A 55787-nucleotide genomic window follows, 5' to 3' on the forward strand; every position below is an offset into this window, starting at 1 on the left:
CCCGCACGGGTCAACGCTACAACTCCAGCCCTGACCTGATCCATGCAGTAGAACGCCCGGCCGCCATGGCCTGGCGTGCAGTCTGGTCATGCGTCAACAGCCGTGGGGGGATCTGATCATGGCTGCTGTTATCACGCGTCACACCGAACCGACCATCAAGGCCGCCAGCGCCTACCTGGTGCAGCAGGGTTACACCAACTGCGGCACCACCTGGCTGCGCGGCCAGAACGGGTATGCCCGCATGGAGCGCATGCTCTCAGGCGCCATCAGCATCATCGAGGGGGTGGCATGAAAAAGCTGTTCCACCCCATCACCCGGCAGGCAGCCATGGCAGATTTGGCCGATCTGCCGCACCGCATCAGGGCGAAGACCTACACCACCAAGCGCGGCCCCGAGGGCCGCAATCTGCGTGAGCAGGCCCGCCTGCAACTGCGCTGGCACCAGCTATTCCACACCATGAACCGGAGGGCCTAGTCATGAGCATCGACGCCATTCATATCGCCAAGCGGGCAGAGCGGGCCGTGTTGCCGCTGCTGACCGAGCTGTTGGCAAGCACTGAGCAGACAAACCGCATCGCCCTGGGCGAGCTCTATTCAGGGGATGAGTACATCCAGGTGCAGCTGGTCGTAACTAGCCGCCCCGCGGATCTGCTCGATGACGACTCAGTGATGGGGGATGAGGAATGAGCGAAGTCTATGTAAACCCTATGGCAATGCGGGCCCGTCTGGCAGCAGAGATGGCTGTGCTGGATTTGTATGGGGTGGTCAGAACCACCGCCGCCAGCCTGAGCGACTGGGTCGGTGTAAACGGCGATTCGCTCCCAGAGCCGCTTGTCGGTGAGGTAAACACCAGCATGGTCGCCATGTCGGCCGCTGCTCATTGCATTGGCTACAGGTCAGCCGACGAGCTGAGCAAGCGGCTGGCTGCCTTCGAGGACACCGGCGAGCTAGTCGTGCAACTGCTGGCAGAGCTGAACCAGGGTGATGGCCTGCGGCGTGAGGATCTGGTTGTCACTCGCTCAGCAGTGTTGCTGCTGGCGATGTATGGGGTGCTGGCACTGGCCAGCCGCGAGTCAAATGCAGACAGCGACGACGAGGAATATCAGGCATGAGCAGCACGACCGGCAACACCATCGAGCGCGAGCTCTACCAAACTCCAAGCAGCGCCGTGGCTGCGCTGATGCGCCACATTAAGTTCCGCCAGGGCGACACCTTTATGGAACCGTGCCGCGCCGAGGGGAACATCTATGACGCCGTCCCACTACCTGATGGTCAGAAGGAGTGGGCCGAGATCCGCCATGGCCGTGACTACCTGGACTGGGACTTTGGCAGCCAGTTCGACGTCATCATCACCAACCCGCCGTTTTCCCTCACCGAGGAATTCATGAGAAAGAGTCTGTCCGAACTCGCACCGGACGGGACGCTCATCTACCTGCAACGGGTGAACTTCCTCGGCAGCAAGCGGCGGGTGCCGTTCTGGGCTGAAATCGGATTCCCGAACAAGACCCCGATCCTGGTGCCACGCCCCCGGTTCGTGGGCGGCGGTTCCGACTCCTGCGAATACTGCTGGTTTATCTGGGACAGAGGGAACCGTGTTGCCCTGCCGGATGGTCTGAGCCACCTGATTGTAGAGGAGGCAGCATGAGCCACCGCCTGATCGCAGACCTGCAAACCCGTGTGGATAGATGGTTCGACACCATGATGGGCGACGAGGCCCGCCTGCGCAGCTACCAGCGCGACCTGCTGGCAATGCGTCGGCTATCACCTCGCCCACGCTGCACGGTATCCCTCACCCTGCGCCAGTGTGTCGCAGCCAGAAAGATGGCGAGGCATGCCCGCCATGCGCTGGCCTCATGCCGGAACAACATCAGGGAGCTGTCTGCACATGAGTAACTACAGCCTCTTCAATGAGATCGTGGTGGACAACTTCGCAGGCGGCGGCGGGGCGTCTACCGGGATCGAGATGGCGCTGGGTCGCAGCCCGGAGATCGCCATTAACCACGACCCAGACGCGATCTCCATGCACACCGTCAACCACCCCGAGACCGAGCACTATTGCGAATCGGTGTGGGATATCGTGCCGCGCGACGTCGTGGCGGGCCGCCCAGTCGGGCTCGTCTGGCTGTCACCTGACTGCAAGCATTTCTCCAAGGCAAAGGGCTCGACCCCGGTCAGCAAGAAGATCCGGGGATTGGCGTGGGTCACTCTGCGCTGGGCCGCCACGGTACGCCCCAGGGTGATCATGCTGGAGAACGTCGAAGAGTTTCAGACCTGGGGCCCGCTGTTGATCGACTCTGAGGGCAACGCTCGCCCTGACCCTGCCAAGAAGGGCCGCACCTTCAACAGCTTCATCAACGCCCTGCGTCGCCAGGGCTACAAGGTGGAGTGGCGGGAGCTGCGTGCCTGCGACTATGGCACCCCTACCATCCGCAAGCGCCTGTTCCTGATCGCTCGCCGTGATGGCGCCCCCATCGTGTGGCCAAAGCCGACCCATGGCGACCCCGCAAGTGCTGAGGTGAAGGACGGGAAGCTGCTGCCGTGGCGGACCGCTGCTGACATCATCGATTGGTCAATCCCGTGCCCTAGCATCTTCCTCACCAAGGAAGAAGCCAAAGCCCAGGGGCTCAACGTTAAGCGGCCACTTGCCGAGGCTACGATGCGCCGGATTGCCAAGGGGGTGGAGCGGTTCGTCATCGACGCCGCCGAGCCGTTCATCGTGAAGTGCAATCACACCAGCAACCGCACTGTCTACGATGCTTTCCGTGGTCAAGGGCTCCATGAGCCTCTACAGACAGTCACCGCAGCCCCAGGGTTTGCTCTGGTGCAACCACAACTTGCCCCCTTCATCACTGAGCATGCCAACGCCAGTCATCAGCGCAACATGCCTGCGGATGAGCCGCTGCGTACCATCTGCGCCGAGGTTAAAGGGGGGCACTTCGCCCTGGTGGCGCCGGTCATCGCCCGCCAGTTCGGCAACTCTGTCGGCCAGTCAGTGGAAGACCCGCTGGGCACAGTGATGGCCAAGGCCGACAAGAGTCAGCTGGTGACCGCCTTCTTGGCCAAGCATTACACAGGCGTCGTGGGTGCCGAGCTGACCCAGCCGCTGCCGACCGTGACCACTGTTGACCACAATGCACTGGTCACCAGCCACCTGGTAAAACTGCGCGGCACCTGCCAGCACGGCCAGCCAGTAACCGAGCCCATGCCCACCGTCACCGCCGGGGGGCTGCACATCGGCGAGGTGCGGGCGTTCCTGCTCAAGTATTACGGCACAGACTCAACCATCCCCTGCTCTGAGCCACTGCATACCGTGACCACCCGGGACCGATTCGGTCTGGTCACCGTGCGCGGCGAGGATTACCAGATCGTCGATATCGGGATGCGGATGTTGGAGCCCCATGAGCTTTTCCCTGCTCAGGGGTTCTTGGACACGTATGTCATCGATCGAGACGCCAGCGGCAAGAAGTTCACCAAGGTCGCCCAGGTTGCCCGCTGCGGCAATGCAGTATGCCCGCCCGTCGCGGCCGCCCTGGTTCGCGCCAACTTGCCAGAGATGTGCGCAGATGCGCAGGAGGTGGCGGCATGAAAAGACACACCCTCAAGACTCCGGGTAACAATCACCAATGACCAACCAACAAAAAACAGGGCCAGCCGCCGAGGCTGGCCATCTTGGTTTTGCCATCAGCCGCCTGCCGACGCCAAAACGCAACCAGCTGCCGCTATCCAAGAAGACCCTCAAGGCCCGTATCGATGCCCTCGCCAATGCCATGCCGGGCACCAAGCTGGAGGCCGCCTTTGTCGGTGCCCCTGGTGAATCCGATCTGGTCTGGGCGGTGCAACTGCTCGATGGCCTCTCCATGCAGTTCACCCAGGTGCTGTTCAAGCAGTACGTGCGCCGCCGCAAAGATGGCACTACCCGCAACTGCCGCAGCGCAAACATCTGGCTGCGGGAACGGGTGAAGTGGGTCCGCTCCCTGGTGATGGCCCTGCCGGTCGATGCCCAGCAGCTACGCGATGATGACGGGCGCAAGCGGGTGGCCAACCAGTTCGCCAACCAGACTGCCGCCATTTGGAAGAACATCGAACAGAACGCCGCAGCCGGTGAGCTGGATCTGATGGCGACATGGGACGCCATCAAGCAGCCAGCAGACCAGTGGGGATTCATCGGCAGGATGCCGGACTTCAAAACCAAAGAGGCCAGGGATAACTGGATCCTGAGCGTGATGGTGCGCCTGCTATCTGCCAAGTGGTGGGAAAGGCGTATCAACCGCTGCTGGGACAGGCTGCAAGAGCACATCGCCATTCTGCTGGGCAAGGTGCGCAAGGGGGTCTCTGCCTACGTCTCGAACGCCACCATGAAGGTGGTGCGCGAGCGCAAGCGGGCCATGATGCGCTGGCTGGCCGAGTCGGAGGTGATGAACGAGCAGCACGACCTGGTTGTCTCGATGAAGGACTGCTGGGAAGCGAGCAATGCCAACCCGGTCAACCGCCGCGCCGAGATGATGACCCGCATGCGCGGCTTTGAAGACTACGCCGAGGAGCAGGGCCATGTGGGGGTGTTCTTCACCTGGACAGCCCCGAGCCGCTTCCATGCCTGGAAGACGGGCCGCAACGGCAAGACCATCGAAAATGACAAGTACCAGGGCGCTACCCCGCGCGACACCTGCGCCTATCTGGGCCAGCTATGGAGCCGGGCCCGTTCATACCTGAAGCGCTGGGGCATGCCTATCTATGGCTTCCGGGTTTGTGAGCCGCACCACGATGGCACGCCGCACTGGCACATGCTGCTGTTTATGCGCAAATGCGACCGGAATGGGGTGATCGACACTCTGCAGCGTTATGCCCTGACAGATGATCGGCAGGAGCTGGAGCGCAACAACCTGGGAATTCCATTCACCGACTTTACCCCGCGCTTCGACTGGAAGGAGATCGACCCGTCCAAGGGGGACGCCACCGGCTACATCGCCGCCTATATCGCCAAGAACATCGACGGCGAGCATGTGGATGGTGATGAAGAAGCGGGCACCAAGGCAGACCAGGGTGCCCAGCATGCCTGCGCCTGGGCGGCGTGGTGGGGGATCCGCACCTTCCAGCAGATCGGCGGCGCCCCTGTCGGGGTATGGCGTGAGCTGCGCCGCATCAGCAACGCCAAGAAGCACGGCGATCTAGTGGGGCCACCCAAGCCGGTCTTGCAAGACCCGCGCTTTGAGGCCGCCCGCTATGCCGCCGATAACGGCATCTTCCGCTGCTACCTCGAAGCCATGGGCGGGGCCCTCTCTACCCGCGCCGAGCACCCTATCAAGCTGGCCCACCTCATCGAGGAGCAGGCCAACGCTTACGGCGAAGACATCAAGCGCCTGATGGGGCTGCACACCGCTCGCCTGGGTATCAAGACCCGCCTGCAAGGGTGGGAAGTGGTACCAGCAGGCACCTATGAGGCCGCCAAGGCCGCCGGGGGTTCGGGTTGGGGTGTAGGTGTTCAGTCGGGCGACAGCCCGGCTCCTTGGAGCTCTGACAATAACTGTACGCAGCCGGATCCTGAGGCGTTCGCGGATCAGTTGATGGCAGAGCAATGGGGTTTATCTCCCTTCTCCATCGGGCGTTTACGGGCAGGCGCCAGCGTCAGCTCGGACGGCTTCACCCTCTGGCTGGAGAACGGCCAGGTGCAGTCGAGCCGGGCGATCCCGAGCGAGCCGGATTGGCAACCGGAAGGCCAGGTGCCAGCCGAACAGGGCCAGCCGGATGAGTATGCGGTACCGGAAGGCGATGAGGACTGGCCGATGCTGGTTGAGCTCTGCGGCAAGGTCTACCAGGCGCAGGGCCATGCCGGGGCGTACCGCTGGATAGAGATGCTGCCGCAGCCCTATCAGTCCGAGATGTGGCGGGTATTGGAAGGGCTGGATGCACCGGAATGGATGCAGGAACAGGACGACTACAGCGAGGAGTGGGCATGAACATGAGTAGCAAACAGACCGTCAGCCGCGAAGAGTACCGCCGCCTGGATAACCGGGTGACCTGCATTCTCCAGCAGCGCTGGCCAGCCAACGAGATCAGCCAGTGGGTGGGGATGCTAAAGGGCAAACAGCAGGCCGTGGCCTGCGCCATCCTGCGCCGCCGTCACCCTCGCCCCGTATCGCTGGCCCTGCCGGCCATCGCCGCCGAGGTGCCGAACCCGTTTCAGGCCAAGTCCAGCCGCCCCACCGTGCCAGTGCTGACAGCTGATGGCCGCTCGGTTGGCCGCCGCCATATCGTGGACGGACTGACCCCAGTGGCCATCGACCAGAGCGGAACCATCCGGTGCGCCGTCACCGGCCGCACCCTCTTTATCGCCCCGGGCAGCGCCATCGACCGCGCCAACCCGGGTGCTGCCACACAGCTCAACCCAACATACCGGCCGGCACTGCACCAGGTAGTGGCTGACCATCGACAGAACACCACATCAGGAGAATGAACATTCGACAAGCTCTACTTGCAGCAGTGTAGCTTGCTCATTGTCGATTGTTTATCGCACTGGTGACTACGAATGAAAAATCATCGCATGAATAGCCACACTCTACTACGGGAAGTCAGCTCATGCATCATCCGCTCCTTTGTCGCTCGCTCTCAGTCAGGTACTATGCACAGTATTTTTCTAGTACTAAGAAGAGAACCCTGATGCAGGTCACAAGCAGAACCCCCGAGCAGCCCTCAAAAGCAGGGAGTTACACGTACATACGCAGAGACCATACAACAGCGCTGATTACGAAAATCGCCAAAGGCTATAAACATACACTCACCAGTATTGAGGAATGCGAAGCCGCCATTGGTGTAGCATCCAGCGAATCCAACTGGGTGGTTGTTGCCGCGATAGGCCTTCACATATCAACTATCTGGCCTAGCCGATTACGGGGACCGCTCGCACATCATGACGGGCTTAAACAGCTTCAGCTGTTTGCAGATGCTCGCGAAGTAATAGATTTAGCAATCAGTAACTTGGGACCAGGCGTCCTTTTGATTCAGCGGTTAATAACTCTCCACCTGCAATGCTGTCGGCCGGATCAAGCTCTTGCGGTTTTCAACGAGCACCCTGTTGCTGCCTCTGATAGTGTTTCATTGAAATCTGCTGTTGATGCCGCATTGAAACTGAAGGATTTCCAGTCAGCATCAAGAATAATTGAAATGGAAAGCTTCCCAGACAAAGACATAAATCATTTCAAAAACCGTGTAAGCCGTGAAAAAGAGTCTTGGGAAAAACTGGTTGAAGAATGGAATCACACTAAGCGGTCAGAATCCGGAACCCAAGACATAACCTCACTTTTAGACGAAGGAAAAACAGATTTAGCTATAACAGGAATCTGGCTTCTTTATAGATGTGGGTCTTGTGAGGTGGATTTTTTTGATGTAGCAACACAGATACTGCCTACAGAGAGTGAGAGAAGTGAGCGCGTAGTATTCTTCAGAACACTTGCCTATCGTATTTTCCCGGGAAAACTGGAATACGCCTTTTTATACATCAGGGCCAGTTTCTTTTCATATCAATACGAACAAGCGTATGCCGCGCTTGTAGACAACTATCTCCAAATTGAAAATAGTGCATATATAAAACTAAAAATAAGACTAGAGGACCTTATAGGATTTAAGTCCGAGTCTTTCACTTGCACACAAATATCAGGCGGTTCATCAGTTGAACAAGCACAGCTTGAAGCTATTAGGGCTGCCAACATTCTAACTTGGAAAAATGAACATGTGCGAGCAGCACATTTCAGCCTTTCTGTGCTGAAAAGCTGTAGCAGCCCAGCCGTTCTTGAAGCACTTCGGCTTCCATCTCCATATGTCCGCGCCAGAAAGGTTAACTCGCCAAAAATTGCCGTATGTATTTCAGGTCAATTGCGTAGTGCCCAGACAAATTTGCCACATATCTTCTCGAATATAGTTGAGCCTCTAGGTGCGGACGTGTTTGTCCATACATGGGATAAAGCACAATGTACTCTGCCAAGATTTCGGCACATCCACAGATTCATAGGCTCTAAGCTTACCAATGATTTGCCTGCTCATTTACGGGAAACACCAGCGTTCTCAGCAAGATTCCCTACCACATCAAGAAAATTAGTTACACCAATTGAAACAATAGTGACACCATCTTGGATTGAAAAGATCATAGATGTTAAGAAATGCGTTATAGAGACGGAGCAGAACTTCTTAGATAACAGAAATATTAGTCAATCATTAAAGTTCGCAAGAACCTTTAATCAAGCAAAGATGTTCTATAAGATAAAGGCATGCGATGATCTGCGTAAATCACATGAGCTTGAATGCGGTTTCAAATATGACGCAATTATTAGAATAAGACCTGATTTACAGATCAAAATACCTGAACTTAAAAGCTATGTGCAGGACGTAATAGAAAATAGAAATAGAATACTTGTCCACTATGTGGATATTATGGGCGCTGGAGACCAGTTTGCCATAGCCTCTCCTGATGCGATGGAGGCCTATGCGAGCATATGGGATTTTCTGGAAAATCATGAGCGATGGGATTACCTTCCTGGCTTCGATAACGAACCAGCCGAGATACTTGTTGGAAATCACCTGTTAGCCGCAGGACTTCAAGCTCAAATCGTTCCAGCCAGTCATAATAATCTAGCTACCGATCTTGCGATTGCCTATCACGATCTCACCAGCGAGCTAGAATATGATGCAAACAATCATGGCGACCCAGCAGAAGTACAGGGATTTTTATCAAGTTATAATAGCTGGTACAAAGATAATTTCATCAATGCTAAAGAGAGCGCAAAATGAATAAAATTGAAACCAATTTATATCCAATTTACGTAAACCAAGACGAAGCAGATGAACTATGTATTCAACAAGGTTGGTATATAGATGGGCTTGGTTCACTCAGAGTAAACCCGCAAACTGGAAATCCATTTGGCAGCGAGCAAGAGGCTGCCGACTACATTTCGAATAGTAACCACAGTAGTCCCACGTCTGAGGATTGATATTACCAGTTTTTTTCTGATGTAATGAAAGATAGTCATAAAGCCGATTTGAAGCTGTTCGGCTGAACCAGATTAATGCCAAGGGGCGCTATTGCGCCCCCAGTCCTTTCAGTACCAACTGCCGCCCCTCTGGCGTCAGTGATCCAAGCAGCCCCAGCACCAACTGGTTCGTCGTCCTGGCAGACGGACTCAGCGTGTGAGTGAACGACAGTGTGGCTACCCAGCTATGACCACACTCCGCATCGGTGCACTGACAATAGAGATCAGAGACCTCATTGCTCAGCCGATTGGTCTTGGTAATACGGCCTCGCTGGCCACACTCTTTACAAAAAACCCGCATCACCCCTCCCGATAAATCGAAATCTCAATCACTAGGTTGCATCTTACATCAATAAGACTGTGTTTTTATACAGCAGCCCCTATCGTTTCTCGAAACGTGACCCACAGCGCCCGGGGCAGGCCAGCGCTGTTGATGGCGTCCTGCACCAATTCACACAGCGGCAGCACTTCGTTTCGGGCATAGGTGGCGTCGTACTTCTCGGGATCCCCTAGCCCGCCCCCGCCATTGGTGGGGATGATGCCGGCCAGCGCTGGCGGGTACCGATGCGCCGTCAGCACATCCTGGGCAGTGATCCCCTTGATGGCCGCGAACTCGTCCTTGGTGGCGATATCCCCCACCGGGATCAGCTTGATGCCATCGGGCTTGCCATCGGGGATGTTCACGAACATCGAGCGGAAGTTCCCCACCCCTTTGGAGTTCGCGATCATCTCCTTCATCTCCACCTCGGTTTCGTCGTCCATGTTGGGGTCGGTCGCGTAGAAGATGAACCCCATGTGGGCACCGTTGAGGAAGTAGCGACGTCGGAACAGGGTGGCGTCCTGGTTGAGCAGTGCCGACTGCAGGCCGCCCAGGTAATCGGGCATGCCATAGACCTGCTGCTCGGGGTCATACTGGGCCAGCCAAATCACATCATCCGGGCGGTAAATCAGGTTCGGCTTGCCCTGCTGCAGGTAGACAAAGCAGCCATCCTCGCGCCGGCGCAGATAGACGCTCGAGAGCGGGTGCAGCCCCACCACCTGGCCGAAACTATTGCGCAGCTTCAGCAAGCCACCATCGCCAAACTGCAGGTAGTTGTGCACGAACGCCGTGATGGTGGCGCGTTGGTTGGTGAAGCGCCCCGCCACCATGTTCCGGCGTGCCATCAGGATGGCCCCATGGTGGGCGTTAGCCCGGGCTACTTTGGCCAGCCCCTTGCGGTCGATAGGTGGCTGGTAGTATTCCCCATAGGGGTTGTAAAACACCCCGGTGTAATCGGTCATCCAGGCCGTGGGGTCGATGGCCTCCGGCATGCTGAACACCACCGAGGGCCGGGGGGATGAGGCGGCCGCCTGGGCCGGTTGTTGTGTCTTTCGCTTGGTCATGCTGCCTTCTTCTCTTGGCTGGTTGCCCAGGTGGATTTGCGTTTGCGGTGGGTATCAAGGGGCTCATTGGCCACGGCGTGGGCGATGGCAAAAAATACGTCGGCGTGCCCGGTCACGTTGTCCCGGGCGGCCCGGAAGGTCATCTGGCCACCGCCGGTGGTGCTGCGTTTGATGGCGAGAAAGGCGAGCGGGATGTCCCGATCCGAGCTGTCCCACTCGATGCGGTTCGCCTCCACCACATCGATCATCTTGAGCACCAGCCGCGATTTGCTCTCGATGCTGTAGTTGATGGGGTGACACACCCCTTTGAAGACCGGCTTCAAGAGGTCAAACACCCCAGAGCCGATGCCGGAGACATCGACCCCGAGATAGGTGACCCGGAACTTCTTGGCGATGCGCTCTATCTCTTGCGCCTGGAACTGGAAGTTGAGCCCACGCCAGTAGTGCTTTTCCAGCACCCGGAAGCGCTCGCCGGCGACGGTGGGCGGGGCGACCACCACCAGGGTGGCGTTGTCGCGGGTGCGGCTCGGGTCATAGCCCATCCACACCTCGCGACGTCCGAACGGGTCAGGACGCCCGGGCTTGTAGTCCTCCCACCGGGTCGGGTCCACCCCTGCCCGCTCCATATCCTGAAACTTGAACACCGACAGGGCATCGTCGATAAAGCGGCACATGTAGAGGCGGTCGAACACCTCCTCCGGGTACTCGTCCTTGAGCTCCTCGATGTCGATGAGGTGGCAACCGAGGCGAATGGCGTCCTCGATGGTGATGACGTAGCGCCATTGCCTGTCAGGACAGACGCGGCCCCCGTCACGCAGGTCATCTTCGCCTGGGAAGTCGATGCCCACCCGGCTCGGGCGCTGCCCCTTCCAACGCTCCCCGGTCCAGAACCGGTAAGCCTCGTGCACCTTGCTCGACGGGGTCGAGAAGTAGGTCTTGCGCCAGTGGCTCTGGGTCGCCATGGCACTGGCCACATCAGACAGTTTCTCGAAGTTGGGGATCCAGAAGTATTCGTCGATGTAGACGTTGCCGGAACGGGACTGGGCACTGTTGGAGTTGGTGGAGCAGAAGTGCAGCTCTGCCCCGTTCGACAGCACGATGGGGTTGCCGGTCAGGGTGACGCCCAGGAAGGTCTGGGCAATCTTGCAGATGTAGGAACGGAACACCTCGGCCTGGGCCCGGGTGGCAGACAGGAAAATCTGGTTGCCGCCCGTCAGCACCGCATCTTCCAGCGCCTCGCCGGCGAAATAGTAGGTCATGCCGATCTGGCGGGACTTGAGGATGTTACGGGTACGCGGCAGCGCCGGGTCGTTCTTGGCCTCCCGCACCCGCAACTGATAGCCGAACAGGGTACCCAGCCACTCGGTAAAGTCATCGGCCGTCAGGTGCCCGATCTCGTTCTTGGCCTTCTTGCCCCCCTTGCGGCCGCCCCCTCCCTGGCTGTTGTGCTCACGCTTGCCACGGCTGGGCCCGGGTTCACTCCCTTCCGCCCGCTGGGTCTTGAGGGCCTGCTCACGCTCGGCCCACTTGAGTGCCTTCTCTTTGAGGCTGACATGGTGGCCGATGAGCCGGTCCAGCTCCTCTTGCTCGCCCGGGGTTTTCTTCTCACGGTGCAGCAACACCTGCACCCGGCGATTGATGGCATCCTCCACCGCCTCTTCGGTCAGCAGGTCACGCCAGCCGAGCTTTTCGGCCCAGTAGTAGATGATACGACAGGAGTTGAGCCCCAGTTCGTCCTTGATCTCCTGGGGTGTCCATCGTTTAAGGTAGAGTCCCTTCGCCGCATTGCGGATCTCTTCGGGGTACGCCACGGCGCCTCCATCCGGTGAATGATGGCGCCATCATAGCCAGCCCCTTCCCCCCACTTATCCCACTGATGTTCTGAGCAATTCGGATTTCCTGATGGATCCGAATCCCGCCGAACGCCATAGCGTGAAACCACCTTGCCGACCCGATAGCCTGAGCCCGCATCACTTGGGAGTAGGCATGAACACATCAACCTTGAGAACTGGCTGGGTCTGTATCGCCACCGAAGGTACCACCGTCGATGGCAGGGAGATCACCGCTGCTTGGCTGACTGATATGGCCGAGACCTACGACCCGGAATACTACACAGCACTGATATGGCCCGAGCACGACCGCTGGGCAAACTTCGGCTATGTGCAGGAGCTCAAGACCGACGTAGTAGATGGCAAGCTCAAGCTGTTCGCCATCCTGAGTCCGACCCGGGATCTGGTTTATTACAACCAGGTTGGCCAGTACCAGTTCTGTTCCATCGAACCACAAGAGCAGTTTGCCGATCTGGGCCGCACCTATCTGCGCGGCCTGGGCGTCACCGACCAGCCAGCCAGCACCGGCACCACCCACCTCAAGTTCAAGAAGAAGGGCGAGTCTCGCCTGATCGGTACCAGCGAACCGCTGGATCTCTCCACCTTCAAACTGCCCAAGCACGAGAAGGCAGACGGCCTGATATCCAAGTTTTTCAGCTTCCTGGCCAGCCACGGCGAGCCAGCCCTCCAACCTACCCCCAGCCAACCCGAGGATGAGGAAATGACCAAAGAGCAATTCGATCTGCTGCAGGGGACCCTGACCGGCCTTGGCGAAAAGATCGAGTCCTTCAGCGCCAAGCTGGAAGCCAAACCGAATACCACCGCCCCGGTGACCGAACCGGCGAAAGAAGAGAAGGCCGGCATCACCGCCGAGCAGTTCACCAAGCTGGAGCAGACCCTGACCGGCCTCACCGATAAGGTCGGCGAGCTGCAGGGCAAGATCGACAAGTTCTCCGTTGAAGTGCCGGGCCAGCGCCCAGGTGAACTCGGCGGTGACGATACCCCCACCGTCTATTAAGGAGCGGCCGTGAGTCAGTCACTTACCCCCCAGGCCCGTAAACGCCTGGATCAATACAGCAATGCCCTGGCCAAGACCTATGGCATCCCCGTAAACGTGCTGGACAAACAGTTCAGCGTCATCAGTGGCCCGGTGGAAACCGGCATGCGCTCTGCCTTGCTCGCCTCGGTCGAGTTCCTGAGCCTCATCACCTGTATGGATGTGGATCAGATCAAGGGCCAGGTAGTACAGGTCGGCATCGGCAAGTTGTTCACCGGCCGCAAGAAAGATGGTCGTTTCAACGGCAAGGTCGGCGTGGCCGGCAACACCTACGAGCTGACTGAGACAGACTCCTGTGCCTCGCTCGACTGGGCGACCCTGTGTGTCTGGGCCAACGCTGGCAGCGAGGGCGAGTTCATCCGCCTGGTCGGTGAGTTCATCAACACCGCATTCGCCCTCGACATACTGCGGGTAGGTTGGAACGGCGTAGAAGCCGCCGAAACCACCAATCCGACCGAGAAGCCGCTGGGTGAAGACGTCAACAAGGGTTGGCACCAGATCGCCCGCGAGTGGAACAACGGCAGCCAGATCATCAAGGCCAAGGCTGGCGAGAAGATCTACTTCGACCCGGACGGAAAGGGCGATTACAAAACCCTGGATGAGATGGCCTCCGACCTCATCAACGCCACCATCGATCCGCTGTTCCGCCAAGACCCGCGTCTGGTGGTGCTGGTAGGTACCGATCTGGTGGCCGCCGCTCAGGCCAAGCTCTACAGCGAAGCCACCAAGCCGAGCGAGCAGATCGCAGCCCAGAAGCTGGCCGAGTCCATCGCCGGGCGCAAGGCCTACATCCCCCCGTTCTTCCCGGGCAAGCGGATGGTGGTCACCACCCTGGACAACCTGCACTGCTACACCCAGCGCGGTACTCGCAACCGCAAGGCTGAGGATAACCAGGATCGCAAGTGCTTCGATAACCAGTACTGGCGCATGGAAGGTTATGCCCTGGGCGAGCACCTGGCCTATGGCGGCTTTGAAGAGGCCGACATCGTCATCGGTGCCAAGCCAGAAGAAGTCGGCGGTTAATTAATGAGCTCACCCGGTCAACGCCACAAGCAACGTGTACTCGCCATGCAGGGGGCCGAGCAGGCCGCCTGCTCTGGCATGGCCACCGGTGCAGTGGCCGACAGCCTGCACCTGCAACTGGTTGCCCTGGAACAGGACATTGCCCGCTTGCGCAAGCTGGCCCGCATCGGCGACCGGGTGAACATGAAACGCGATGAGCTGATGCCCAAGTACCGCCCCTATGTGGAGCGCTATCTGGCCGCCGTCAGCGAGTCGGGCCAGCCCTATCAGAACGAGCTGTTTCAGCGCCTTATCATCTGGGCGTTCGATGTGGGCGACTTCGATGCCGGCATCGCCTGGGCGGATCTCGCCATCGCCCAGGGCCAGCGCACCCCGAACAACATCAAGCGGGACTGGGCCCACTTCGTGGCCGACACCGTGTTGGAGTGGGCCGAGAAGCAGGCGGCCGAGGGGCACGCCGTCGAGCCCTGGTTCTCCCGGGTGTTCGACAAGGTGCGCAACGAGTGGCGCCTCAACGAACGGCTGACCGCCAAGTGGTTCAAGGCTGCGGGTTGCCTGCTGCTGCGCGACCACGACGGCCAGCCCCGCCCCAGCGCCGTTGGGGATAGCGCCACCCTGGAGCAGGCCGACCACTGGCTGGCCCAGGCCGACAAACTGCACGGCAAGGTGGGCGTCGGCACCTTGCGCCAGAAGATTGCCATGCGCCTCCGGGCGCTGAATCCGGAGTAACCGACTCTCCGCGCCGTCGCACCCCGGCGGGGAGGATAGGCCAGCCGCAAGGCTCGCGCCGAATCCTGCGATCCGTGGCTACAGGGGTGCACCTTTTCTCGCCGCGCCATCGGCGACCCGGGCAACCGGGGCAGTGGTGTTCACATTGGCAAGTATCAACAGGGGTCCAGACATGTTTGCAGGCAAGGACATCGACTATAGCGCCGCCACCATCCGCAATGACGGGTTCTGGCCTGATGTTGCCGTCGCCGACTTCGAACGCCGCCGCGCCCTGCCTGCCGATCTGGACCAGCAGACCACCGGCGCCGCCCTGCTCGCCGCCGTCTCTGAAATCAACCTGCAGCTCGCCAGCCATCAGACCGCGCTGCAGGGCAAGGGCTATACCAGTGCCGCCGCCGTACCGGGGCCGAGCCTTGACGATGGCGCTGACTCCGACAGAAACGCCCTGACCGAGCAGTACCTGGCCGCCGTATTCGCCCGCGCCAAGTCCGCGCTGCTACCCGAGTTCGCCAGCGTCACCGAGCGGGCCACAGCCAACAACCAGGTGGAGCGATCCCAGGACCAGCGCGCCCAGTTACTGGCCGAGAGCCAGCAACTGGTGCGCAGCATCAAGGGCAAGCACCGGGCGGGGGTATCGCTGATATGAGCGCAGTCATGAACGAGCAGCAGGCTCAGGGCTACTTCCTGCATGCGCTCCACGCCGAGCTGCTGCGGGTGCTGCCGGGAAAATGCCATAAGCGCCTGGATAGCTGGATGGAGAACGGCACCATCAAGCTCGAACCAAAGAACATGGGGCCCACCGGGGTGGATGTGGCCTGGCTCACCTACCAGGCGGTGTTCACCATCGAGCAACTGCCGTTTCGAGAGCTGGATCCGGCCATTCTGCTGGCGGCCGTCGCCGCCTGGGTGCAGGAACACGACGACTTTCGCGAGCAGTTCGAGCTGTCTGATCCAGAGTACGCCGTCACCCCGAACGACGAGCAGACTGCGGACCTCGAGATCCAGCTCCCCTTCGCTGAACCGCTGCGTCTTATCGAGCACCCGCAAGGGCTAATTAACTGGCTCGGCAAGCGCTGGAACGTGGCCCCATATGACATCTGGGTAGCCGAGCACATCGACCTGAACGTGGGTGATACAGGACAGCATCAGATTGGGGGCCCAGCATGATCACCATCACGCTCGACGCGCACCGAGGCAAAGACCAGCTCAACCTGCTGGCCCTGCCCCCCAAGAAGCGCAAGCGGCTGGTGTGGCGTGCCGCCAACGAGATGAAAAAGCTGGCCACCCGTAACGTGCGCCAGCAGCAAGACCCCAATGGCAATGCCTGGGCACCGCGCAAGCGGGGCAAACGCAAGATGTTGCGTGGCCTGCCCAAGCTGCTGCAGATCCGCGAGCCTCGCCAGGACATGGCAGAGCTGGGGTTCACCAAGGGCACCATGAGCGCCCACGCAGGGGTCATCGCTAACACCCACCAGAAGGGGCACACCTACAAGGTGACGGCCGCCAGCCGGCGCCGCATTGCCCCCAGTGATGTGGGCAAGAACAAGCAGGCCAGCAAGGCACAGGCCCGCAAGCTGCGCGAGCTTGGGTTCAAGCGTCCTGGAAAGCGCAAGCGGGCATACCGCTCGGCATCGCTGGGTTGGATCACCGCCAATCTCAACTACGCCCAGGCGGGGTTGCTTATCAAGAAGCTCAAGGACGAACCAGTGAAAGAGAGCTGGGAGATCCAGCTACCAGCCCGCCCGTTCCTGGGCGCCAACGCCAGGCAACGGCAGCAGGCCTTCGCCCGCGCCTTGCAGAGCATCGATTACGGCTGGGACGTCAACAAGCAAGACATGAAGGGGAAATAACGGCATGTGGCCTTATGTACAGATCAACAACTTGAACCAGATGCAGGGGCCAGTGACCGAGGTCGAGCGCCACCTGTTGTTCATCGGCAGTGCCGCCAGCAACACCGGCAAGCTGCTCTCACTCAACACCCAATCGGACTTTGACACCCTGCTGGGTGAGGGTGAAAGCGAGCTCAAGACCAACCTGCTGGCCAGCCGTGACAACGCAGGCCAGAACTGGACGGCGGCCGCCTACGTGCTGCCAGAAGATGGCGACTGGCTGGCCGCTGTGCGAACCGCCCAGCAGACCCAGTCGTTTGAAGGTGTCGTGGTGCTGGGTCAGGAGTGGGACCAGGCAGGCATCAATGCCGCCCATGCGCTCAACCAGGAACTGATCGCCAAATGGGGGCGCTGGCAGTTCATGCTGCTGGCAGTACCGGGCATCGTCTCCACTGGTGAGGGTAGCCAGGACTGGAGCGAATACGAAACCACGCTGGCCACCCTGCAAGACGGTATCGCCGCTAGCTCGGTTTCTCTGGTGCCGCAACTGTGGCCCAACCTCGCTGGCGTCTATGCCGGTCGCTTGTGCAACAGGGCGGTGAGCATCGCCGACAGCCCCTGCCGGGTAAAGACCGGTGCCCTGGTGGGCCTTGGCAACAAGCCGGTGGACAAGGCCGGGATCACGCTGCCGCTCGCCACCCTGCAAACCCTGGAACAAAACCGCTACTCGGTACCGATGTGGTATCCGGACTATGACGGCACCTATTGGGCCGATGGCCGCACCCTGGATGCCGAGGGCGGCGACTACCAGGTGATCGAAAACCTGCGTGTGGCCTACAAGACCGCTCGCCGGATGCGCCTGCGAGCCATCGCCCGCATCGGGGATCGCTCGTTCAACTCCACTCCGGGCAGTACCGCGGCCGCCATCATGTATTTCGGCAAAGACCTACGCGAGATGGCCAAGGCCACCACCATCAACGGCCAGCCGTTCCCGGGCGACATAGCTTCCCCCAAGGATGGCGACATCAGCATCCAGTGGATCGCCAAGAACCTGGTCTCCGTCTATGTGGTAGTGCGCACCGTGGACTGCCCCAAGGGGATCACCGTCAACATCATGCTCGATTTGAGCCTCAACAACGGGGAGGGCTAACCCATGACCAGACGCATTTCAGGCCAGAGCTTCGACACCACGCTGATGGGCACCATGGTCCATGTCGAGAAAGCCAGTCTCTCCATCACCGACAACAGCGCCGTGGCCCAGACCCGGGGTATCCCGGATGGCTTCGTCGATGGCGATGTCGCCGCCGAGGTGGAGTTCGAGCTCGATGCCAAGAATTTCACCCTGCTGAGCGATGCAGCCAAACGGGCCGGTAGCTGGCGCGGCATGGCACCGGACGACGTGCTGTTCTACGCCGACACCGGCGACGAAACCATGAAGGTGGAGGCCTTCGGCGTGAAGCTGCAGATCTCTGACCTGCTCGACGTCGATCCCAAGGGGGGCAGCAAGGGGGTTCACAAAATCAAGGGGTTCGTCACCTCCCCCGACTTCGTTCACATCAACGGCGTGCCTTACCTCTCCCAGGAAGACACCCGCCACCTGCTGGGTTAAGGGGGGAGCTTGGACGACATCGACCGTGCCACCCGTCACGCCGCCCGCATGCTGGCGGCCCAACTGGCCAACCAGGTGGGCAAAGGCAGTTACCAGGGGGATAGCCGGCACCTGTGCGAAGAGTGCGACGACCCCATCCCGGAAGAACGCCGCCGCCATGTACCAGGGGTGCGCCTGTGCGTCCCCTGCAAGACCCGCCTTGAGAGGCTGGGCCGCTAATCAGAGCCACGGACATGAACAACATGCCTCATAAAGACCCGACCCTAGCCACCGCCTTGCTGGCATGGCTGATGGACAACTGGCCCGCCGTCTATGGGGCCCTGCTGGCACTCGCCATCGCCTTCCTGCGCATCACCTATGCAGGCGGACGGGGTCGCCGTCGGCTGATCGAATCCCTGCTGTGCGGCCTCATCACCTTGGCGGCCGCCACCGGGACCCACCTGCTCGGGATCCCCCAGGAGGCCACCCCGTTCCTGGGCGGCGTGGTGGGGCTGCTTGGGATCGACATCATCCGGGACCGGGCTGCACTGATGTTTAGCAAGAAGGAGGACAACAATGCCGCGCAGTGACTGCCATCCCCAAATGGCCGCCTTTCTCGACCTGATCGCCTATGCCGAGGGCACCAAGGGACTGGGCGACGATGGTTACAACAAGCTGGTCAACCCGGGCAGGTTCTTCCAGGACTACCGCGAACACCCCGATGTGTTGGTGCGGGTGAATCCGACCCTGCACAGCACAGCCGCCGGGCGCTATCAGTTCCTGTCCCGCCATTGGCGCCACTACCAGGCGGCTCTCCGCCTGCCGGACTTTGGCCCCGCCTCCCAAGACACATGGGCCATCCAGCTAATCCGCGAGCGCAAGGCGCTGGACGACGTGATCAAGGGGCGTATCCCCCAGGCAATCGCCAAGTGCGCCAACATCTGGGCCAGCCTGCCCGGTGCCGGCTACGGCCAGCGCGAGCACAAGCTGGCTGATCTGCTGGCCAAGTTCACCGAGTTTGGCGGGGTGCTGGCATGAGCACTTTCAGCAAGGTGCTGGGGATAGTGGGCCTGCTCCTGGTGCTGGCGCTTTATGTCACCCATCGCCGCACGGTGGATATGCAGCGCACCCTGACAGAGCAGCAAACCACGATCACCAATCTGCAGACGGCCAACGACCAGCAGGCCACCGAGCTCCAGCGGCAGCAGTTGATAACGAAGGGCCTGCGCCTGCTGCTCAACAACCAGAACGCCGCCTTGGCCAAGCTCGACAACCAGAACAGGAAAACAGCCGATGAACTGCAACAAGCCCTGGCCACGCCGCCAGCGGGCCGCCCGGATTGCGCTCGCGAGCCTTTGCCTGCTGGCGCTCTGCGCCTGCTCCAGCCAACCCACGACAGTGGTGCAGACCCGGGTGGTCAAGCGGCTGCCACCGCCGGGGCTGGTGCCCAACTGCCCGGAGCCTGAATTCACGGGCAGCACCTACGGCGATGCCGTGCAGTTTATCCCCACCTTGCAGACGGCGCTGCGCCGCTGCCAAACCCAGATCACCACCCTGACCTACTGGATTGAACAAGAGGAAACAACCCCATGAGCACACCGATCATCACCCTGGAAGTCGCAGGCAAAGAGCTGAAGTTTGCCCCGACCATGGTGGCCTACAACAGCTTCATCAACGACATGATGCCCAACGACAAGGTGGCACCTGCCCACAACTACCTCAAGAAGATCGTCTGCCAGGAGAGCAAAGAGGCGCTCGATGACCTGCTCAAGCGCCCCAGCGCAGCCCTGCAACTGGCTGGTGCCGTGAATAAGGAATTCGCGCCCGATCTGGACATCACCGTAAAAAACTGACGGCGCGTGCCGAGGCCATCGAGCGGAACCAACTGGAGCAGGTGCTGGCGCTGCGCCGTTACTACCTGCCCCATGAGGATGACGACCTCGACAGCCTGGCCCGCGCTATGTGGATAGACAAGCACCACCGAGAGTCCAACGCCGCCACCGTGGCCGAGGGCATTGCCAAAGCACTGAACGGGTAACGACTGATGGCCTGGATGGAAAAATTGATGATGCAGGTGGCACTGGTTGACCAGGTCACCAAGCCCCTTGCCGGCATCAACGCCCAGATGGACAAGGTCAGCAAAGCGGGCCGCCAGGGCTGGAGCAATATGGCCATGGGGGCCACGACCGTGGCGGGCGGCGTCATGGCAATCCAAGGCGCCCTTGGCCCGGCCATCGAGATGGACAGGGCCCTCGCCGAGGTGGCCTCCCTCGATGTGCAAAAGGACGTGCTCGGGGCGCTCGGCCGCGAAGCCCTCAAGTTGTCCGTGCAGTATGGCAATTCGGCCACCGAGATCGTGCGCTCCTCCTACGACATCCAGTCCGCCATCGCCGGGCTGGAGGGTAACGAGCTGCCAGCCTTCACTCGCGCCTCAACTACCTTGGCCAAGGCCACAAAAGCCGACACCGCCACCATCACCAACTACATGGGCACCATGTACGGCATCTTCGAGCAGCAGGCCAAGCAGATGGGCAAGGCCAACTGGGTGGAAGATGTCGCCGGCAAAACGGCGCTGGCGGTCCAACTGTTCAAGACCACCGGCCAGGGCATGGCCGATGCGTTCGGCGCGATCGGTGCCAACGCCACGGCGGCCGGGGTGTCGATGGATGAACAGTTCGCAGTGCTGGGCCAGTTGCAGGCCACCATGAGCGGCGGCGAGGCCGGGACCAAGTTCAAGTCCTTCCTGGCTGGTGTCGGTGGCGCTCAAAAGGCGCTCGGCATGCAGTTCACCGACTCGGCAGGCAACATGCTGCCGGTGCTCACCATCCTGGACAAGCTCAAGATACGTTACGGCGAGACCATGAGCGTGGCCGAGGGGGATGAGCTCAAGAAGGCGTTCGGCTCGGATGAGGCGGTCGCCATGATCAAGCTGCTCATGACCAACACCAAGGGCCTGGCCACCAACATCAACGCGCTGGCCAACACCCACGGCATGGGCAAGGCAGAACAAATGGCCGCTTCAATGACCGATCAGTGGGAACGGGTGACGCAAGGATGGTTCGCCATCCGTGCCGCCGCCTTTGGCGTGGTGCTGCCAGCCATCAATGCGGTGGTCGGTCTATTTGCCGATGGCGCCAATGATGTGCTGCGCTGGACGCATCTCTTCCCGAACCTGACCAAGGTAATCAGCTATGCCATGTTGACCATCGTGGGCCTGAGCATGGTCACCGGAGCATGGATGCTGGTCGCCGGTCTGGCCAAGCTGGCCACCCTGGGGCTCGGCATCGCCTGGACCGTCATCATGGCGCCGCTCAACCTGCTCAAGGCGGGGCTGGTTGCCTTTCGTGCCATCCTGTTGGCGGTCAATATCGCCATGTATGCCAACCCAATAGGCCTGATCATAGCCGGGATAGTGCTGCTGATCGGCGCTGTCGCAGCGGTCATCTACTACTGGGATGACCTGAAAAAAACCTTCTCAGACTGGGGCGTGTTCCAACTGCTCGGCAAGTCCATCGACTGGCTGATCGACAAGCTCAACATGATCCCGGGCGTCAACATTGAGGCGGGCGCCATGCCGGACCTCAACCTGCCCAACCCCGAGAACATCAACGCACCGCTGGCACGCTATCGCCAGGGCGGTCAAAGCAACGTCCCATCCGGTGGCATTGGCCAGCAGCTGATCCAGGCCAACGCAGCAGCGACCACCGCCAACCAGAAACCGGCCAAAGTGCTGCACATCGGTGAGGTTCATATGACCAGCCAGAACCCGATGACCCCTGAGCAGATGGCTGAAAACGCATGGCTGGAGACTCCGTGATGAGCGATCCCAAATACATCGACATCCTGGTCATAGACGGCGCATGGCAGATCGATGCAGGCGGCCAGCCACGCATGACGCAAGACCGCCACAGCATCGGCCAGGACATCAAGCACCGAATCATGGAGTCGGGGCTGGCCCGCAAGCTCATCGGCGAACGCAGCCCCACCCTGCGTGCGGATGTGATGACCGAGATCGAACTGCTGGTTGAGAACGACGTTCGCCTGATCCCGGGCACCATCCTGATCAGCGAAGAATCGCCGGAACGCATCCTGGTCACGGCCCGCACCTATGAATTCGGCGATCTGGAGGTAACCCTGTGAACCTGCGCCCCACCGTGGATTTTATGGCCCTGCTGGCAAAAAGCGGGGTGCCGACAACCGAGGCGGCCATGGAGGCCGAGCTCAAGAAAGAGGTGGAGGCCGCCGGGTCGCTTATCACCAACGACAGCGACGTGTCACCGTTCTGGCGTCTGGTGCGCGGCGTGGTCATCACCCCGGCGCTGTGGCTGATCCGCACCCTGCTGGCGGGCCATGTGTTGCCCGCCAGCTTTGCCGCCACCGCCCATGATGCCTATCTCGACCTCAAGGCGTGGGATGTGGATCTCACCCGCAAGGCCGCCCAGAAGACCCGGGGCCTGGTCAACTTCATCAAGGTCAACCCGAGCGAAGCCGTCACCATCCCGGCCGATGTCTGGATCACCACTGAGCGCATCAACGGCACCATCTATCGCCTGCGCCCCCTGCAGGAGATGGTGAGCCCTGCCGGTGAGGCAGTAGCCAAGGTGGTCTGTGAGGCTGAGTTCGCCGGCAGCGGCTGGAATCTGGCCCCCGGTTATTACAACCTACTGAGTAAACCGGTGACCGGTATCCTGTCAGCGCGTAACGCCGACCGCGATTGGGTCACCACACAGGGGGCCGATGCCGAGAGCAACGATGCTCTGGGGCTGCGCATTCAGAACCAGTTCTCTGCGGTAGGGCGCTACCACATCGACGCGATTTACCGCTCCATGCTCGCCAGCGTGGCGGGGATCCGTGCCGATCACATCTTCTTCGAGCATGACGCCCCGCGGGGACCAGGTACCGCCAACGCATTCATCCTGCTGGAGGTGGGAACCACCCCAGCCAGCCTGATCGACAAGCTCAACGACTACGTGAACAACCAAGGCAACCACGGCCATGGCGATGACCTGCAGGTGATGGCCATGCCGGAAACCGAGTACGCCCTGCACCTGGAACTGTGGCCGGTCGATAACCTGACCGCCGAACAGCGGCTGGCGCTGAGCCGGGATGCAGGGCTGATGGTGAAGGCCGCCTTCCGCCAGTCCGCCGATTACCCCTCGGTGACCCGCACCTGGCCGCAGTCCCGCTTCTCCCTGAGTCAGCTTGGCCGAGAGCTGCACCAGGCCTTCCCCGAGATCAAGAGCCTGCACTTCGCCGAGCTGGATATCGTCTCCGGACTCGACATCCCACGCCTGACCGATCTGGAGGTGTTCCTCCATGACTAAGACCACTGAGCTCGACCACCAGGACCAGGCCCCGCAGTTACCAGAGAGCACGGCCCCATGGTGGGAAGATGGCAAGACCATCGCCGCAGGGGTGAAGGAACCGGCCTTCCTGGCCAAGGGGATCATGGCGTTCTGGCGCCGCCTGCGTGGCTGGCTGCTGCAACCGCTCACCCAGCAAGACCCGCTGACCTGCTCCGAGTCCATGCTGGCGCTGATCGCCTGGGAGCGGGATATCACCCGCTTCAAGGGTGAGCCGCTAACCCTGTTCCGCAAGCGGGTGAAGTACGCCTTCATCAACGCTCAGGACTCGGGAGAGGTGGCCGGTTTCAAGCGCATCTTTGAGCGCCTGGGCATCGGCTGGTGTGAGCTTCATGAACGGCAAGAAGGCACCCCCTGGGACGTCATCATCATCGAGGTGGCCGACAGCGCCCTGGTCGAAAACCAGCAGCTGATGGAGACCCTGATCCAGCACTACGGCCGCACCTGCCGCCGCTACCGCTTCCAGGTGCTCTATCCGGCCGTGGCATACCTGCATGCCGGCCGCATCGACATGAGTCACCAGGTGTTCGCCGCCTCTCTCAATAAACCCGCCGGCCAGCATCGCCTGATCGCTGGCCAGATCCATTTCATTCAACACGTTTACGGGGCGTATCTCCCCCGCAAGGAGTCCTGATGGGACAGGTTATTACCAACGCATTCGAACAATATTGGCAGTCCAGCCTGGCCGCAGAGCAACCGGTCGTGCTGGATGAATTCGTGCTGGCCGATATCCCCAATCTGGATATCACCGCCCCCATCGATCCGGACACCGGCCTGCCTCCGGCGGGTCAGATCGTCTATCGCCAGACTGTGGACCAGCGCGGCCGCGTCAACAGCAACGCGGTGGCCTACTCCATCGTGATGGACACCACAGTCGGCGATTTCAGCTTCAACGCCATGTTCCTGCGCAACAAGGCCAACGGCGTGATCGGGATGATTGTCTACAAGGGGCGGGAGACCAAACTCAAGACCGACCAGACCACCGGCCAGACCGGCAACTCCTTGGTCAAGTCCATGCTGATGGGATACGACCAGGCCGCCGAGGCGACTCTCACCAACGTGGATGCAGGCACCTGGCAGATCGACTATGCCGCCCGCCTGCGCGGGCAGGATGAAGACCTGCGCCAGCTGGCCAGCCAGCTCTATGGCCACCACACCTTCATCGGCGATGGCTTCAAGGTCGTGCAACAGGATGGAGGCCATCAGGTTACCCAGGGTGTGGCCATCGTCGGCGGCCTGCGCATCGAGCTGAAACAGCCAGAGGTCATTTACCCGGGCACCAAGCCGATCGGCGTCTGGGTAGACGTGCACCGCGCCGGTTCCCTGCTATCCGAGTATCAGAACCATTTCACCATCATCACCAGCGTGGCCGATCTGACCGACCATGTGGATGGCAATGGCTATCAGCACTACGTGGCCAAGCTGGGCACCGTGCAGGCCGACAACACCGTCGTGGATGGTCGTGGGCAGGGTGGCAGCGGTGGCTCAGGTGTCAGTGTTGAGGATTTTGGTGCATCTCCTACTGCATCATCTGTAGTGAATACAGCGGCGTTCCAGAAGGCGGAAGAAAGGGCCTCCGGTGGGCCTATTCATGTACCAGAAGGGGTATTCCAGCTAACTACCCCGAGAGATCTCGGACCAGATGGATACTATTTTGGCCCCGGCAAACTCCGGTTTGATAAAGCTGAGGTCTGGCGTAAAGGTGGTAGTGCCGGCTCATCCAGTGAGCGGTATACAATCCCATATGAATGGGACGACATTTCGCAGATGCGAGTGACCATCAACGATGTGAGTCAGGATATAACCCTGTTCCAGCCGCGCACGGTTGAGGCGCCACCCAGCACCCCATCTGACACCGTGAAGATCTGGGCCATTAACGGGACGTTCCAACTTGGCACCGTGCCGGTAAGTCCGCTGTCGTTAAACTCTCCAGACGGCGCACGTAATCTAGATGGTTATGTTCCTTACCAGCCTGGAGGTAATACCCCACGCCCTCAAGGCAACACATTTGTAGGCCCTTCCGCTGGCGAGCAGATGTTAGACGGGAACGGCAATATCATGATTGGTCAGGCCGCTGGCTTGTCAGCGGTCACTGGCGACGGAAATATCCTAATGGGGCCTCAGTCGCTGTACCGGGCCATGAGCCCATACAGAAACGTGATGATTGGCAACGTCACAGGTGAGCTGGCTACCGGGACTTGTAGCGACAACACCGCCGTTGGCCATGCCGCTATGGGTAAGCTGGGAGCTAATACTGCCGGTAACACTGCTGTAGGTAGTTCCGCATTGGGTGACGCAGGGCCTACAAGCTACGCGGTGGCCGTAGGGTACAGGGCGGCTGGTAATGGGGTTGAGCTTGATCAATATGGGTCTATCGCCATTGGCGCATTCTGCATGTCCAGCAATAGAGCTCCGTACAACCTGGGTATCGGCTACCGCGCGCTTGGCGGTGGCGGCGGCCCAGGGGTAACCGGAACCCGTAACGTTGCAATTGGTCACTCCAGTCTTCTTGATGCGACATCAGCTCACGACAACGTGTTGCTGGGGACTGATACAGGCCACGCTGGAACCACGTTTAATTATTGCGTGGCTGTAGGTACCTCTGCGCTATTCAGTAATATTGGAGTTTCTGAGTTAACGGCTGTAGGGCATGAGTCTCTCTACTCGAACGATGGAGGATTGAGAAATACCGGGCTGGGAAGCTATTCTCTGCGATTTAACGTGAGCGGTAACGATAACACAGCGATAGGATGGAGCGGTCAGAAAACGACTACAGGATCCGGCAATACATCAGTGGGTTCCCGCACTCAGGAGCAGGCGACCACGGGAGGAAATAACACCACGGTAGGTTTTGAATCCGCAAGGAACTTGACTACTGGTTCAGCAAATACGCTGATCGGCACCCGAGCGGGCCGCGAGATTGGCGCCAACAACGATAACGTGGCGCTCGGTTCTGATGCGCTGCAAGTGCTAACCTCTGGCAACACCAATACAGCAATTGGTCGCTCAAGCCTTAGGTTTATGCAGGACACGACGAATGCCACGACACTGACAAACTGCACTGGCGTAGGCGCCAACTCGAGCGTCTCCGGAAATAACCAAGTTCAAATCGGTGACAGTGCAACTACGACCTACGTCTACGGCACAGTGCAAAACCGCTCCGATGAGCGGGATAAAGCTGAATTGCGCCCTACCACACTGGGTGATGAGTTCATCGACGGGCTAGAGGCCGAGGAAGGCTTCTGGGACATGCGTGACGACTACCTCGAAGAGCACCAAGTTCAGGTCGGCATCGATCTCGAAACAGCCGAGCCGATCTTCGAAACCCGTTTCCGCCATCTGCCAAAAGATGGCAGCAAAAAACGTAACCGCCGACACCAGTGGTTTAGAGCCCAGAAGATAAAAGCGCTTTGTGAAAAACTCGGTATAGACTTCGGCGGTTTCCAGGATCATACCGTGAATGGCGGTTGTGACGTGATGTCCTTGGGTTACGACGAGTTTATTCCACCGCTGACTGCGTATGTGCAGCGTAGAAAAACTGAGTTACGTGCTCTTGAAAAGCTGGTTACTGCACAGCAAAAAGCCATTGAATTGTTAACTGAAAGGCTATCTGCGCTGGAGATTAAATAGAATGAGTCTCCTGCTCGACCAACGGCTGGTAACCGACCGTTACCTCACCGTAACCCCATATCAACACGGCGTCGGCCAAGAACAGGGCGGCCAATTCACCCTGGCCGTCCCCAAAGCTATTGGAGCCATGGCCGCCAAGCTGCAAGATGGCGCCGACCCCATGTGGCCAACCGGACAACTCCATGCCGTGGCCTGGTTGGTCTCCGCCGAAAGCGAGCAGGAACTGGCCACCAAACTGGCGCAGGTCTGCACTATCCTGCCGTTGCCAGAGTGGTGCGCGACCCTGCGCCGCCTCACCGCCAACAACGACATCATGGCTCAGCCCGCTGCGGCCAGGGTGCCGCGCTGGAAGACAGAAGAACCGCTGATCTGGAATCCGCTGCGCCGCCAACTGATGCTGACTGCTGCCAGAGATGCTCTGCAGAGCAGTGAGAACAACTCGCCGGCACCGACGACGACCAAAGCCAAACTGGCAGCGCTGGCCACCAAGCGCGCTGCCCGGGTTGCCAAACTGGATGAGGGAATGGCCAACAAGCCAAACCTTGCCGGAATGCTTTGGAGCTGGCACGGCTACGGCGAGCCAGCCAGCCTGGCAGCCAAACTGCTCGAGAGTGCCCATCCAGACCACGGCCACAGCATGACCGTCGGCGCCCTGCTGCTCTCACCCTCACCGCTCACCTTCTGGCAGGAGTTAACCCAATGAGCCGAACCGCCATGCTCACCCTGGACGGTGAGCCCATCGTTATGAAGTCGATGCGGATCTACGCCTCGATGCAGTTCCAGGACAAGGACCAGAGCGGCCAGACCAGCTCAACCAGCAGCTCTGAGCAAGGCGAGAAGGCCAAGGAGCTCGATGTCTCCGGCCTGGTGCCGTTCAACGATGAGCAGACCCTGAGCCGCCTGTTTGAGCTGGCGGACGCCAAGGGCGATGGCGGCAAGCGCCATATCTACCGGGTTGGCTCACTGCTGGCCAAGTCGGTGAAGGTGCGCCAGGCCAAGTTCGCCGGCCGCATCACCGCCAGCGAGCAGGAGGGCCTGCTGGCGTGGCAGGTGCAGTTCACCCTGCGCGAGCATAACTCGGTACCGGAGAAACGCGAGCAGCGCCTGCCCAAGGCTCCTGTCACCGTGGGGCAGAGCACAGCCAATGCCACGCCAACCAAAGCCGGTAGCAGCACCGCAGCATCTGAGCAGGAACAGCTGAGCTCATGGGAGCAGGCCATGAAGGGGCTGGATAACAAGCTGGGAGACCTGATGGCATGAGACTCTCGACCAACCTGACCCTGAGTGGTAAGCCGGTACACCTGGTTGACCATGACATCGTGCTCGACCTCTCCGCCGGCGGCCGTGCGGCACTGACTATCGAGGGCTCGGCTACCAAAGGGCAGACCCTAACCGTGGATACCGGCTACAACGGCGAGCTGCGCCGCTGGTTTACCGGCTATGTGTACGACGTGCAGCCAGCCGCCAACGGTGCCAACAAGCTGCTCTGCCGCGAGCTGGCCGGGATCCTAGGTAGCAAGTTCCCGGTCAGCATCCAGCATGCCACCCTGCGCAACCTGCTAGCGTGGCTGACCGATCAGACCTCTCTCGTCTTCATGCTGCCGGACGGGGCGGACTACACCGATACCCCAATCCCCAACTTCACCAGCGCAGGCACCGGCTATCAGCTGCTAGACCATGCCGGCCGCGCATTCTCGGTCCCTGACTTCATCTGGCATCAGCAGCCGGATGGCGCCATTTTCGTAGGCAGTCATGCCCACAGTCGCTGGGCGGATAAACCAGTGGAGCTGGACCCTGCATTTTCAGCCAAGCAGGCGGGCAACACTTTCACCCTGGCTCCGATCCCGGCCATGCGCCCGGGGGCCATCGTCAACGGCAAGCGGGTGGAGCGCGTCAGACTCAAGGGTGATGAGATGACCCTGACCACAGCCACCCCGGGAAAACCCGTCAAGTCACCAGAACGCCGAAAGATGGAGGGGGAGTTCCCAGAGCTGGCCGACAAGATGCACCTGCCCAAGTTCGGGCGGGTCGAGGCCATCAGCGACATGGCCGCCGCTGGCCAGCTCAATGATCCGTTTCGCCCGCGCTATGCGGTGGATGTGCAGCTGCTGGGCGAGGATGGTGAACCAGACGAAGGGACGCCGCTCTATCGCGCGGTGCCGCTTCCTGTGATGTTCGGCGGGCCTGAACAGGGGCTGATGCAGTTTCCTATCGAGGGAACCCTCGTCGAGCTGGGGTTTGCCTTTGGCCGCGCCGATCGACCGTTCATCCGTACTATCCTGGGCACTGGCTGGCCGCTGCCGGATATCGAGCCGGGAGAGCAGCTGCAACAGCAACGGGCCGAGGTGTTCAGCCGGACCGACAGCGTGGGGAACCAGAGCCGCCACACCGACCGACGTCAGCACGACAAGGCCATGCAGATGATCCGCGAGGCAGACGAGTACCTGGGCGAGTTCGGCCTGCACCGGATGACCGTCCTGGCCAACAGCGTGGAAGAGATCGGGGCCATGAAGCGCATCGAGGCGCTCGGCGATATCGAGTTGCTGACAGCAGAGGACATGATCCTGGGCAGCGCTGGCAACATGAGCCAGACCACGGGCGGCAATCTGGAGGAGGATGTCGCCCTTGTTCGCCGGGCGCTCGCCGGTGAGCTGCAGCACTTCGAAGCGCCCAAGTCGTGGATGGGTAGCGACGGGGTGAACATCTTCCGCTTGCTCAACCAGCTGATGACGGTGGTAGAGCAGCTGGCCGCCACAGCTGCCAGCCATAACCACGGCGGGCCACCGCCAGCCCAGGCTGAAACCTTTACCGGTCAGAGTGAGCAGGCCGGGCAACTGGCCAGTACCCTCTCCCCCATCATCGAGTAACCCACCAAACGAAGAAGGCCCCACACAGTGGGGCCTTCTTCTATCTGCCTGACAGCGCCTGAGCATGGCCAGGGAAAGGTGCCGCATGAATGGGCGCCGTCGGGCAGCGCTGCATCATACGTGAAGCCTACGCCCGCTCACAGTCTCCCAGTGCACCACGGAAACGCCCACGGCGGCGTCTGCGCCACGGAATCCGCGCTCATCCGCTCCCGCCTGCGCGCCTCATCAATAAAAATTTTTGCAAAAGTGGATTACCGCAAAACCATAGGCCCAGACCGCGCCACATCAAGGATCTTCGGCTTAGAGAGGATCTGAAAGGATCGAAAGAAATTGCAGGGTTTTACAGTTCGGCCGGGCTCTGGATGACGAAGGTGAAAACGTAACTCATTGAATGTATTGGGATGGTCGTACTTTTCGTGGGAATTTTTATGATCGAGGGAGGATCTCGGCGGGCTTGTGATGAGGCGGGAAGGCTATATATTTCAGCCAGTTAAGACCAGACGGGCATGAATCGAGAACTGAAATATTGAAAAGGGGTCTGCGGCCTGGGTGCACTGGCCAGCCTGCGCCCCGGAAAACAGATTTTCTATGAAATGTGTCCGGTCACAATGACCAGCTTGTAAGGAGGAATGGCGACACTGCCGCCCCGATCATCCAAACCACTGTCGCCACTTCATCGCCACTTGGTGATTACTGAGGGACAGAAAAACTTAAGGCCACCCTCACGGATGGCCTTAAGTCATTGAATTAGTTGATGGTGCCCGGGGTCGGACTCGAACCGACACGTCTTGCAACGGCGGATTTTGAATCCGCTGCGTCTACCGATTTCGCCACCCGGGCAACTGCGAGGGATTATACGAATGGCGCCTGACCATGCAAGGTGTTTTTCACCGGCCTCTCGCTGTTTGCTCATTTATTCAACGTCTTGCCGTCGATTGCCCAGTTACTTAGAATGCCCTCAACTTCTTGATGGAAAAACCCCATGGCCAAGCGCAAGTCAGTTACGCCTCCTCCGGCGACGCCCCCCGTCCACACTCACCCCTCCGCAGGTCTGTTACGCCGCCTCGGCGCCCTGCTCTATGACTACCTGGTGGTCATCTCGCTGCTGGTGATCGCCGGCTTCATCGGCATGGGGGTGGCCCAGTTGCTGCTCGTCACCGGCCTGGCGACCGTGCCCGAGGGCAGAGATGCCAGCTGGCTGCTGACCAGCCCCCTCTACAGCGCCTGGCTGGCGCTGGTGATCATGGGATTCTATGTCTGGTTCTGGACCCGGGCCGGCCAGACCATCGGCATGCGTGCCTGGCGGCTGCGCATCCAGAATGTGGATGGCAGCAATATTAGCATCACCCAGGCCCTGATCCGGCTCGCCACGGCGGCCTTCGGCCTGGGTAATCTGATGTGCCTGCTGGGCGGCGAGCGACCCAAGGCGTTCCAGGATATCTGGGCAGAGTGCGAGGTCATCGTACTGAGCAAGGAAGAAAACCTGAACATGCTCAACAAGTCATGACCAAGAGCAGACAGCAAAAAGGGCACCCAGGTGCCCTTTTTGCTGTCTGGCCGGCTAGCGCCTGCGGCTCAGTATGTAGAGGGACACACCGCCGAACAGCAGGCTGGGCGCCACGGCCGCTATGATGGGGGGGACCGAATAGACCAGGCTGACCGGGCCGAACACCCGATCACTCACATAGACCACGAAGCCGGTCATGATCCCCATCAGCATCCGTGCCCCCATGCTCACCGAGCGCAGCGGCCCGAAGATGAAAGAGGAGGCCAGCAGTATCATGGCCACCACGGAGAGCGGCGCCAGCAGCTTGCGCCACAGCTCCAGCTTGTAGCGCCCCGCATCCTGCTTGTTGGCATCCAGATAGCCGACATAGTCCCGCAGCCCGGAGATGGAGAGGTTCTCGGGATCGATACTGACCACACCCAGCTGCTTGGGGGTAAGATCCGATTGCCAGGTCATCTGGGGCAGATCTTCGCTCACGACCCGGGTCGGATCATCGAAGCGGGTGGCATGGACCGATTTCAGCACCCAGTGATGCTGCTCGAACATACCCTCCTGGGCCTGCACCACATCGATCAGTTTGCGCGCCGGGGTGAAACGGTAGAGGGTGATGCCGGTCAGGGCGCCGTCGTTGCGCACCCCGTTGATGCTGACGAAGTTGTTGCCGTCCCGCGCCCATACTCCGGATGCCGAGATGGTCAGTCGCCCCTCGGACATGGCACCGGCCTTGATATCGTCTGCGGTGCGCTTGGCGATGGGGGCCACATACTCACCCACCAGGCTGAACACCAGCATCAGCGGAATGGCCGTCTTGAGCGCCGCCACCACTATGCTGAGCTTGGAGCGACCCGCCGCCTGCATCACCACCAGCTCGGAGCTGCTCGCCAGCTGGCCGAGGCCGATGAGGCCACCCAGCAGCGCCGCCAGCGGGAAGAAGAGCACCGCCTCCTTGGGCATGGAGAGCATGACGAAATAGAAGGCGCTCACCATGTCATAGTTGCCATCGCCAACCGACTTGAGCTGCTCCACATACTTGATGAGGGCGGAGAGGCCGACCAGGGTCACCTCGCACAGCAGGATCGACATGAAGATGACCCGGCCTATGTATCTGTCGAGAATGCCAAACATCAGCAGAGGTTCCTATATTGCAGCATCATGCTTTTTCTCTTGAAATATCGCGCACGGCAGAGGTCCGACATAAAGGCGACCCTATGAGCATGCCTGTCGAGAATGTCACGCATCGGCAGCATTCCTATTTGGCAGCATCGGCGGATCCCGTGTTGAAGAAGCGGCCCTTGGCCCCGTTCCACCAGGCGGTCCCCTGCAGGTTGAGCGGCACCCCGATCAACAGCAGATAGGCCATCGGCACCCAGAACATGCCGGGCCAGTGGGGCAGGCGGCCGCTGTCGATGGCAGAACGCGCCGCGGACAGCAACAGGAAATAGGAGAGATAGAGCAAGATGGCCGGCAGCAGCTTGGCGTAGCGACCCTGGCGCGGATTGACCCGGGCCAGGGGCACCACCAGGAAGGTGAGCACAGGGATGGAGAGCGGCAGGGAGATGCGCCACTGCAACTCGGCCATCAGCTGGTTGTCATGGGTACCAAAAAGCTCCATTGTCGGCTTGGCCGCCGACTTGCGATTGGAGTGCTCTGCCTCCTGCTGACGGATCACCAGGCTGTATTCCCGAAAATCGGAGATCTGGAATTTCCTGGTGTTGAAGTCCCCCTCGTAGCGAGAGCCATCCTTCAGGGTCAGCCACTGCAGACCATTCTCATCCACCGTCACCTGGCCTTCGGTCGCGATCACCACGGAGGGCGGCGTCGTGCCCTGGGCCCGCTGCAGCACGAAGATCTTCTGCAGCACGGATCCCTTGTCATTGAGATCCTGGATATAGGCCACCAGCTTGCCGCCGTCGAGGTCCATGAAGCGCCCCGCCTGCAGGAAGGAGATGCCGGGATCGGCCTTGAATTCATCGATCACCTGATACTCGCGCTCCTTGGCGAGCGGCGCGACCCAGCCGGTGTTGAAGCCGGCGACCAGGGCGGTCAGCAGGGCCAGCACCATGGTGGTCAGCATGACCCGGCGCGGGCTCACCCCCACCGCATGCATCACCGTCATCTCACTTTCGGCATAGAGACGACCGTGAGCGAACAAGATGGCCAAAAACAGACTGATAGGCAGCATCAGCAGCGCCATATTGGGCAGGTTGAGCAGCATCAGGGTGGAGATCAGGCGCGTCGGCACCTCGCCATCGGCGGCATCGCCAATGATCTTGATGAATTGCTGGCTGACGAAGATAAGCAGGAGTACGAACAACACCGCCAGCTGGGTTTTCAGGGTTTCCCTGAACAAATATCGGAAAACGATCACAGTCATTCCCAAGTAAACTTGTGTTTTTAGTCGAATGCCTGAAAAATAGGGCCCTATATTGGATTTTTACCAGTTTGAACTGCGGAGCCTATGGCTGTTCGCTCCGCCTCTGATACCCAACAAGCACTGCATTATTCAATAAAAGGTGCCTTTTGTCTTTAGGATGTAGGAGATTCCATGGAGTTCAGTGTAAAGAGTGGCAGTCCTGAGAAGCAGCGCAGCGCCTGCGTCGTGGTGGGTGTGTTTGAACCCCGCCGCCTCTCTCCGGTGGCCGAACAACTGGACAAGATCAGCGATGGCTACCTGAGCTCGCTGCTGCGCCGTGGTGACCTGGAAGGGAAACCAGGCCAGATGCTGCTGCTCCATCAAGTACCGGGCGTGTTGAGCGAACGGGTGCTGCTGGTGGGTTGTGGCAAGGAGCGGGAGCTCGACGAACGCCAATACAAGCAGATCATCAACAAGACCATCACCACCCTGAACGAAACCGGCTCCATGGAGGCTGTCTGCTTCCTGACCGAGCTGCACGTCAAGGGTCGGGACACCTACTGGAAGGTGCGTCAGGCGGTGGAGAGCACCAAGGCGGGCCTCTACAGCTTCGATCAGTTCAAGACCAACAAGGCCGAGCCACGCCGCCCCCTGCGCAAGCTGGTGTTCAACGTGCCGACGCGTCGGGAACTGACCATAGGCGAGAAAGCCATCGCCCACGGTCTGGCCGTGGCCAAGGGGGTGCGCGTCTGCCGCGACGTGGCCAACATGCCGCCCAACGTCTGCAACCCGGCCTATCTCGCCTCCCAGGCCCGTCGTCTGGCCGATGCCTTCGACAACATCACCACCAAGGTGGTGGGTGAGCAGGAGATGGCCGAGCTCGGCATGAACTCCTACCTGGCGGTGGCCCGCGGCTCCGAGAACGAAGCCATGATGGCCATCATCGAATACAAGGGTCATCCCGAGGCCAAGCCCATCGTGCTGGTGGGCAAGGGGCTGACCTTCGATTCCGGCGGCATCTCCATCAAGCCGGCGGACGGCATGGACGAGATGAAGTACGACATGGGTGGCGCCGCCTCCGTGCTCGGCACCATGCACGCCCTGGCCGAGCTGCAACTGCCCATCAACGTGGTCGGCGTGCTGGCAGGTTGTGAAAACATGCCGGGTGGCAACGCCTATCGCCCGGGCGACATCCTCACCTCCATGTCCGGCCAGACCATCGAAGTGCTCAACACCGACGCCGAGGGTCGCCTGGTGCTGTGCGACGCCCTCACCTATGTGGACAGATTCGACCCGGATACGGTCATCGACGTGGCCACCCTGACCGGTGCCTGCATCATCGCCCTGGGCCACCACACCTCGGGCCTGCTGGCGAACCACAACCCGCTGGCCCACGAGCTGCTGGGTGCCTCCGAGCAGGCGGGCGATCGCGCCTGGCGCCTGCCCCTGTTCGACGAGTACCAGGAACAGCTGGAGAGCCCGTTCGCCGACATGGCCAACATAGGGGGCCGTCCGGCCGGCACCATCACCGCCGCCGCCTTCCTGTCGCGCTTTGCCAAGAAGTACAACTGGGCCCACCTGGATGTGGCCGGTACCGCTTGGAAGAGCGGCAAGGACAAGGGCGCCACCGGGCGCCCCGTGCCCCTGCTGACCCAGTTCCTGCTCAACCGGGCCGGCGTCGATATCGAAGAGAAAGAGTAACTCCCCTGCCCCTTCCGATGGATGCGTCGGAAGCCCGGGAGTTGCCCAGTACCACAAGGAAGAGGCTCGCCTCTTCCTTGTTTCATTGAGCGTCGGCAGGCACACCCGCCGTCGACCCTCGCGGCGGTCAAGCGTCCGTCACAGCCAAACGGGATCAACCTGATGAGCCAAGTGACCTTTTACCTGATGAGTGAGCCGGACGACGCGCAGGCGTCTGCGGTCGAACGCCTCGCCTGCCAGCTGGCGGCCGAGTCGTGGAGCGCGGGCCACCTCTATCTGTTCTGCGACGACGAGGCCCAGGCCCTGCGCCTGGACGAGCTCTTGTGGCAACTGCCACCGGATCGTTTCGTGCCGCACCAGTTGCAGGGGGAGAGCGGTCAGGCCCCGGTGGAGATTGGCCATCAGCCGCCGAAACGGCGCTATGCCCGCCTCATCAACCTGGCCCGGCAGACACCTTTGTTTGCAGGACACTTCGCTCAAGTGGTAGATTTTGTCCCCACTGACGAAACGCAGAAGCAGCAAGCCCGCGAGCGCTACAAGCACTATCGCCAGGCGGGCCACACCCTCGAAATGAGGGATCAGCCCGTCCTTGCCGCACCGGATCCGGCGCAGCCCTGACTGTGCCACCCTCGATCCACGACGACTCAACACCCAGACTCCATCCATCCAGATTACGGCGAGACCATGGAAAAGACTTTTAATCACAACGCCATCGAACAGGCGCTCTATCAGCACTGGGAAGCCCAGGGTTACTTCAAGCCCCACGGCGACACCAGCAAAGACTCCTTCTGCATCATGATCCCGCCGCCCAACGTCACCGGCAGCCTGCACATGGGTCACGCCTTCCAGCAGACCCTGATGGACACCCTGATCCGCTACAACCGCATGCAGGGCAAGAACACCCTGTGGCAGGCGGGCACCGACCACGCCGGTATCGCCACCCAGATGGTGGTGGAGCGCAAGATCGCCGCCGAAGAGGGCAAGACCCGTCACGACTACGGCCGTGACGCCTTCATCGACAAGATCTGGCAGTGGAAGGAAGAGTCCGGCGGCACCATCACCCGCCAGATGCGCCGCCTCGGCGACTCCGTGGACTGGGAGCGCGAGCGCTTCACCATGGATGAGGGCCTCTCGGCCGCCGTGCAGGAAGTGTTCGTGCGTCTCTATGAAGATGGCCTGATGTACCGCGGCAAGCGTCTGGTGAACTGGGATCCCAAGCTCAACACCGCCATCTCCGATCTGGAAGTGGAAAACCGCGAGATCAAGGGCCACATGTGGCACCTGCGCTACCCCCTGGCCAACGGCGCCAAGACTGCCGAGGGCCAGGATCACCTGATCGTCGCCACCACCCGTCCGGAGACCATGCTGGGTGACACCGCGGTCGCAGTGAACCCGGAAGACCCGCGGTACAAGGCGCTGATCGGCCAGCACATCCTGCTGCCGCTGGTGAATCGCCTCATCCCCATCGTTGCCGACGAACACGCCGACATGGAGAAGGGCACCGGCTGCGTGAAGATCACCCCGGCCCACGACTTCAACGACAACGAAGTGGGCAAGCGCCACAACCTGCCGATGATCAACATCTTCACCCTGGACGCCCATGTGCGTGCCGAGGCCGAAGTGGTCGACACCAACGGCAACCCCAGCACAGCCTATGACGCCGCCCTGCCGAGCGAGTTCGCCGGCATGGAGCGTTTCGCCGCCCGCAAGGCCATCGTCGCCAAGCTGGACGAACTGGGTCTCTTGGCCGAGATCAAGGATCACGTGCTGCAGCAGCCCTACGGCGATCGCGGCGGCGTGCCCATCGAGCCCATGCTGACCGACCAGTGGTACGTGCGTGTGGCCCCCATGGCCAAGACCGCCATCGAGGCGGTGGAAGATGGTCGCATCCAGTTCGTGCCCAAGCAGTACGAAAACATGTACTTCTCCTGGATGCGCGACATTCAGGACTGGTGCGTCTCCCGTCAGCTGTGGTGGGGTCACCGCATCCCGGCCTGGTATGACGACGCCGGCAATGTCTTTGTCGGCCGTGACGAGGCGGAAGTGCGTGCCAAGCACAGCATTCCGTCCGTGACCGTGCTGCGTCAGGACGAAGACGTGCTCGACACCTGGTTCAGCTCCGCCCTGTGGACCTTCTCCACCCTGGGCTGGCCGAACAACACAGAGGCGCTCAAGACCTTCCACCCCACCGACGTGCTGATGAGCGGCTTCGACATCATCTTCTTCTGGATTGCCCGGATGATCATGATGACCATGCACTTCATCAAGGACGAGAACGGCCAGCCACAGGTCCCGTTCAAGACCGTCTACATCACCGGCCTCATCCGCGACGAAGAAGGCCAGAAGATGTCCAAGTCCAAGGGCAACGTGCTCGATCCCCTCGACATGATCGACGGCATCTCCCTGGAAGATCTGCTGGAGAAGCGCACCGGCAACATGATGCAGCCGCAGATGGCCGAGAAGATCGGCAAGCGTACCGCCAAGCAGTTCCCGGAAGGGATCGAGGCCCACGGTACCGACGCCCTGCGCTTCACCCTGGCGGCGCTGGCCTCTACCGGTCGTGACATCAACTGGGACATGAAACGCCTGGACGGCTACAACAACTTCTGCAACAAGTTGTGGAATGCCTCCCGCTATGTGCTGATGAACACCGAAGATCAGGATTGTGGCTTCCGTGTTGGCGCAGAGCACGGCGGCGAGATGCAGTTCAGCCTGGCGGATCGCTGGATCCAGTCCCAGCTGCAAGTGGCTATCCGCGACTTCCGCACCGCGCTGGATACCTACCGCTTCGATATCGCGGCCGGCGTGCTGTACGAATTTATCTGGAACCAGTTCTGTGACTGGTATCTGGAGCTGACCAAGCCGGTGCTGGGCAAGGGCTCAGAGGCGGAGCAGCGCGCCACCCGCCACACGCTCGTCAGCGTCCTTGAAACCCTGCTGCGTCTGGCGCACCCCATCATCCCCTTCATCACCGAGACCATCTGGAAGTCGGTGGCCCCGCTGGCCGGCGTGCACGCCGACACCATCATGCTGCAGGCCTTCCCGGAATTCGATGCCGCCAAGGTAGATGACGCTGCCATGGCGGATCAGGAGTGGGTGAAGGAGTTCATCGTCGGCATCCGCAACATCCGCGCCGAGATGAACGTGGCCCCGAGCGTGGCCCTGAACGTGCTGCTCAAATGCGATGGCAAGGACGCCCAGCGCGCCGGTGACAACGAGGCCTTCCTCAAGTCCCTGGCCCGTCTGGAGTCCATCCGGGTGCTGGCGGATGGTGAAACCGCCCCGCTGTCGGTCAAGAAATTGATCGGTGCCACCGAGCTGATGATCCCCATGGCCGGTCTCATCGACAAGGAGGCCGAACTGGCCCGTCTGGCCAAGGAAGTCGCCAAGCTGGTGGGTGAGTGCGGCCGCATCGAAGGCAAGCTCGGCAACGAGGCCTTCGTCGCCAAGGCGCCGGACGCCGTCATCGCCAAGGAGCGCGAGAAGCTGGAAGATTACCGTCACCAGCTGGTGAAACTCGAGGCCCAGCAGGCCGAGATCGCCGCCCTGTAAAGGGTCCGCCCCTCCCAAGAGCCCCCTGCCTGCAGGGGGCTTTTTTGTTTCCCCTGGCCGCCGTGCCGACGCGCCGTCATGAGTTTTACAAGCGCTGCCTCGTCAAATTCATTACACTGCCGCAGTATTCACCCCGTGGAGTTAGCTTCCTGTATGGAAATGTTGATCCTGATTGGATTGATCGTACTGAACGGCATTTTTGCCATGTCTGAAATCGCCATCGTCACGGCCCGCAAGGCGCGGCTCGGCAAACTCGCCGCCGAGGGCTCAGGATCGGCCGCCATCGCCCTGCGGCTGGCCGAGGATCCCACCCATTTTCTCTCTGCGGTGCAGATAGGCATCACCAGCATAGGCCTGCTCAACGGTATCTATGGTGAATCCGTGCTGGCCCAGCCCTTCGCCCTCTGGCTGCAGGAGTGGGGGCTGAGCGCCAGTGCCAGCAGCCTGCTCGCCACCGTGCTGGTGGTGGTCAGCGTCACCTATCTCTCCATCGTCGTCGGCGAACTGGTACCCAAGCGTCTCGGCCAGATCAGCCCGGAGCGCATCGCCTGCCTGGTGGCTCGCCCCATGCTTTGGCTGGCGACCCTGACCCGCCCCTTCGTCTGGCTGCTCTCCGCCTCGACCCATGGCTGCCTGCGGCTGCTGCGGATCAGCCAGGAGAACAGCCATCAGCTGACCCAGGAGGAGATCCACGCCATGCTGGAGGAGGGCTCCCAGGCCGGGGTCATCGAGGACCATGAGCGCACCATGCTGCGCAACGTGTTTCGCCTCGACGAGCGCCGCCTCGAGTCCATGATGGTGCCCCGCAGCGACATCCGCTATCTGGATCTGGCCCAACCCACCGAGGTCAACCTGATGCGCATGGTGGAGTATGGCCACAGCTTCTTCCCGGTGTGCGACGGCAGCCTCTCCAACCTGGTGGGCATACTCAACGTCAACAAGGTACTGCACGCCTATGTGCGCGGTGAGGCCATCAGTCTGGCGGCCCTCACCCAAGATGGCAGCCTGCTGCCGGAGACCCTCAACGGCCTGGAGCTGCTCAACCATTTTCGCAGCCACGCCGAGCACATGGTGCTGGTGGTGGATGAGTATGGCGAGTTGCAGGGGCTGGTCACCCAGCAGGATCTGCTGGAAGCCCTGGCCGGTGACTTTCAACAAGGGGAGGCCCAGGATCACTGGGTCTACCAGCGCGCCGACGGCAGCCTGCTGCTCGACGGCCTCATCCCCCTGCCCGAGCTGAAGGATTGCCTGGGGCTCAACCGGCTGCCGGAGGAGGAGGAGCACCACTATCACACCCTGGGTGGCCTCATCATGATGCTGCTGGGGCGCATGCCCCAGACCGGGGATCAGGTTGCCCTGGCCCAGTGGCAATTGGAAATCGTCGACATGGATGGTCTGCGTATCGACAAGGTGCTGGCGACGCCCGCGCCCGAGCAGACGGCGCAAGCCGCGGAGTAAACGCGATGGAACAGTTCTATCAACTGGCGCACGCCTTCATGTCCCAGGATCTGGTCACCCTGTCCGATCCCAGGATGGCCTTCATGGTCTGCGGTGTGCTGCTGACGTTTCTGGCGCTGGAGAATGGCTTCATCCCCACAGCATTTCTGCCAGGCGACAGCCTGCTGCTGCTGACGGGGGTGCTCATCTATCAGGGGGTGCTCTCCCTCTGGGTGGTCCCCCTGCTGATCCTGGCCACCTTCGTCGGCACCTGGCTCGGCTACATGCAGGGTCGCCTGCTCGGCCACACCCGCACCTACCACCGCCTGATGTCCCACATGGACGATAAGCACAAGCAGAAGGTGTTTTACCTGCTGGACAAGTACGGCATCCTGACCCTGATCACGGCGCGCTACATCGCCTTCGTGCGCACCGTCTACCCCTATATCGTCGGGGCCACCGAGATCCCCCAGGGGCGCTTCCTGATGGTGAATCTCGTCAGCTCCATCCTCTGGGTCAGCCCCCTGGTCAGCCTGGGTTACTACCTGAGCCACACCAAGCTGGCGGCCCAGTACGAGACCCAGTTTCTCAGCATCATCCTCTACCTGCCGCTGGTGCTGCTCGCCGCCGGTCTGCTGGCCCTGCTCTGGCGCACCCTGGTGCGGCGCAAGCGGGCGCCGGGGCGACTGCCACTGTAAGCGAAGAGGCCATGATCACATGGCCTTTTTTAATCACGCTCATTAATAAAATAGCCGCTGGGCCCCTTGTAAAGCCGGGGCAAAAATGCGTGAATCTACCGCCTTTTTTCTCGTGTTGGATGGAGTGTCGTATGAGGGGTCAGATCCGCGCCTTGGCGCTGTTGAGTACATTGGCTGGCCTGTTTCTGCCCGCCCAGGCCATGGCAGCGCCCAACCCGGCCAAGCTGCAGCTGCGCTCGAGCAGCGCCCTGGTGCTGGACGTGCACAGCGGCAAGACGCTCTACCAGAAGAACGCCACCAGCCGACGCCCCATCGCCTCCCTCACCAAGCTGATGACGGCGCTGGTGGTGCTCGATGCCAAGCAGGATCTCAACCAGATCCTCACCGTGGATGGCCAGGATCGCGATGCCCTCAAGCACACCTACTCCCGCATACGCATGGGCACCCGGATCAGCCGTCGCGACGCCATGCACCTGGCGCTGATGTCTTCGGAGAATCGCATGGCCTCGGCGCTTGCTCGCCACTACCCGGGGGGACGCGCGGCCTTCATCCGTGCCATGAACCACAAGGCCAAACAACTTGGCATGCGCAACAGCCGCTTCCATGATGCCACCGGCCTCTCCAGCAGCAATGTCTCCACCGCCCAGGATCTGGCCAGGCTCCTCTCGGCCGCCTATCGCCAACCGCTGATCCGCCAGTTCACCCAGGACGGCGACCAAGAGATGCGCTTTCGCACCCCGGGCTACAGCCTCCATTTCAACAACACCAACCCCCTGGTCAAGAACCCGGACTGGGACGTGCGCCTCTCCAAGACCGGCTTTACCAACGAGGCGGGCCGCTGCCTGCTGATGCGTGCCAAACCGGACAGCAAGGAGCTGGCCATCGTCTTGCTCAACTCCTTCGGCAAGCGCACCCCCATCGGTGACGCCAACCGCATCCGCAAGTGGCTCAAGAGCTGAGGCCCGGATAAGAGAGGGAGAAAGGATGCTGCGGCATCCTTTTTTATTGCCCGCCAGAAGCCACTGCCGGCCGCCAAGGCGTGCAACGTCCAGAGCCTGGCCCCATGCCCCCTCGTGATGCGAGCGGCCGGCAGCAGCGCCTGTGAATGACTGGAGGTGGCATAGGGTGGGGATGACAAGAGGCTGAATGACAGGGTCTGATACCAGGTCGAGAGATGACAAGACGACGATGGGCAGTGCGATGAGAGAGTGCGATGGGAACGGCAAATGGCAGGAACAGCCGGTGGCGTTCAGTGAGAGGGCACATGACCCGCCACCAGGGCTGCAGAGCCCCACGGCCGGGGGGAATAGCGCACATAAAAAAACAGCCCCGACTGACGTCGAGGCTGTCTGTATGGTGCGCCCGAGAGGATTCGAACCTCTGACCACCTGGTTCGTAGCCAGGTACTCTATCCAGCTGAGCTACGGGCGCTCATCAACTTTTTTACTGCTTTCAAAAATGGTGCGCCCGAGAGGATTCGAACCTCTGACCACCTGGTTCGTAGCCAGGTACTCTATCCAGCTGAGCTACGGGCGCTCACAAACTTTTGTGTACTGCTTTCAAAATGGTGCGCCCGAGAGGATTCGAACCTCTGACCACCTGGTTCGTAGCCAGGTACTCTATCCAGCTGAGCTACGGGCGCTCATGAAATTTGTTGTGCCTTAAATGGTGCGCCCGGGAGGATTCGAACCTCCGACCACCTGGTTCGTAGCCAGGTACTCTATCCAGCTGAGCTACGGGCGCCCTGATTTAAAGCGATAAAAAAAGCTTACTCATCAGTAAGCCTTTTCTAACGTGTCGACTTGCTGATGGTCAACACATGACCCTTGCGAGTCGTAATATGGTGCGCCCGAGAGGATTCGAACCTCTGACCACCTGGTTCGTAGCCAGGTACTCTATCCAGCTGAGCTACGGGCGCAAAATGGCGGAGAAGGGGGGATTCGAACCCCCGATGCGGGTATAAGCCGCATACTCCCTTAGCAGGGGAGCGCCTTCAGCCTCTCGGCCACCTCTCCGTTTGCGGGGCTGATAATACTTCACAGGGATTTTTAGTCAAACACTTTTTTGTAGAAAAAAGCGTGTTCGCTCAGCATTTGGCCAAAGCGTGGAATATTCAAACAAAATCGATACTTATCCCGCAGTTTGCTGCCTTGCAGAGCGTGCTGAGCCCCCAGAAAAACAAAAGGCGACACGGGAAGGTGTCGCCTGAACGCAGCTATGAAAAGCGGCTTAGAAACTCGGCTGGCCCGGTACTTTCTCGGCCTGTATCCGCATGTAGATCTCTTCGCGGTGTACTGAAACCTCTTTCGGTGCATTCACACCGATGCGTACCTGGTTGCCTTTCACGCCCAGTACGGTGACAGTCACTTCGTCACCAATCATCAGGGTTTCCCCTACACGACGAGTCAAAATAAGCATTCGCTTGCTCCTGTATCCTGTTTTGTATTCATATCGACACGGGACATTATCTTACAAAGATATCGATATGGTAAATGGTTGAAACTAAATCAATCAGGGATTGTTGCCCAGCGGCTGTTCGCTCGGCGCCTGATCCAGCCCAAAGGCGCCATGCAGGGACCGCACCGCCAGCTCCAGATACTTCTCGTCAATCACCACGGATATCTTGATTTCAGAGGTGGAAATCAACTGCATGTTGATGCCCTCCTCACCCAGTACCTTGAACATGGTACGGGCCACGCCAGGGTGATTCCACATCCCTACCCCGACGATGGAGACCTTGGCTATCTCACCATTGCCCTGAACACAGGCCGCCCCCAGGTCGCTGGCGGTCTGCTCCAGCAGGGCGCGGGCCCGACGGTAGTCATCGCGATTCACCGTGAAGGTAAAATCTGCACTGCCATCCCCCAACGTATTCTGAACAATCATGTCCACGTCGATATTGGCATCGCTGATGGGACCCAGGATCTGGGCCGCGACCGTGGGCCTGTCCGGCACACCGAGTATGGTCAGGCTGGCCTCGTTGCGGTTGAACGCTATGCCCGATACCAGGGGAGCTTCCATCCTCTCACCTCCATATGTGATTAAGGTTCCCTCGCCATCGACGAAGCTCGACAGCACCCTTAGCGGCACCCGGTACTTGCCCGCAAATTCCACCGACCGAATCTGCAGCACCTTGGCTCCCAGGCTCGCCATCTCCAGCATCTCCTCGAAGGTGATGGTGGCGAGGCGACGGGCCTTGGGCTCGATGCGCGGATCCGTGGTATAGACCCCGTCCACGTCGGTGAATATCTGGCATTCGTCTGCCTCCAGTGCCGCCGCGATCGCCACCGCAGTGGTATCGGAGCCGCCCCGGCCCAGGGTGGTGATGGCATTGTGCTCATCACGCCCCTGAAATCCGGCCACCACCACCACCTTGCCCGCCCCCAGCTCGGAGCGAAGCGAGGCCGTGTCTATGTGGGTGATCCTGGCCTTGCCATGGGCGGAATCGGTGTGAATACGCACCTGATCCCCCGTCATGGAGACCGCCGGGCAGGCCCGACGGGTCAAGGCGATGGCCAGCAGGGCGATGGTGACCTGCTCGCCGGTGGAGACCAGCACGTCCATCTCGCGCCGATTGGCATCGGGGTCCAGCTGCTGGGCCATGCCCAGCAAGCGGTTGGTCTCCCCCGACATGGCGGAGACCACCACCACCACATCGTGGCCCTGGGCCCTGGTCTGCGCGACCCGCTCGGCGACCGCTTCGATCCGCTCCAGGGTGCCTACCGATGTCCCGCCAAATTTCTGTACATAGAGTGCCACAGATCACCTCGCCCGATTACAGGCGCTCTTCCAGCCAGGAGTGAACGGATTGCAGTGCCGCAGGCACGGCCTCTGGCTGGGTGCCCCCCGCCTGTGCCATGTCCGGACGACCACCGCCCTTGCCGCCCACCTGTTGGGCCACCAGATTGACCAGCTCGCCAGCCTTGACCTTGCCGGTCAGGTCATTGGTCACACCGGCGATCAGATTGACCCTGCCCTCACCGCTGGTCGCCAGCAGCACGATACCGGACTTCATCTGGTTTTTCAGCTCGTCCAGCATGCCGCGCAGGGACTTGGGATCCGCCCCTTCCAGCGCAGCCACCAGCACCTTCTGGCCATTGATCTCGATCACCTGGCCCAGCAAATCGTTACCGGCCTGAGCGGCCAGCTTGGCCTTGAGCTGCTCCAGCTCGCGCTCCATCATCTTGGCCTTGTCCATTATCTGGCGCACCTTGTCGGCGATGGAGAACTGATCCCCCTTCACCAGGGCCGCGGCCTCCTCGATCTGCTCACCGATCTGGTGCATGAAATCGATGGCGCCCTTGCCGGTCACCGCTTCGATGCGACGCACGCCGGCGGCGATGCCGCTCTCGGCGATGATCTTGAAGAAGCCGATGTCACCGGTGCGCTTGGCGTGAGTCCCGCCACACAGCTCGGTGGAGTAGTCGCCCATGCGCACGACGCGCACGTCATCTTCGTATTTCTCGCCAAACAGCGCCATGGCACCGGCCGCCTTGGCCGCTTCCAGATCCATCACCTGGGTGGCGACCTCGTGGTTGGCGCGGATCTGGGCGTTCACCAGCTCCTCGACCCGGCGAATGGTCGCCATGGTCAGCCCCTCGAAGTGGGAGAAGTCAAAGCGCAGACGCTCGGCGCCCACCAGAGAGCCCTTCTGGGTCACGTGATCCCCCAAGGCCTGACGCAGGGCCGCGTGCAGCAGGTGGGTGACGGAGTGGTTGAGGGCCACGGCCTGACGGCGTTCACCATCGACCTCGGCCACGACGGTGGCGCCCTCTTCCAGGGTGCCCAGCTCCAGGTAACCGGTGTGGACGATGGCCTTGCCCGCCTTCTGGGTATCGGTCACGGCGAAGATGCCGTCATCCACCCGGATGATCCCGGTGTCACCCACCTGACCGCCAGACTCGGCGTAGAAGGGGGTCTGCTCCAGCACCACCACGGCCTCTTCGCCGGCGATGAGGCCGCTCACCTGAACGCCCTCTTTGTAGATGCCCAGCACCTTGCTCTGCTCGACTAGCGTCTTGTAGCCGGTGAAGGGGGTCTCGAAATCGAGCTTGAGCACGTCGTTGTAGTTGACGCCAAAGCTGGACGCTTCCTTGGCACGGGCGCGCTGCTTCGCCATCTCGGCATGGAAACCGGCTTCGTCGATGGCGATATCGCGATCGCGCACCACGTCGGCGGTCAGATCCGCCGGGAAGCCGTAGGTGTCATAGAGCTTGAAGACCACCTCGCCCGGCACGACCTTGGCATCACCCAGGTTTGCCAGCACGTCTTCGAGCAGCAGCAGGCCCCGATCCAGAGTGCGGACGAACTGCTCTTCCTCGATGCGCAGCACGCGCTCGACCAGCGGCAGCTGGGCGATGAGCTCCTCGGCCACATCCTTCATCTGCACCGACAGCTCGGCGGCCAGTTTGTAGAAGAAGACCTCGGTGGCACCCAGCTTGCGGCCGTGGCGCACGGCGCGACGTATGATGCGACGCAGCACATAGCCACGCCCCTCGTTGGAGGGCATGACGCCGTCGGCAATCAGGAAGGCGCAAGAGCGAATGTGGTCGGCGATGACCCGCAGGGACTGGTTGTTCAGATCGCTGCAACCCACTATCTCGGCCGCCTTCTTGATCAGCGCCTGGAAGATGTCGATCTCGTAGTTGGAGTGCACCCCCTGCATGATGGCGGAGATGCGCTCCAGGCCCATGCCGGTATCCACGGACGGACGGGGCAGCGGCTCCATGGTGCCATCGGCCTGACGGTTGAACTGCATGAAGACCACGTTCCAGATCTCGATGAAACGATCGCCATCCTCTTCTGCTGAGCCGGGAGGGCCACCCCAGATATGGTCGCCATGGTCATAGAAGATCTCGGTGCAGGGGCCGCAGGGGCCTGTGTCGCCCATCTGCCAGAAGTTATCGGAAGCGAAGGCCGCCCCCTTGTTGTCGCCGATGCGCACGATGCGATCCGTCGGGACGCCGATCTCCTTGGCCCAGATGTCGAATGCCTCGTCATCTGTCTCATAGACGGTGACCAGCAGACGCTCCTTGGGCAGCTTGAGGGTACCGGTCAGGAACTCCCAGGCGAAGCGAATGGCATCCTGCTTGAAATAGTCGCCGAAGCTGAAGTTGCCCAGCATCTCGAAGAAGGTATGGTGACGGGCGGTATAGCCCACGTTTTCCAGATCATTGTGCTTGCCACCGGCACGCACACAGCGCTGGGAGCTGGTGGCCCGGTTGTAGGCGCGCTTGTCGGCACCGAGGAAGACATCCTTGAACTGGTTCATCCCGGCGTTGGTGAACAGCAGAGTCGGATCGTTGTGCGGCACCAGTGAACTGGACGACACCACCTGGTGCCCCTGAGAGCGGAAGTACTCGAGAAACGCGCTGCGGATCTCTGACGTGGACATATACATGGAAAATCCTGCTTGATTCGGATACGGACTTTTAATCGCCCTAATGTAAGTTTTCTGCGCAGTAAAGTAAAACCCGCAGGCCACGGGGCCCGGAAAAAGCCGGGGTTGGCGGGGCCCCACAGGATAGCGCTGCAGCTGATGGGCAGAGCGGCGGTCGCCAGACGTCGCCAATGGCCGGATGCAAGGGCCGCCAGCCCCATGACGCCGTCATGCAATAACAGGGGGAAAGGCCCATGATGCCGCCATGCAATAACAGGGGGAAAGACCCATGACACCGCCATGCAATAACAGGGGGAAAGACCCATGACGCCGCCATGCAATAACGGGGGGAAAGGCCCATGAAGGTCGCCATCCATGACGCCCTGCCTACTCCCGCCAAGGGCCGAGATGGCAAGGTGAAGCGCGAACCGTTCGACATAGAAACAGGCTTGCATGGCGGTGAAGAGGCCGATCCGGGGAGATCCGGCGCCAGGCGCATTGCCAGGAAAACACCTTGAGGAGGGGAAAAACGCTGCCGACGGGGGAGATAGCTTGGCGAGACGGGCCCAGGCAGTAAGGGAGCGAACTTTGGATGTTGGGACCGGCTGTCGATGAAGAGGCCATTCAGGGAATCAAGTGCAGAGCATTTATAACGGGAATCGGCTTGAGGGGATGAAACCCGTTGACCGCGACAGGACAGGCTCGGGAGTACGGCGGGCGAGCCGCGCACCATGGGCCAGCCCAGAGCCCGGCCTTCGCCCCTGACAAACGGATCCGGCGCCCCTGACCAGGGGCGCCAGGGGGCAGCCTTTCAGCTTTGCTGCTCTTCCTGCTCGGCCCGCTCCTGCAAGGTGGCGATGGCATGACGCGCCTGATCCTGGCTAAAACCACGGCCAAGGAGGAACTTGAGCCACTTCATGCGCGGCTTGAACTCCTTGAGCGCGACGCCATCGGTGCGCCGATCAAGCAGGGCCAGCGCCAGCTCGAACCAGTCCAGCTCGGGTTGTGCAAACGCCAGCTCCAGCTCGGCATCGCTCAGCCCCTTGCGGCGCAGATCGAAGCGGATCTTGGTCGGGCCATGGCCCTTGGCCGCCCCGGCCCGCACCGCCATGGCACCGTAACGCTCATCGGATACCCAGTGATGGTCGCGGCAGTAATCGAGCACGGCCAGACTCACCGCCTCGTCATGACCCTGCTTGCGCAGGCGCATCAGCAACTCGGACTCGGCGCTCTCGCGCCTGGCCAGGCTGCGCATGGCATAGGCGCGGGCGGCGGCGAACCGCTCTTCGAAGGTCAACTCGGACGGTGCGTCCTGCCCCTCCATAACAACAAGGCCGGGGGTTAGCCCGGCCTTGTTGTTATTCAAATTCCTGTTCATCTTCAGGCTCGAACTCGTCGATGGCGGCCACCGCCACCTTCTCGTCCGGGGCGCCGCCCTTGGTCAGCAGCAATTCACGCAGCTTGGCTTCGATTTCCCCCGCCATCGCCTTGTTCTCGGCAAACAACTTCATGACATTGGCCTTGCCCTGACCTATCTTCTCGCCGTTGTAGCTGTACCAGGCACCGGCCTTGTCGATCAGCTTGTGCTTGACGCCCAAGTCCACCAGCTCGCCCTCTTTGGAGATGCCGGCGCCATAGAAGATCTGGAATTCGGCCTGCTTGAAAGGCGGGGCAACCTTGTTCTTGACCACCTTGACCCGGGTCTCGTTGCCGACCACTTCGTCCCCTTCCTTGATGGCGCCGATGCGGCGGATATCCAGGCGCACGGAGGCGTAGAACTTGAGGGCGTTACCGCCTGTGGTGGTCTCGGGGCTGCCGAACATGACGCCGATCTTCATCCGGATCTGGTTGATGAAGATGCACAGGCAGTTGGCGTTCTTGATGTTGGCGGTCAGCTTGCGCAGCGCCTGGGACATGAGACGGGCCTGCAGGCCGACATGGGAATCCCCCATCTCGCCTTCGATCTCCGCCTTCGGCGTCAGGGCCGCTACCGAGTCGACAATGATGACGTCCACGGCGTTGGAGCGCACCAGCATGTCACAGATCTCCAGGGCCTGTTCGCCGGTATCCGGCTGGGAGATCAGCAGATCGTCGACATTGACCCCCAGCTTGGCGGCATAGATAGGGTCGAGGGCGTGTTCGGCATCGACGAAGGCACAGGTCTTGCCTTTGCGCTGCGCCTCGGCGATGACTTGCAGGGTCAGCGTGGTCTTGCCCGAGGATTCCGGGCCGTAGATTTCCACCACACGGCCGCAGGGCAGACCGCCGATGCCGAGCGCCACGTCCAGAGAGAGGGAGCCGGTCGAGATGGCTTCGATGTCCATGGTCTTGCTGTCGCCCAGACGCATGATGGAGCCTTTACCAAACTGTTTCTCAATCTGACCCAGCGCTGCCGCCAGTGCCTTCTGCTTGTTCTGATCCATGCCAATCTCCGCTGGAAATCGTGATAAGGTGAAGTTGGGTCAAGTATACTGTCTATTCATACAGTATCAAGCCCTTTTACTTGAGCAAGGCGAGCAGACCGGACAAGGCCTGTCTGATGGCCAGTTGTCGTACCTGATGGCGGTCCCCATCGAACCGGGCGAGCAGGGAGCGTTGCCGCCCCCCTTGCTCGGCCCAGGCGAACCAGACGGTGCCGACCGGCTTGTCATCGCTGCCCCCGCCCGGCCCCGCGACGCCACTGATGGCGACGCTGATGCTGGCATCGGAACGTGCCAGCGCCCCCCTCGCCATCTCCAGCACCACTGTCTCGCTGACGGCGCCGTGGCGCAGCAGGCTGTCGACACTGACCCCCAGCATCTGCTGCTTGGCTTCGTTGCTGTAGGTCACGAAGCTGCGGTCAAACCAGACCGAACTGCCCGCCACCTCAGTGATGGCGTAGGCGACGCCGCCACCGGTGCAGGATTCCGCCGTGGTCGCCAGCCCGCCCCTGGCGGTGAGGGCCTGGCCCAGCTCCCGGGCGAGGCTGGCTATCTCTCTATCAAGGGTCATGGCACCTCCCGTGGTCGAATGGCCATTATGCTATCCCCCTCGGGGCCATCGCAACCGTCAGGGTCATGGCCAACAGGTTCCCCCCCCAGCCCCGTTCCGTGTAAAATACCACCCAAAACGACTCATCGCACCGGCCACTCGGCCACCATCCGGGATCGAACATGAACGCATTATCCGCCCACACAGGGGCGCCCAGCGCCGCCCTCAGTCAGCACACGCCCATGATGCAGCAGTACCTCACCCTCAAGGCCGAGAACCCGGAGATACTGCTGTTCTATCGGATGGGGGACTTTTATGAGCTGTTCTATGACGACGCCCGCCGGGCGGCGCAGCTGCTCGACATCTCATTGACCAAGCGCGGTCAGTCCGCCGGCACCCCCATCCCCATGGCGGGGGTGCCCTATCATGCCATCGAGGGCTATCTCGCCAAGCTGGTGCAGCTCGGCGAATCGGCCGCCATCTGCGAACAGGTGGGAGATCCGGCCACCAGCAAGGGGCCGGTGGAGCGCAAGGTGATCCGCATCGTCACGCCGGGTACCGTCTCCGACGAGGCCCTGCTCAGCGAGCGTCAGGACAACCTGATCGCCGCCGTCTATCACGACGGCCACCAGTTCGGCTACGGCACCCTGGACATAGGCTCCGGCCGCTTCTTCATCAATCAGTTCGAGAAGGAAGAGACCCTGCTCGCCGAGTTGCAGCGCACCAACCCGGCCGAGCTGCTCTATCCGGAATCCTTCGAGTTCATGACCCATATCGCGGGTCGCCGCGGCCTGCGTCGCCGCCCCGAGTGGGAGTTTGAACTGGGCACGGCCCGCAAGCTGCTCTGTCAGCAGTTCGGTACCCAGGATCTGGTGGGCTTCGGGGTGGAGCGCAGCGAGACAGCCCTGTGCGCCGCCGGCTGCCTGATGCAGTACGTCAAGGACACCCAGCGCACCGCCCTGCCCCACATTCGCGCCGTGCGGCTGGATCAACCGGATCACGCCGTCATCATGGATGCCGCCACCCGCCGCAACCTGGAGCTGACCCAGAACCTGGCCGGTGGCTATGAAAATACCCTGGCCGAGGTGCTGGATCGCACCCAGACCCCCATGGGCAGTCGATTGCTCAAACGCTGGTTGCACCAGCCCATTCGCGATCGGGTGTTGCTGCGCGGCCGCCAGAGCACCATATCCGAACTGATCGAACAGAACCTCTATGACGAGCTGGGGGCCCTGCTGCGCCAGGTGGGCGACATGGAGCGGGTGCTGGCCCGCCTCGCCCTGCGCTCCGCCCGCCCCCGTGACCTGACCCGGCTGCGCCAGGCCTTCGCCCAGCTGCCCCACCTGCAGACCCTGCTGGCGGGCAGTGAGCATGAGGCGGTGCAACGGCTGAGGGAGCGGGCCGCCACCTTCCCCGAACTGCAGGATCTGCTGGAGCGCGCCATCATGGAGACGCCTCCGGTGCTGATCCGCGATGGCGGCGTCATCCGCGCCGGCTTCAATGCCGAGCTCGACGAGATACGGGATCTGGCGGACGGCGCCACCGCCGTGCTGGCCCGCATCGAGGAGCGGGAGAAGCAGGAGACCGGCATCAACACCCTCAAGGTGGGCTACAACAAGGTCCATGGCTTCTTCATCGAGGTGAGCCGGGCCAACAGCCACCTGGTGCCGAGCCACTATATCCGCCGCCAGACCCTGAAAAACAACGAGCGCTACATCATAGACGAGCTCAAGCAGTATGAAGACAAGATACTGACCGCCCAGAGCCGGGCCCTGGCGCTGGAGAAGCGGTTGTACGAGGAGCTGCTCGATGCCCTGCTGCCCCAGCTGGCCGAGCTGCAGGAGTCGGCTGCCGCCCTGGCGGAGCTGGACGTGCTGGCCAACCTGGCGGAGCGGGCCGAGACCCTCAACTACCAGTGCCCCGCCCTGACCGACGAGGATCAGATCCTGATCGAGGGGGGGCGCCACCCCGTGGTGGAGCAGGTGATGAAGGATCCCTTCATCGCCAACCCGGTCAGCCTGAAACAGGGGCGGCAGATGCTGATCATCACGGGCCCCAACATGGGGGGTAAGTCTACCTACATGCGCCAGACGGCACTCATCGTGCTGCTGGCCCATATCGGTGCCTATGTGCCCGCCGACAGCGCCCGCATCGGCCCCATCGATCGCATCTTCACCCGGATCGGGGCATCGGACGACCTGGCCTCGGGAAGATCCACCTTTATGGTGGAGATGACGGAGACCGCCAACATCCTCAACAACGCCACCGCCCAGAGCCTGGTGCTGATGGACGAGATAGGGCGCGGCACCAGCACCTACGACGGCCTCTCCCTGGCCTGGGCCTGCGCCGAGCAGCTGGCGAGCAAGATTGGCGCCTACACCCTGTTCGCCACCCACTACTTCGAGCTGACCCGGCTGCCGGAGCTGCTGCCCAATCTCGCCAACGTCCATCTGGATGCGATGGAGCACGGCGACACCATCGCCTTCATGCACGCGGTGCAGGAGGGGGCGGCCAGCCGCTCCTACGGCCTGCAGGTGGCGGCGCTGGCCGGGGTGCCCAGATCGGTGATCCATCAGGCCCGCCACAAGCTGGCGGAGCTGGAGCGCGCCGTCCCCACCGCCAGCGGCGACGAGCGCCTGGCAGAGCCCGCGCCGGCCCCCCAGCCCCACCCCGTGGTGGAGGAGCTGGCTTTGGTGCGACCGGACGAGCTCACCCCCCGCCAGGCACTGGATCTGCTCTATCGCCTCAAGCAGCTGCTCTGAGACCGCGGGCAAAGGGTCCGCAAGGAGAAGAAGGGAGCCATGGGCTCCCTTCTTGTTGCCGGCACCCTGCGGGCCAGTCGGCGCAGTGTCAGGGCAAAAAGAGAGGGAACCCTGGGGTTCCCCTCTCTCATGGTGATGTGCCGGACAGGACGCCCATCAGGTCCCCGGACCGATGCGATCCTTGAGGCTGATGTGGACCGAGCCATCGTGCCGCTTGAGGTTCTGGCGGTATTCCACCTGACGCCGACTCTCCTGCTTGAGGCCGAGGATCAGCGAGTAGCACATGGCCAGCATGATCACCGAGAAGGGCAGCGCCGCTATGATGCTGGCGGCCTGCAGGGCGGCCAGACCTCCCGATATCAACAGGATGGCGGCGACCAGCCCCTGACCCAGGCCCCAGATGGCGCGGTGGCGCACCGGCGGCTCACTCTCGCCGATGGAGAGCAGGGTCGTAATCACGAGCGTGCCCGAGTCACAGGAGGTGATGAAGTAGGTGCAGATCAGCAGGGTCAGCACCCCCTTGGCGATCAGGCCAATGCTGCCCCAGTCGAGCATATCCACCGTCTTGTAGAGCGCCTGGGTCACATCCTGATTCACCGCCTCGGTAACGCCACCGGCACCGAACAGCTCGAGGTGGATGGCGCTGCCGCCGAAGACGGTCAGCCAGAACATGCCAAGCAGGGACGGCACCAGCAGCACCCCCATGACGAACTCGCGTATGGTCCGCCCCTTGGAGATGCGGGCGATGAACATGCCGACGAACGGCGCCCAGGCTATCCACCAGCCCCAGTAGAAGGCGGTCCAGGAGGATTGCCAGGCCGAGGTGCCGTTCGATTCCGTGTTGGTCCAGAAGCTCAGCTTGACCAGATTTTGCAGGTAATCCCCTATGTTCTGCACATAGGAGTTGAGGATGTAGGTCGTCGGCCCCATCACCACGAACACCAGCAAGATCAGGGCACTGAGCCAGATGTTCAGCTCGGAGAGGATCTTGACCCCCCGTCCCACACCGGAGACCGCGGACAGGGTCGCAATCAGGCTGATGCCGGCGATGAGCCAGAGCTGGTTGGCCTGAGAGACCTCCATCCCCATCAGCTGATTGAGACCTGTATTCATCTGGGCCACACCCAGGCCGAGGGAGGTGGCCACCCCGAACACGGTACCGAATACCGCCAGCACATCGGCGGCATGGCCCCAGCCACCATAGATCTTGTCGCCCAGTATGGGGTAGAGCACGGAGCGAATGGCCAGGGGCAGCTTGCGGCGGTAGCTGAAGAAGGCCAGGGACAGGCCGACGATCACATAGATGGCCCAGGGGTGCAGACCCCAGTGGTAGAAGGTGAGTCGCATCGCGACCTGGGCCGCCTCCGACGTCATGCCCTGCTCGATGAAGGGGTTCGCCTGCAGGTGGTACATGGGCTCGGCGATGCTCCAGAACACCAGTCCAATGCCCATGCCGGCGCTGAACAGCATGGAGAACCAGGCGAAGTAGCCAAATTCCGGCTCCTGATCGTCATCCCCCAGCCGGATGCTGCCAAACCGGCTGAACATCAGATAGATGGCGAAGAACAGGAAGAGGGCAACCACCAGAATGTAGTACCATTTGAAGCTTGCAATAATGGTGTCTTTCGCCCCGCTGAACCAGGACGCCGCAGTGTCGGGATCAAATACCCCGAACAGCAGGAACAGGGTGATCACGGTCAGGGCCGTGGTCGCCATGGTGGAGTTGAGCCCTTTGAATATGCCTGTGGTCGCTCGCATTGACCCTCCTTAGTCCTGGTTGTAAAAGTCTTCGCCGACATGGTCACCGGCGCCGCCGATGGCGCGGTAGACCAGCTTGCCGGCACTCTCTTCCCTGTGGTCAACCAGGCTGACGGAGGGCTGACCATTCACCGCGTGGCGCTTGCCGAGGAAGATGGCCATGGGAATGCCGCGATTGGAGATGCCGCTGCTGATCCAGAGGCGGTTGAAGTCGTAGCTGCCGCCGATGAATTCAAGCTGGGCCAGACCATTGTCCAGGCCGGAGAGATAGAAGTTCATGGCGCTCTCATCGGGGAACAGATGCACCAGCACATAGGCATAACGCAGCTCGTTGACCAGCGCCTTGAGGGTAAACT

Annotated in this window: 57 protein-coding genes and 7 tRNA genes (2 of these 64 running past the window's edge); 44 read left to right on the forward strand and 20 right to left on the reverse strand. The window is 61.1% G+C overall.

What is annotated here, in order from left to right; genetic code table 11:
• The 12 genes from ACLHZ1_RS02725 to ACLHZ1_RS02780 form a co-directional block, all read left to right on the forward strand.
• Positions 1 to 116 carry the 3' portion of a hypothetical protein gene (locus ACLHZ1_RS02725; RefSeq protein ID WP_307765945.1) on the forward strand. Its footprint begins 61 nt before the window's first position, so only the last 116 of its 177 coding nucleotides appear in the window; the start codon falls outside the window, past its left edge; the stop codon is at positions 114 to 116.
• A 2-nt stretch (positions 117 to 118) separates the two neighbouring features.
• Positions 119 to 292 carry a hypothetical protein gene (locus ACLHZ1_RS02730; RefSeq protein ID WP_427260875.1) on the forward strand — a complete coding sequence of 58 codons (174 nt, stop codon included), beginning with the start codon at positions 119 to 121 and terminating at the stop codon, positions 290 to 292.
• Positions 289 to 474, forward strand: a complete 186-nt coding sequence (locus ACLHZ1_RS02735; protein WP_427260876.1) for a hypothetical protein — start codon at positions 289 to 291, stop codon at positions 472 to 474. Before ACLHZ1_RS02730 ends, ACLHZ1_RS02735 begins: the two co-directional genes overlap by 4 nt.
• 2 nt (positions 475 to 476) lie before the next feature.
• A complete protein-coding gene (locus ACLHZ1_RS02740) occupies positions 477 to 686 on the forward strand; it encodes a hypothetical protein (protein WP_427260877.1) in 210 nt (69 codons plus the stop codon).
• The gene (locus tag ACLHZ1_RS02745; protein WP_427260878.1) at positions 683 to 1111 is read left to right on the forward strand and encodes a hypothetical protein; all 429 of its coding nucleotides are present in this window, start codon (positions 683 to 685) and stop codon (positions 1109 to 1111) included. Before ACLHZ1_RS02740 ends, ACLHZ1_RS02745 begins: the two co-directional genes overlap by 4 nt.
• Positions 1108 to 1644 carry a DNA methyltransferase gene (locus tag ACLHZ1_RS02750; protein ID WP_427260879.1) on the forward strand — a complete coding sequence of 179 codons (537 nt, stop codon included), beginning with the start codon at positions 1108 to 1110 and terminating at the stop codon, positions 1642 to 1644. Before ACLHZ1_RS02745 ends, ACLHZ1_RS02750 begins: the two co-directional genes overlap by 4 nt.
• Complete coding sequence (locus ACLHZ1_RS02755; RefSeq protein WP_427260880.1) at positions 1641 to 1892, forward strand: hypothetical protein; 252 nt, start codon at positions 1641 to 1643, stop codon at positions 1890 to 1892. Before ACLHZ1_RS02750 ends, ACLHZ1_RS02755 begins: the two co-directional genes overlap by 4 nt.
• Positions 1885 to 3585, forward strand: a complete 1701-nt coding sequence (locus ACLHZ1_RS02760; RefSeq protein WP_427260881.1) for a DNA cytosine methyltransferase — start codon at positions 1885 to 1887, stop codon at positions 3583 to 3585. The genes ACLHZ1_RS02755 and ACLHZ1_RS02760 overlap by 8 nt, the downstream gene beginning before the upstream one ends.
• Positions 3586 to 3622: 37 nt before the next feature.
• Entirely contained in the window at positions 3623 to 5953 is a 2331-nt protein-coding gene (locus ACLHZ1_RS02765) for a replication endonuclease (protein WP_427260882.1), read from the forward strand.
• 2 nt (positions 5954 to 5955) lie between these two features.
• Entirely contained in the window at positions 5956 to 6450 is a 495-nt protein-coding gene (locus ACLHZ1_RS02770; protein ID WP_427260883.1) for a hypothetical protein, read from the forward strand.
• A 203-nt stretch (positions 6451 to 6653) separates the two neighbouring features.
• On the forward strand, positions 6654 to 8777 hold the full coding sequence (locus tag ACLHZ1_RS02775; RefSeq protein WP_427260884.1) for a hypothetical protein: 2124 nt from the start codon (positions 6654 to 6656) through the stop codon (positions 8775 to 8777).
• Positions 8774 to 8977 carry a hypothetical protein gene (locus ACLHZ1_RS02780; RefSeq protein ID WP_427260885.1) on the forward strand — a complete coding sequence of 68 codons (204 nt, stop codon included), beginning with the start codon at positions 8774 to 8776 and terminating at the stop codon, positions 8975 to 8977. Before ACLHZ1_RS02775 ends, ACLHZ1_RS02780 begins: the two co-directional genes overlap by 4 nt.
• An 88-nt stretch (positions 8978 to 9065) precedes the next feature.
• Here the strand turns inward: ACLHZ1_RS02780 and ACLHZ1_RS02785 are convergent, their stop codons facing one another.
• The 3 genes from ACLHZ1_RS02785 to ACLHZ1_RS02795 form a co-directional block, all read right to left on the reverse strand.
• Positions 9066 to 9317 (reverse strand): ogr/Delta-like zinc finger family protein, encoded by a 252-nt coding sequence (locus ACLHZ1_RS02785; protein ID WP_161648005.1) that lies wholly within the window; start codon positions 9315 to 9317, stop codon positions 9066 to 9068.
• Between the two features lie 65 nt (positions 9318 to 9382).
• Positions 9383 to 10399, reverse strand: a complete 1017-nt coding sequence (locus ACLHZ1_RS02790) for a phage portal protein (RefSeq protein ID WP_427260886.1) — start codon at positions 10397 to 10399, stop codon at positions 9383 to 9385.
• Entirely contained in the window at positions 10396 to 12210 is a 1815-nt protein-coding gene (locus tag ACLHZ1_RS02795) for a terminase large subunit domain-containing protein (RefSeq protein ID WP_427260887.1), read from the reverse strand. The genes ACLHZ1_RS02790 and ACLHZ1_RS02795 overlap by 4 nt, the downstream gene beginning before the upstream one ends.
• Before the next feature lie 175 nt (positions 12211 to 12385).
• Here ACLHZ1_RS02795 and ACLHZ1_RS02800 point away from each other — a divergent pair, with 175 nt between their 5' ends.
• From ACLHZ1_RS02800 to ACLHZ1_RS02910, 23 genes are all read left to right on the forward strand, one after another.
• The gene (locus tag ACLHZ1_RS02800; protein WP_427260888.1) at positions 12386 to 13246 is read left to right on the forward strand and encodes a GPO family capsid scaffolding protein; all 861 of its coding nucleotides are present in this window, start codon (positions 12386 to 12388) and stop codon (positions 13244 to 13246) included.
• Between the two features lie 9 nt (positions 13247 to 13255).
• A complete protein-coding gene (locus ACLHZ1_RS02805; RefSeq protein ID WP_427260889.1) occupies positions 13256 to 14308 on the forward strand; it encodes a phage major capsid protein, P2 family in 1053 nt (350 codons plus the stop codon).
• Positions 14309 to 14311: 3 nt separating this feature from the next.
• Positions 14312 to 15037 carry a terminase endonuclease subunit gene (locus ACLHZ1_RS02810; RefSeq protein ID WP_427260890.1) on the forward strand — a complete coding sequence of 242 codons (726 nt, stop codon included), beginning with the start codon at positions 14312 to 14314 and terminating at the stop codon, positions 15035 to 15037.
• Between the two features lie 172 nt (positions 15038 to 15209).
• The gene (locus ACLHZ1_RS02815; RefSeq protein ID WP_427260891.1) at positions 15210 to 15683 is read left to right on the forward strand and encodes a head completion/stabilization protein; all 474 of its coding nucleotides are present in this window, start codon (positions 15210 to 15212) and stop codon (positions 15681 to 15683) included.
• Positions 15680 to 16204 (forward strand): phage tail protein, encoded by a 525-nt coding sequence (locus tag ACLHZ1_RS02820; protein WP_241344198.1) that lies wholly within the window; start codon positions 15680 to 15682, stop codon positions 16202 to 16204. Before ACLHZ1_RS02815 ends, ACLHZ1_RS02820 begins: the two co-directional genes overlap by 4 nt.
• Complete coding sequence (locus tag ACLHZ1_RS02825) at positions 16201 to 16887, forward strand: phage virion morphogenesis protein (RefSeq protein WP_427260892.1); 687 nt, start codon at positions 16201 to 16203, stop codon at positions 16885 to 16887. The genes ACLHZ1_RS02820 and ACLHZ1_RS02825 overlap by 4 nt, the downstream gene beginning before the upstream one ends.
• Positions 16888 to 16891: 4 nt before the next feature.
• On the forward strand, positions 16892 to 18016 hold the full coding sequence (locus ACLHZ1_RS02830; RefSeq protein ID WP_427260893.1) for a DUF2586 domain-containing protein: 1125 nt from the start codon (positions 16892 to 16894) through the stop codon (positions 18014 to 18016).
• A gap of 3 nt (positions 18017 to 18019) precedes the next feature.
• Positions 18020 to 18475 (forward strand): phage protein, encoded by a 456-nt coding sequence (locus ACLHZ1_RS02835; protein WP_039040909.1) that lies wholly within the window; start codon positions 18020 to 18022, stop codon positions 18473 to 18475.
• Between the two features lie 9 nt (positions 18476 to 18484).
• A complete protein-coding gene (locus ACLHZ1_RS02840; RefSeq protein WP_182955478.1) occupies positions 18485 to 18694 on the forward strand; it encodes a TraR/DksA family transcriptional regulator in 210 nt (69 codons plus the stop codon).
• Positions 18695 to 18717: 23 nt separating this feature from the next.
• A complete protein-coding gene (locus tag ACLHZ1_RS02845) occupies positions 18718 to 19044 on the forward strand; it encodes a phage holin, lambda family (RefSeq protein ID WP_039040942.1) in 327 nt (108 codons plus the stop codon).
• Positions 19031 to 19492, forward strand: a complete 462-nt coding sequence (locus ACLHZ1_RS02850; RefSeq protein WP_319909336.1) for a glycoside hydrolase family 104 protein — start codon at positions 19031 to 19033, stop codon at positions 19490 to 19492. Before ACLHZ1_RS02845 ends, ACLHZ1_RS02850 begins: the two co-directional genes overlap by 14 nt.
• Positions 19489 to 19920: a hypothetical protein gene (locus tag ACLHZ1_RS02855; RefSeq protein ID WP_408838780.1), complete on the forward strand. Its 432-nt coding sequence runs from the start codon at positions 19489 to 19491 to the stop codon at positions 19918 to 19920. Before ACLHZ1_RS02850 ends, ACLHZ1_RS02855 begins: the two co-directional genes overlap by 4 nt.
• The gene (lysC, locus tag ACLHZ1_RS02860; protein WP_427260937.1) at positions 19817 to 20047 is read left to right on the forward strand and encodes an Rz1-like lysis system protein LysC; all 231 of its coding nucleotides are present in this window, start codon (positions 19817 to 19819) and stop codon (positions 20045 to 20047) included. Before ACLHZ1_RS02855 ends, lysC begins: the two co-directional genes overlap by 104 nt.
• Complete coding sequence (locus ACLHZ1_RS02865; RefSeq protein ID WP_163147975.1) at positions 20044 to 20307, forward strand: putative phage tail assembly chaperone; 264 nt, start codon at positions 20044 to 20046, stop codon at positions 20305 to 20307. Before lysC ends, ACLHZ1_RS02865 begins: the two co-directional genes overlap by 4 nt.
• A gap of 41 nt (positions 20308 to 20348) precedes the next feature.
• A complete protein-coding gene (locus tag ACLHZ1_RS02870; protein WP_201871543.1) occupies positions 20349 to 20492 on the forward strand; it encodes a DUF6890 family protein in 144 nt (47 codons plus the stop codon).
• A gap of 6 nt (positions 20493 to 20498) precedes the next feature.
• Positions 20499 to 22271: a phage tail tape measure protein gene (locus ACLHZ1_RS02875; RefSeq protein ID WP_427260894.1), complete on the forward strand. Its 1773-nt coding sequence runs from the start codon at positions 20499 to 20501 to the stop codon at positions 22269 to 22271.
• Positions 22271 to 22594, forward strand: a complete 324-nt coding sequence (locus ACLHZ1_RS02880) for a DUF2590 family protein (protein ID WP_427260895.1) — start codon at positions 22271 to 22273, stop codon at positions 22592 to 22594. The genes ACLHZ1_RS02875 and ACLHZ1_RS02880 overlap by 1 nt, the downstream gene beginning before the upstream one ends.
• On the forward strand, positions 22591 to 23778 hold the full coding sequence (locus ACLHZ1_RS02885; protein ID WP_427260896.1) for a baseplate J/gp47 family protein: 1188 nt from the start codon (positions 22591 to 22593) through the stop codon (positions 23776 to 23778). Before ACLHZ1_RS02880 ends, ACLHZ1_RS02885 begins: the two co-directional genes overlap by 4 nt.
• Positions 23771 to 24451 (forward strand): phage tail protein, encoded by a 681-nt coding sequence (locus ACLHZ1_RS02890; RefSeq protein WP_427260897.1) that lies wholly within the window; start codon positions 23771 to 23773, stop codon positions 24449 to 24451. The genes ACLHZ1_RS02885 and ACLHZ1_RS02890 overlap by 8 nt, the downstream gene beginning before the upstream one ends.
• Entirely contained in the window at positions 24451 to 27447 is a 2997-nt protein-coding gene (locus ACLHZ1_RS02895) for a phage tail protein (protein WP_427260898.1), read from the forward strand. Before ACLHZ1_RS02890 ends, ACLHZ1_RS02895 begins: the two co-directional genes overlap by 1 nt.
• 1 nt (position 27448) lies before the next feature.
• Positions 27449 to 28150 (forward strand): hypothetical protein, encoded by a 702-nt coding sequence (locus ACLHZ1_RS02900; RefSeq protein ID WP_427260899.1) that lies wholly within the window; start codon positions 27449 to 27451, stop codon positions 28148 to 28150.
• Positions 28147 to 28707: a hypothetical protein gene (locus ACLHZ1_RS02905; protein WP_427260900.1), complete on the forward strand. Its 561-nt coding sequence runs from the start codon at positions 28147 to 28149 to the stop codon at positions 28705 to 28707. The genes ACLHZ1_RS02900 and ACLHZ1_RS02905 overlap by 4 nt, the downstream gene beginning before the upstream one ends.
• On the forward strand, positions 28704 to 30314 hold the full coding sequence (locus ACLHZ1_RS02910) for a hypothetical protein (RefSeq protein ID WP_427260901.1): 1611 nt from the start codon (positions 28704 to 28706) through the stop codon (positions 30312 to 30314). Before ACLHZ1_RS02905 ends, ACLHZ1_RS02910 begins: the two co-directional genes overlap by 4 nt.
• 755 nt (positions 30315 to 31069) lie before the next feature.
• Here the strand turns inward: ACLHZ1_RS02910 and ACLHZ1_RS02915 are convergent.
• Positions 31070 to 31154 (reverse strand) — tRNA-Leu (locus ACLHZ1_RS02915).
• Positions 31155 to 31296: 142 nt separating this feature from the next.
• Here ACLHZ1_RS02915 and ACLHZ1_RS02920 point away from each other — a divergent pair.
• Positions 31297 to 31821, forward strand: a complete 525-nt coding sequence (locus ACLHZ1_RS02920) for an RDD family protein (RefSeq protein ID WP_427260902.1) — start codon at positions 31297 to 31299, stop codon at positions 31819 to 31821.
• A gap of 54 nt (positions 31822 to 31875) precedes the next feature.
• Here the strand turns inward: ACLHZ1_RS02920 and lptG are convergent, their stop codons facing one another.
• On the reverse strand, positions 31876 to 32946 hold the full coding sequence (gene lptG, locus ACLHZ1_RS02925) for an LPS export ABC transporter permease LptG (RefSeq protein WP_042002062.1): 1071 nt from the start codon (positions 32944 to 32946) through the stop codon (positions 31876 to 31878).
• Positions 32947 to 33070: 124 nt separating this feature from the next.
• Positions 33071 to 34195 carry an LPS export ABC transporter permease LptF gene (gene lptF, locus ACLHZ1_RS02930; protein WP_427260903.1) on the reverse strand — a complete coding sequence of 375 codons (1125 nt, stop codon included), beginning with the start codon at positions 34193 to 34195 and terminating at the stop codon, positions 33071 to 33073.
• Between the two features lie 171 nt (positions 34196 to 34366).
• Between lptF and pepA the strand changes: the two genes are divergently transcribed.
• The 6 genes from pepA to pbpG all read left to right on the forward strand — a co-directional run bounded on the left by pepA (position 34367) and on the right by pbpG (position 42521).
• Positions 34367 to 35875 (forward strand): leucyl aminopeptidase, encoded by a 1509-nt coding sequence (gene pepA / locus ACLHZ1_RS02935; protein ID WP_408794118.1) that lies wholly within the window; start codon positions 34367 to 34369, stop codon positions 35873 to 35875.
• Between the two features lie 162 nt (positions 35876 to 36037).
• Positions 36038 to 36493 (forward strand): DNA polymerase III subunit chi, encoded by a 456-nt coding sequence (locus ACLHZ1_RS02940; protein WP_427260904.1) that lies wholly within the window; start codon positions 36038 to 36040, stop codon positions 36491 to 36493.
• Positions 36494 to 36559: 66 nt separating this feature from the next.
• A complete protein-coding gene (locus ACLHZ1_RS02945; protein ID WP_427260905.1) occupies positions 36560 to 39427 on the forward strand; it encodes a valine--tRNA ligase in 2868 nt (955 codons plus the stop codon).
• A gap of 153 nt (positions 39428 to 39580) precedes the next feature.
• Entirely contained in the window at positions 39581 to 40885 is a 1305-nt protein-coding gene (locus ACLHZ1_RS02950) for a hemolysin family protein (RefSeq protein ID WP_427260906.1), read from the forward strand.
• A gap of 5 nt (positions 40886 to 40890) precedes the next feature.
• Positions 40891 to 41562 carry a DedA family protein gene (locus tag ACLHZ1_RS02955; protein ID WP_427260907.1) on the forward strand — a complete coding sequence of 224 codons (672 nt, stop codon included), beginning with the start codon at positions 40891 to 40893 and terminating at the stop codon, positions 41560 to 41562.
• A 131-nt stretch (positions 41563 to 41693) separates the two neighbouring features.
• Positions 41694 to 42521: a D-alanyl-D-alanine endopeptidase gene (gene pbpG / locus ACLHZ1_RS02960; protein WP_427260908.1), complete on the forward strand. Its 828-nt coding sequence runs from the start codon at positions 41694 to 41696 to the stop codon at positions 42519 to 42521.
• Between the two features lie 395 nt (positions 42522 to 42916).
• Here pbpG and ACLHZ1_RS02965 read toward each other — a convergent pair.
• From ACLHZ1_RS02965 to alaS, 9 genes are all read right to left on the reverse strand, one after another.
• Positions 42917 to 42993: transfer RNA gene (locus ACLHZ1_RS02965), tRNA-Arg, on the reverse strand.
• 28 nt (positions 42994 to 43021) lie between these two features.
• Positions 43022 to 43098, reverse strand: a tRNA-Arg gene (locus tag ACLHZ1_RS02970).
• Between the two features lie 29 nt (positions 43099 to 43127).
• Positions 43128 to 43204 (reverse strand) — tRNA-Arg (locus ACLHZ1_RS02975).
• Between the two features lie 24 nt (positions 43205 to 43228).
• A tRNA-Arg gene (locus tag ACLHZ1_RS02980) sits at positions 43229 to 43305 on the reverse strand.
• A 98-nt stretch (positions 43306 to 43403) separates the two neighbouring features.
• Positions 43404 to 43480: transfer RNA gene (locus ACLHZ1_RS02985), tRNA-Arg, on the reverse strand.
• A gap of 4 nt (positions 43481 to 43484) precedes the next feature.
• A tRNA-Ser gene (locus ACLHZ1_RS02990) sits at positions 43485 to 43577 on the reverse strand.
• Between the two features lie 214 nt (positions 43578 to 43791).
• Positions 43792 to 43980: a carbon storage regulator CsrA gene (csrA, locus tag ACLHZ1_RS02995; RefSeq protein WP_408794103.1), complete on the reverse strand. Its 189-nt coding sequence runs from the start codon at positions 43978 to 43980 to the stop codon at positions 43792 to 43794.
• A gap of 93 nt (positions 43981 to 44073) precedes the next feature.
• Positions 44074 to 45321: an aspartate kinase gene (locus ACLHZ1_RS03000; RefSeq protein WP_408794101.1), complete on the reverse strand. Its 1248-nt coding sequence runs from the start codon at positions 45319 to 45321 to the stop codon at positions 44074 to 44076.
• A 16-nt stretch (positions 45322 to 45337) separates the two neighbouring features.
• Positions 45338 to 47962, reverse strand: a complete 2625-nt coding sequence (gene alaS / locus ACLHZ1_RS03005) for an alanine--tRNA ligase (RefSeq protein WP_427260909.1) — start codon at positions 47960 to 47962, stop codon at positions 45338 to 45340.
• Between the two features lie 338 nt (positions 47963 to 48300).
• Here alaS and ACLHZ1_RS03010 point away from each other — a divergent pair, with 338 nt between their 5' ends.
• Positions 48301 to 48459 (forward strand): hypothetical protein, encoded by a 159-nt coding sequence (locus ACLHZ1_RS03010; protein ID WP_427260910.1) that lies wholly within the window; start codon positions 48301 to 48303, stop codon positions 48457 to 48459.
• Positions 48460 to 48752: 293 nt separating this feature from the next.
• Here the strand turns inward: ACLHZ1_RS03010 and ACLHZ1_RS03015 are convergent, their stop codons facing one another.
• From ACLHZ1_RS03015 to ACLHZ1_RS03025, 3 genes are all read right to left on the reverse strand, one after another.
• Positions 48753 to 49265 (reverse strand): regulatory protein RecX, encoded by a 513-nt coding sequence (locus ACLHZ1_RS03015; protein ID WP_427260938.1) that lies wholly within the window; start codon positions 49263 to 49265, stop codon positions 48753 to 48755.
• A 34-nt stretch (positions 49266 to 49299) separates the two neighbouring features.
• A complete protein-coding gene (gene recA, locus ACLHZ1_RS03020; protein ID WP_427260911.1) occupies positions 49300 to 50364 on the reverse strand; it encodes a recombinase RecA in 1065 nt (354 codons plus the stop codon).
• A gap of 76 nt (positions 50365 to 50440) precedes the next feature.
• Entirely contained in the window at positions 50441 to 50932 is a 492-nt protein-coding gene (locus tag ACLHZ1_RS03025; RefSeq protein WP_427260912.1) for a CinA family protein, read from the reverse strand.
• A 161-nt stretch (positions 50933 to 51093) separates the two neighbouring features.
• Between ACLHZ1_RS03025 and mutS the strand changes: the two genes are divergently transcribed.
• Positions 51094 to 53673 (forward strand): DNA mismatch repair protein MutS, encoded by a 2580-nt coding sequence (gene mutS / locus ACLHZ1_RS03030; protein WP_427260913.1) that lies wholly within the window; start codon positions 51094 to 51096, stop codon positions 53671 to 53673.
• A 156-nt stretch (positions 53674 to 53829) separates the two neighbouring features.
• Here mutS and ACLHZ1_RS03035 read toward each other — a convergent pair whose 3' ends face one another.
• Both ACLHZ1_RS03035 and ACLHZ1_RS03040 read right to left on the reverse strand, forming a co-directional pair.
• Positions 53830 to 55431, reverse strand: a complete 1602-nt coding sequence (locus tag ACLHZ1_RS03035; RefSeq protein WP_427260914.1) for a BCCT family transporter — start codon at positions 55429 to 55431, stop codon at positions 53830 to 53832.
• 9 nt (positions 55432 to 55440) lie between these two features.
• Positions 55441 to 55787: the 3' portion of a hypothetical protein gene (locus ACLHZ1_RS03040; protein ID WP_427260939.1), read on the reverse strand. It continues 181 nt past the right edge of the window; 347 of the gene's 528 nt are visible here — the last part of the coding sequence; its start codon lies off the right edge, out of view; the stop codon is at positions 55441 to 55443.

It is taken from the genome of Aeromonas sobria, from assembly GCF_050266975.1.
Classification (GTDB): domain Bacteria; phylum Pseudomonadota; class Gammaproteobacteria; order Enterobacterales; family Aeromonadaceae; genus Aeromonas; species Aeromonas sobria_B.

Bases quoted from the DNA above. Each gene is read 5' to 3' on its own strand.
- ACLHZ1_RS02730 (WP_427260875.1), top strand. From the start codon at position 119: ATGGCTGCTGTTATCACGCGTCACACCGAACCGACCATCAAGGCCGCC.
- ACLHZ1_RS02735 (WP_427260876.1), top strand. From the start codon at position 289: ATGAAAAAGCTGTTCCACCCCATCACCCGGCAGGCAGCCATGGCAGAT.
- ACLHZ1_RS02740 (WP_427260877.1), top strand. From the start codon at position 477: ATGAGCATCGACGCCATTCATATCGCCAAGCGGGCAGAGCGGGCCGTG.
- ACLHZ1_RS02745 (WP_427260878.1), top strand. From the start codon at position 683: ATGAGCGAAGTCTATGTAAACCCTATGGCAATGCGGGCCCGTCTGGCA.
- ACLHZ1_RS02750 (WP_427260879.1), top strand. From the start codon at position 1,108: ATGAGCAGCACGACCGGCAACACCATCGAGCGCGAGCTCTACCAAACT.
- ACLHZ1_RS02755 (WP_427260880.1), top strand. From the start codon at position 1,641: ATGAGCCACCGCCTGATCGCAGACCTGCAAACCCGTGTGGATAGATGG.
- ACLHZ1_RS02760 (WP_427260881.1), top strand. From the start codon at position 1,885: ATGAGTAACTACAGCCTCTTCAATGAGATCGTGGTGGACAACTTCGCA.
- ACLHZ1_RS02765 (WP_427260882.1), top strand. From the start codon at position 3,623: ATGACCAACCAACAAAAAACAGGGCCAGCCGCCGAGGCTGGCCATCTT.
- ACLHZ1_RS02770 (WP_427260883.1), top strand. From the start codon at position 5,956: ATGAGTAGCAAACAGACCGTCAGCCGCGAAGAGTACCGCCGCCTGGAT.
- ACLHZ1_RS02775 (WP_427260884.1), top strand. From the start codon at position 6,654: ATGCAGGTCACAAGCAGAACCCCCGAGCAGCCCTCAAAAGCAGGGAGT.
- ACLHZ1_RS02780 (WP_427260885.1), top strand. From the start codon at position 8,774: ATGAATAAAATTGAAACCAATTTATATCCAATTTACGTAAACCAAGAC.
- ACLHZ1_RS02785 (WP_161648005.1), bottom strand. From the start codon at position 9,317: ATGCGGGTTTTTTGTAAAGAGTGTGGCCAGCGAGGCCGTATTACCAAG.
- ACLHZ1_RS02790 (WP_427260886.1), bottom strand. From the start codon at position 10,399: ATGACCAAGCGAAAGACACAACAACCGGCCCAGGCGGCCGCCTCATCC.
- ACLHZ1_RS02800 (WP_427260888.1), top strand. From the start codon at position 12,386: ATGAACACATCAACCTTGAGAACTGGCTGGGTCTGTATCGCCACCGAA.
- ACLHZ1_RS02810 (WP_427260890.1), top strand. From the start codon at position 14,312: ATGAGCTCACCCGGTCAACGCCACAAGCAACGTGTACTCGCCATGCAG.
- ACLHZ1_RS02815 (WP_427260891.1), top strand. From the start codon at position 15,210: ATGTTTGCAGGCAAGGACATCGACTATAGCGCCGCCACCATCCGCAAT.
- ACLHZ1_RS02820 (WP_241344198.1), top strand. From the start codon at position 15,680: ATGAGCGCAGTCATGAACGAGCAGCAGGCTCAGGGCTACTTCCTGCAT.
- ACLHZ1_RS02825 (WP_427260892.1), top strand. From the start codon at position 16,201: ATGATCACCATCACGCTCGACGCGCACCGAGGCAAAGACCAGCTCAAC.
- ACLHZ1_RS02830 (WP_427260893.1), top strand. From the start codon at position 16,892: ATGTGGCCTTATGTACAGATCAACAACTTGAACCAGATGCAGGGGCCA.
- ACLHZ1_RS02835 (WP_039040909.1), top strand. From the start codon at position 18,020: ATGACCAGACGCATTTCAGGCCAGAGCTTCGACACCACGCTGATGGGC.
- ACLHZ1_RS02845 (WP_039040942.1), top strand. From the start codon at position 18,718: ATGCCTCATAAAGACCCGACCCTAGCCACCGCCTTGCTGGCATGGCTG.
- ACLHZ1_RS02850 (WP_319909336.1), top strand. From the start codon at position 19,031: ATGCCGCGCAGTGACTGCCATCCCCAAATGGCCGCCTTTCTCGACCTG.
- ACLHZ1_RS02855 (WP_408838780.1), top strand. From the start codon at position 19,489: ATGAGCACTTTCAGCAAGGTGCTGGGGATAGTGGGCCTGCTCCTGGTG.
- ACLHZ1_RS02865 (WP_163147975.1), top strand. From the start codon at position 20,044: ATGAGCACACCGATCATCACCCTGGAAGTCGCAGGCAAAGAGCTGAAG.
- ACLHZ1_RS02875 (WP_427260894.1), top strand. From the start codon at position 20,499: ATGGCCTGGATGGAAAAATTGATGATGCAGGTGGCACTGGTTGACCAG.
- ACLHZ1_RS02880 (WP_427260895.1), top strand. From the start codon at position 22,271: ATGAGCGATCCCAAATACATCGACATCCTGGTCATAGACGGCGCATGG.
- ACLHZ1_RS02890 (WP_427260897.1), top strand. From the start codon at position 23,771: ATGACTAAGACCACTGAGCTCGACCACCAGGACCAGGCCCCGCAGTTA.
- ACLHZ1_RS02895 (WP_427260898.1), top strand. From the start codon at position 24,451: ATGGGACAGGTTATTACCAACGCATTCGAACAATATTGGCAGTCCAGC.
- ACLHZ1_RS02900 (WP_427260899.1), top strand. From the start codon at position 27,449: ATGAGTCTCCTGCTCGACCAACGGCTGGTAACCGACCGTTACCTCACC.
- ACLHZ1_RS02905 (WP_427260900.1), top strand. From the start codon at position 28,147: ATGAGCCGAACCGCCATGCTCACCCTGGACGGTGAGCCCATCGTTATG.
- ACLHZ1_RS02910 (WP_427260901.1), top strand. From the start codon at position 28,704: ATGAGACTCTCGACCAACCTGACCCTGAGTGGTAAGCCGGTACACCTG.
- ACLHZ1_RS02920 (WP_427260902.1), top strand. From the start codon at position 31,297: ATGGCCAAGCGCAAGTCAGTTACGCCTCCTCCGGCGACGCCCCCCGTC.
- lptG (WP_042002062.1), bottom strand. From the start codon at position 32,946: ATGTTTGGCATTCTCGACAGATACATAGGCCGGGTCATCTTCATGTCG.
- lptF (WP_427260903.1), bottom strand. From the start codon at position 34,195: ATGACTGTGATCGTTTTCCGATATTTGTTCAGGGAAACCCTGAAAACC.
- pepA (WP_408794118.1), top strand. From the start codon at position 34,367: ATGGAGTTCAGTGTAAAGAGTGGCAGTCCTGAGAAGCAGCGCAGCGCC.
- ACLHZ1_RS02940 (WP_427260904.1), top strand. From the start codon at position 36,038: ATGAGCCAAGTGACCTTTTACCTGATGAGTGAGCCGGACGACGCGCAG.
- ACLHZ1_RS02945 (WP_427260905.1), top strand. From the start codon at position 36,560: ATGGAAAAGACTTTTAATCACAACGCCATCGAACAGGCGCTCTATCAG.
- ACLHZ1_RS02950 (WP_427260906.1), top strand. From the start codon at position 39,581: ATGGAAATGTTGATCCTGATTGGATTGATCGTACTGAACGGCATTTTT.
- ACLHZ1_RS02955 (WP_427260907.1), top strand. From the start codon at position 40,891: ATGGAACAGTTCTATCAACTGGCGCACGCCTTCATGTCCCAGGATCTG.
- pbpG (WP_427260908.1), top strand. From the start codon at position 41,694: ATGAGGGGTCAGATCCGCGCCTTGGCGCTGTTGAGTACATTGGCTGGC.
- csrA (WP_408794103.1), bottom strand. From the start codon at position 43,980: ATGCTTATTTTGACTCGTCGTGTAGGGGAAACCCTGATGATTGGTGAC.
- alaS (WP_427260909.1), bottom strand. From the start codon at position 47,962: ATGTATATGTCCACGTCAGAGATCCGCAGCGCGTTTCTCGAGTACTTC.
- ACLHZ1_RS03010 (WP_427260910.1), top strand. From the start codon at position 48,301: ATGAAGGTCGCCATCCATGACGCCCTGCCTACTCCCGCCAAGGGCCGA.
- ACLHZ1_RS03015 (WP_427260938.1), bottom strand. From the start codon at position 49,265: ATGGAGGGGCAGGACGCACCGTCCGAGTTGACCTTCGAAGAGCGGTTC.
- recA (WP_427260911.1), bottom strand. From the start codon at position 50,364: ATGGATCAGAACAAGCAGAAGGCACTGGCGGCAGCGCTGGGTCAGATT.
- ACLHZ1_RS03025 (WP_427260912.1), bottom strand. From the start codon at position 50,932: ATGACCCTTGATAGAGAGATAGCCAGCCTCGCCCGGGAGCTGGGCCAG.
- mutS (WP_427260913.1), top strand. From the start codon at position 51,094: ATGAACGCATTATCCGCCCACACAGGGGCGCCCAGCGCCGCCCTCAGT.
- ACLHZ1_RS03035 (WP_427260914.1), bottom strand. From the start codon at position 55,431: ATGCGAGCGACCACAGGCATATTCAAAGGGCTCAACTCCACCATGGCG.